This window comes from Carboxydothermus islandicus, from assembly GCF_001950325.1.
Classification (GTDB): Bacteria; Bacillota; Z-2901; order Carboxydothermales; family Carboxydothermaceae; genus Carboxydothermus; species Carboxydothermus islandicus.
Genome location: NZ_BDJL01000030.1, coordinates 1 through 57,671 on the forward strand (window position 1 = coordinate 1; position 57,671 = coordinate 57,671).

Genomic DNA, 57,671 nt, shown 5'->3' on the forward strand with positions numbered 1-57,671 from the left:
TCTTTTGTTCCTGCTCCTTAAAACCGCTGTTTTTCGCCCTACTTTGGGGTAATTTTATTTTTGGGTTTGTGTTTATACCTTATTTGGCGCGGTTCTCTCAACTTAGCAATTTACTCTTACAAAACCATTCTTCCCCCAAAAGGCGATCTAAAATAATTGCTACCGCACTTCTAACACTTAAATGGTTATAATCGGTAGGTCCGTATATCGGTTCTAAAATATAGGTTGTACTTTCCATTACCTCCCGGGTCAGTCCCCATCCGGTACCAAAAAGTAAAAGATACGGATTTTCATCCTCCTTAATCTTTTTCCGTAAAAAATTATAACTTACCGTGTTGGGATATACGCGCGCATCAGTGCTTACAGTTAATGGTTTTTTTCCTTCAATTTTTTCAATATCAAGCACTACATCTTCTAAACAATCGACCAGTTTTACAATACGAAAGGCTTCCTTACGGTCGGGATTATAACTGGCCCCGTAGCCCTCCTGCCAAAAGTTTAACACTTTGTTTATTAATTGCTTCATGGTAGATGAAGGATGCACAATATAATAATTTTTTATACCGTAAGTCCGCGAAGAACGAGCAATGTCATGGATATCCAGATTGGTAACCGATGTAGTCACAACTTCTAAATGCTTGTTATAAACCGGATGATGGACGAGGGCCAGGTAAACATTGCCCAATCCTATTCGCTCCTTTCTGGGATCTCGTCGATTAACATCGCCAATTCAAAAAAGCCCTGCCATAAAAGGATTTTTTCCTCTTTGGTAAGCCCTCTTATTTTGAGTAAATCCCGGCGCCGAAAAAACGTATTTAGAAGGGATTGTTTTTTCCGCCATAAATCTATTTTTTTATGATTTCCCGAAAGCAAGACCTCCGGAACTTCCAGCCCTCGGAAATTTCGAGGACGGGTATAGTGAGGATACTCTAAGAGCTGGTCACTAAAACTTTCCTCCTCGGCCGATACTTCATCCCCCAACACTCCGGGAACCAGGCGAGCCACCGCATCGATAACTACCATGGCGGCAATTTCGCCGCCGGTTAAAACGTAATCACCAATCGAAATTTCTTCATCAACAATTAACTGGCGAACTCGCTCGTCAATGCCTTCATAGTGACCGCAAATAAAAATTAAATGTTCTTTTCGGGAAAGCTCCCGGGCAAATTTTTGATTAAATTTCCTTCCCTGGGGTGAGAGCATAATGGTAAAGGAATTGTTCTTGGGAATTGCTTCGTAGGCGTTTATTACAGGTTCAACTTTCATTACCATACCGGCACCACCACCATAAGGTTTATCATCGGCTTGATGATGCCGGTCGGTAGTAAAATCGCGAATATTAATGTAGTTTATTGTTATTATCCCTTTTTCTTGGGCCTTTTTTAAAATACTGCTATTAAGGGGTCCGTTAAACATTTCAGGAAAAAGAGTTAAAATGTCTATTTTCATTATTTTATTCCTCCAACATCCCCGGCAAAAGTTCGACCTTGATAAAACCTTCAGGCAAATTTACCTCTTTAACAAAAACCTTAATAAAAGGCAGGAGCAATTCTTTATCATGGATCGTGTCAATAACTAACAAATCATTAGCAGGATTTTTTATAACTGTACGAATTACGCCTATTTTTTGGGAGTTCAAATCATAAACGGTAAGACCTTTTAATTGAAAAAGGTAAAACTCATTTTCTTTAAGTTGGACAATTTCGTTTTTGGGAACTTTCAGGTAACCAAAAATTAACTTATGTGCCTCTTTAAGATCATTAATTTCCATAAACTTTACCAATATTCGCTCTGCCTGTAATTGCACCTCTTCAATACGCAGGGGAAAAATATCATCTTCTTTTTCCCAGAATACCCTTTCGGTACTTAAAAACCTCTGAGGATGATCAGTTAAGGGTTCTACTTTTACCCAGCCATCAATCCCAAAGGTTCCAAGAACGTAACCTATAGCAATTAAATTATTCATTCCCCATCACCTTTTAAAAAAAAGGGGCAAAAAGCCCCTTTTTATACTATCTCTAAGATTACTTTCTTTTTTTCTCTGGAAGCTGCAGCCTTAACCAGTGTCCGTAAGGCTTTAGCAATTCTACCTTGCTTACCAATAATTTTTCCCACATCTTGAGGTGCAACTTTTAATTCAATTAAGATAGCTTTTTCGCCTTCGGCAACAGTTACCACCACTTCATCCGGATTATCAACCAATGATTTTGCTAATACCTCAACTAATCCTTTCATAAGTCCACCTCGCGGTGTCTATTTTTGCTGAAATTTTTGTAAAACCCCGGCTTTTCTTAGAAGAGCGCGAGCAGTCTCGGTTAGCTGGGCACCTTTTTTCAGCCAGTCCAGAGCTTTTTCTTCGTTAATAACCACTACCGCCGGCTGCTTCACCGGGTCATAATAACCAATCTCATCAATTACGCGACCATCCCGCGGCGAACGGGTATCGGCCACTACTACCCGATAAAAGGGGTTTTTCTTTGCTCCCATTCTCTTTAAACGAATTTTTACTGCCATTGTTTCACCTCCCTTATTAGGTTTCCAATTGCTATTTTATGAAAAGAAGGGAAATTTAATTTTTTTGCCCTTTTTTAACTGTTTCTCCATACCACCAAACTGTTTCATCATTTTTTTCATCTGTTCAAATTGCTTTAGTAACCGGTTGACCTCCTGAATCGAAGTTCCGCTACCTTTAGCAATACGCTTTTTGCGGCTACCATCAATAATTTCCGGCTTTCTTCGTTCTTCAGGAGTCATGGAATAAATAATAGCTTCAATGTGTTTTAGCTCTTTTTCATCCACCATCCCGGCAATATCTTTTACTTTACCCATCCCCGGAATCATTCCCAGCAATTGCTCTAACGGCCCCATCTTCTTTATTTGTTGCAGGGAATCTAAAAAATCTTCTAAGTCAAAATCCCTGCTTTTTAATTTTTCTTGCATTTTTAGAGCTTTTTCCGCATCAATAGCAGCCTGTGCTTTTTCAATCAGAGTTAAAACGTCGCCCATGCCCAGAATACGGGAGGCCATACGATCTGGATAAAAGGGTTCTAAATTTTCAATTTTTTCGCCCATTCCCGCAAACTTAATCGGGCATCCGGTTACAGCCTTAACCGATAAGGCTGCACCCCCTTTGGTATCCCCATCCAATTTGGTAAGAATTACCCCGGTTAAACCTAACTCTTCGTTAAAACTTTTTGCTACATTAACCGCATCCTGACCGGTCATGGCATCCACAACCAACAGTATCTCGTGGGGACTCACTTCCTCTTTTATTTTTTTAAGCTCATCCATTAATTCTTCATTGATGTGCAAGCGCCCTGCAGTATCAATTATGACGTAATTTTTTAAGTTAGATTTGGCAAAATTAATCGAAGCTTTGGCAATGTCTACCGGTGACTGCTCTCCCATAGTAAAAACCGGCACGTCAATGGCATCACCTAAAACCTGGAGCTGTTTGATTGCCGCCGGCCGGTAAATGTCCGCAGCAACCAAGAGCGGTTTTTTTCCTTGTTTTTTCAAGAAATGAGCTAACTTGGCAGCGGTAGTAGTCTTGCCGGCCCCCTGCAAGCCCACAAGCATAATAATCGTTGGAGGCGAACCGGCATCATTTAATTTTGCATTGGTTTTTCCCATTAAATTTATTAATTCTTCATGAACAATTTTTATTACCTGCTGCCCCGGGGTTAAACTTTCCAGTACTTCATGACCAACTGCTTTTTCTTTTACTTTAGCAATAAAATCTTTGACCACCTGAAAATTAACATCAGCTTCCAAAAGAGCTATCCGCACTTCTCTAAGTGCCAGATTAACATCTTCTTCGGTTAATTTACCTTTACCTTTTAACTTTTTAAAAACTTCCTGAAATTTATTTGACAGGTTTTCAAAAACCATTTCATCCGCTCCCGCTAATCAAATAAGTTTTTAATTTCTTCAAAATAAGGAACTAAAAGTTTATAGTTATCTTCTCCTAATAACTCTTGCATTTTCGTAAGGATATTGTTATACTGGGCCATTTTTTGTTCATTTTTTCTTAATAAACCAAGTTTTTCTTCATAAAGGTTTAACTGTCGAATAGCCCGTTGTAAAATATCATAGACTCCCTGACGGCTTATTTTTAAATACTCGGCAATTTCCGCTAAAGACCAATTTTCGATATAATAAAGTTCAAGAATTTCCCGTTGTTTTTCGGTTAATAAACCTCCATAAAGTTCCAGCAAGCTTCCGTTTCGGGCAAATTCATCAATCATTTTTTCACCTGTCAAGTATTTAACCTTTACAGTAGTATTTTATTTATATATACTTAAATTGTCAAGGAAAAAAGAAGGAGGCACAAAAATGGAACTTATTACCTTAGAGCAAGCTTTAACCTTAACCCGTCAGGATATCCGGGACCTCTACCGTGAATATGTTAACGAAAGTTTAGCAACCCTTTTAAGTTTGTTAGAATTTGATAAACAGTTTGTTAAAGCTAAGGGAACAATAGTTTGGGATAATGAGGGGAATGCTTATCTCGACTTTTTAGGAGGTTATGGTAGCTTAAACTTTGGTCATAACCCAGAGGAAATCTGGAATGCGGTAAAATTGGTGGAAGAGCTACCCAATCTCTTGCAGGCCTCGATAGGTCAGTTAATTGGAGCAGCAGCCTACAATCTGGCAAAAATAACTCCCGGTAATTTAAAACGGGTATTCTTTTGCAATTCCGGAGCAGAAGCGGTAGAAGGAGCGCTAAAGCTTGCCAGAATTTATACCGGGCGTCCGGGCATCGTATATGCTCACAATTCTTTTCACGGAAAATCTTTTGGCGCCCTTTCCGTTACCGGTAGGCAAAAGTACCAAACACCTTTTACCCCGCTCTTACCCGAATGCTATCCTGTAACCTTCGGGGATTTAGACGAATTGGAGAAGATCTTAAAATCTAAAGCCATCGCTGCATTTATTGTAGAACCAATTCAAGGTGAGGGTGGCGTTGTTGTTCCTCCGCAAGGTTATTTAAAAAATGCCTTAGAACTTTGCCATAAATACGGAGCTCTTTTAATAGTTGATGAAATCCAAACCGGTTTTGGTAGAACGGGTAAACTCTTTGCGGTAGAATATGACGAAATTGTTCCCGATATCATGTGTGTAGCTAAATCTCTGGGCGGTGGAGTTATGCCCGTAGGTGCTTATATAACCACCGATGCTATCTGGAAAAAAGCTTACGGTTCTACCGATAAAGCAACCCTCCATACTTCTACTTTTGGGGGAAATACAAAAGCAATGGCTGCAGTTATCAAAGCAATTGAGCTTTTAGTGAAGTGGGATTTAGCAAAAAGAGCCAAAGAGCTTGGTGATTACTTATTGAGCCAGTTAAGTTCACTGCAAAACTCCTATCCCTTGATAAAAGAAGTCCGCGGTAAAGGCCTTTTAATTGGGCTCGAATTCAACGAACCCCGGGGCTTATTAAATAAAATTCCCGGGCTAACAAATCTCGCCCGGGAGTATACCGGCAGCTTTGTCGCTGGACTGTTAATGAATAAGCACAGGATTATTACCGCATATACCCTGAACAATCCTAATGTAATCCGCTTAGAACCACCTCTTATTGTAGAAAAAGAAGAATTGGATAAGTTAATCTATGCTTTAAAGGATATCTTTGAAAGTCACAGTAGCTTTTTAGGGGTAGCATCGGCCAACCTTAAAACGGTTTTCGGCTCCCTTTTTAAGAGATAACTTGTAAAATGAAAAACTTTAAATAATACGTTTCGGGTGAGGAGAGGAGCATCGGGTGATCTTTAGCTTGCCGCCGGGCTTCAATAATCCTCACTCTTTTTTTGGCATCAAACGCAGCCTCAGAAATCACATTCCAGAATAAATCTTCGGTTAAATGATAAGAACAGGAACTGGTGACTAAAATACCCCCTTCATTTAAAAGCTTTAAGGCCCTTAGATTTATCTCTTTATAACCCCTTACGGCACCCGGTAAAGCTTCTTTACTTTTGGTAAAAGCAGGAGGGTCTAAAATTACAATATCAAAATTTGCTTTGTTCTTTTCCAGTTCGCGCAGGTAGTCAAAACAGTTCGCCTCGACAAAGAAAATTCTATCTTCAAATCCGTTTAACACCGCATTTTCCCGGGCCCGGGTTATCGCCTCAGAAGAAATATCTACCCCAATTACTTCTTTTGCTCCAAACCCGGCAGCATAAACGGAAAAAGCTCCTGTATGGCAAAAACAATCCAGTACTTTTTTACCTTGGAAAAAAGGCTTTAAAGCTAACCGATTTTCTCTCTGGTCCAAAAAATAGCCGGTTTTATGACCTTCTTTTATATTCACCGAAAATTTAAAACCATTTTCATTAATTACCACCAATTCCGGTACTTCTCCAGCTAAGAGTCCGGTTGCAAGGGGTAGTCCCTCCTTGGTCCGCACCGGAACATCGCTTCTTTCATAAATACCCCTGGGTTTTATAACTTCCATTAAGGCCTCAACGATTAACGGTTTTAACCTTTCAATCCCGTAAGTTAAGCTCTGCAAAACTAAGTAATCACCAAAACGGTCCACAATTAAACCGGGAATTTGATCGGCTTCTCCGTAGATTAAACGATAAGCATCGGTATTGGAAACTGCCAAGGAACGATACTGAAAAGCTTTAATTATTTTATTTTTGATCCAGTCATAGTTTATTTCTTCATCATGAAAAGACATCATTCTTACCGCAATTTGGGAATTATTATTATAATACCCAATTCCTATAAAACGATTGTTATGATCCAAAACCCGAACCAATTCCCCCGGAGAATACGGGTACTGTTCAGCTAACTCGGTTTTATAAATCCAGGGATGGCCGCTGTAAACCCGATGGGTTCTCCCTTTTATTAGACGTACCGATTGCACTTTATCTACCCCGCTACTAATTTTAATCCGCGTTTATTTGCTTCAAATTTAATTTTTTCCTCATCAAGACGTGTTAGCTGTCTCTTTTCCATGATAATTTCCCCATCGACAATTACCGTGTCCACATCGGCTCCTTTGGCCGAGTAGGCAATTAAGTTAAAAATGTTGTGCCGGGGATAAAAATTGGTTTCATTGGTATTAAGTAAAATTATATCGGCTTTATATCCTTCCTGAAGTAAACCAATTTCCGTTAACCCCAGGGCCCTGGCACCCAAACTCGTTGCCATTGCAATAGAGGTTTTGGCGTTTAAAGCTTCCGGATTCATGTTGCTTACTTTTTGTAAGTAAGAAGCCGCACGTAATTCTTCAATCATGTCCAGGTCATTGTTACTTGCAGCCCCATCGGTACCCAATCCTACTAAGACCCCGGCTTCTAACATTTTTACCACCGGAGCAATTCCCGAAGCTAATTTCATATTGCTTTGGGGATTATGAATGGCACCGACCTGATAACGCTTGAGAATTTGAATTTCCTCGTCATCGACATGTACCAAGTGGGCTCCTATGGTTTTTACCTCAAATAAACCTAAGCTTTCTAAATGTCTGACCGGTGTTGTGCCATATCTTTCCTTGATAATGCTTATTTCATCTAAAGTTTCGCTAATATGGATATTTATCGGAACATTTAATCTTTTTGCTTCCACAATTACATCCCGTAAGAATTCCGGGGGACAAGTATATGGAGCATGAGGCGCCAATGCGGTAGTTATCCGACCGTTGGCCTTCCCCTGCCAGTTTTTAATAAAATCCACACTTTCCTTAAGCCCCTTTTCACCGTTTGCCGGGTCTAAAGCAACCATGCCCCGGCTTAATACAGCCCGGATACCGCTTTGCTCAACGGCATGAGCAACTTCATCCATGAAAAAATACATGTCGCAAAACGTAGTAGTGCCGCTCTTAATCATTTCCACTATTCCCAAAAGACTTCCCCAATAAACATCTTCACCGGTTAAACGGCTTTCACTGGGCCAAATAACATTATTTAACCAGTCCATTAAAGGAAGGTCATCGGATGCTCCCCGAAATAAGGTCATGGCTACATGCGTATGGCCGTTAATTAAACCCGGTAAAGCAACTTTATTTCTACCGTCAATTACTTTCAAATTTTCTTTTTCCTTTACCTCAAAATCTACACCGATTTTAGAAATCCGGTCTCCCTCAATTAAAATATCGCTTTCAACCGCTGCAAACCTATTTAAGTCTAAAACCGTAGCATTTTTTATTAGGATTGTCAATTCGTTCACCATCCCCGGTTAAAAAAGTTTTTTTAGGTAATTAATTTCATCCGAACTTAAAGTATGTGGTTTTCGTACCTTTAATGCCGCTAAATAAATTTCCGCACATTTTTCTACAATTCGACAAAGGTTAAAGCAAACATCAAGATTTTCTCCCATGGTAATAAGACCGTTATTGGCCAGTAAAAAAGCATTATTGGCAAAAGCTTTTTCCTTGATTTCTAACAAATAACTTTCAGAATCAATATAAACCGAATTAAGTAAGGGAACCTCTTTTCCAATTGCCCGAACCATTTCCGGCAAAATAACCGGCAATGGTTCATGTAATACCGAAAGAGCAGTACTGTGTACGGGGTGAGCATGGATTATAGCCCTGACATCGGAACGAACATTATAAATCTGCCGGTGCAGCTTTAAATTAAACTTTGCCTGATTTTCTCCTTCTAAAATATTCCCCTCCATATCCACTATTAAAACATCAAAGGTACTTAAACATGCCATATCCGGAGTAAGGGGAGTAATAACTACCACTTTCTCTTCCGGTATATACACACTTAAACTACCCCAGTTATAAAACATTAACCCGTACTGGCAAAGTTTTTGCGTTGTTTTAACTATCTTTTCCTTAATCCTTTCAACACTTAGTTTCATTTAAACCCCTTCTCTTTAACCAAATAAATATTCTTTTTGGTCTTCGGTTAACTCGTCTATTTCGATATTGAGCGCTTTTAATTTATATAGAGCAACTTTTTCATCAAGTTCGTTTGGTAAATTATAAACTTTAGGTAACAATTCGCCATGTTTTTCTATAAGATACAAAACCGCTAAGAGCTGTAATGAAAACGAAAGATCCATAATTTCCGCCGGATGCCCTTGTCCCGCTGCCAAGTTTACCAAACGACCTTCGGCAATAACGTTGAGCTGCCGACCATCAGGAAGGATATAGCCGGTTATCTTTGGCCTTACTTCGCGGATTTCCACTGCCATAGCTTTTAATTCATCAAGGTTGATTTCCACATTAAAATGACCGGCATTGGCAAGAATTGCACCGTTTTTCATTACTTCAAAATGTCTTGCCCGGAACACATCTTTACAACCGGTAACTGTTATAAAGATATCTCCTATTTTTGCAGCGGTTAGCGAATCAGTAACTTCAAAACCATCCATAAAAGCTTCTAAGGCACGAATGGGATTAACCTCTGTAACAATCACCCGCGCCCCCAGTCCCCGGGCTTTTTGTGCTACACCTTTACCACACCAACCGTACCCGGCAACCACAAGATTCTTTCCGGCAATTAATAAGTTGGTAGTAGCCATAAGGGCCGCCAGAGATGATTCCCCGGTACCGTAACGGTTATCAAACATGTGCTTAGTTAAAGCATCATTTACCGCAATCATAGGAAATTTTAAAGCCTTGTTTTTTTCCAAAATCCGCAAGCGATGGACGCCTGTCGTTGTTTCTTCCGCACCACCAATTACGTTTAGCGCCAAATCCGGGCGAACATGATGCAAGATGTGAACCAGGTCTCCTCCATCATCAATAATAATATCGGGTTTAATTTCTAAAGCTTTTATTAAATGTTCTTCATACTCCGAAGGTGAAGCTCCATGCCAGGCAAAAACTTCTAAACCCTCTTCTACCAAAGCGGCAGCAATCTCATCCTGGGTTGAAAGGGGATTTGAACCGGTCACGGCAACTTCTGCTCCAAGATCTCGCAAAATTAAAGCGAGGTAAGCAGTTTTAGCTTCCAAATGGATACTCATCGTAATCTTTTTCCCGGACAAGGGTTTTTTGCTAATTAATTCATTTTTTAAATAATTCAAAACCGGCATGTAATTTCTGACCCAGTTAATTTTTTGCTGCCCTAAAGGAGCAAGCGTTCTATCCCTAATGATGCTCATAAAATTCTCCCCATTTCCCTGTTTTTTTATTTCCCTAACTGACTTTGACCACTTACTGCCCTTTGACACCAGCAGCTCCGGTCGGGATCAAGGTTCTCAATAGTTTTAGCAATAAGGTTCTTCAATTGTTCACTTTTAGTGGTCATCATTTCAACAACTTCTTCATGGGTTAAAGGATTAGGTGAAATACCCGCGGCAAAGTTGGTCACCAAGGAAATAGAAGCATAACACATTTCGGCTTCCCTTGCTAAAACAACTTCCGGAACGCTGGTCATTCCCACCAGGTCTCCCCCTAACTTGGCAAACATTTTTATTTCCGCCGCTGTTTCAAAACGCGGGCCTTCGGTACAAACATAGGTACCCGAGGGATGTACTGTATATCCAAGCTCTTTTGCAGCATTATAAATAATTTTTCTCAATTCTGGACAATAGGGTTCGGTAACATCGGTATGAATTACACCCCGTTCTCCACCATCATAAAAGGTATAAATGCGGTTTTTCGTAAAATCAAGAAACTGGTCAATTAAAACAAAGTCGCCACCTTTCATATTTAAATTTAAGGAACCAACGGCCGTCGTTGCAATAATTTGTTTCACTCCCAGCATTTTTAATCCCCAGATATTAGCCCGGTAATTAATCAGGTGGGGTGGAACCGTATGTCCGGCTCCATGGCGTGGAAGGAATGCCACCCTTTTACCTGAAAGTTCGCCTACGGTAACTTCAATGTCACCATAAGGCGTAGTTACTTTTTCTTTGGTAAGATTATTCAACATTTTTGGGTCATAAACACCGGTACCACCAATTACTGCTATTTTTACAGACATCGTAAACTCCTCCTTGTGGTTTATTTTTTAAGATGCAAATAACGCTTCAACAAATTCTTGGGGATCAAAGGGTCTTAAATCATCCATTTTTTCCCCAACCCCGATAAATTTTATTGGAATCTGGTAACTGCTTTTTATGCCTATTATAACACCGCCTTTAGCGGTTCCATCCAGTTTCGTTAAAACTAAACCGGTCAAATCCAGGGCTTTGTTAAAATACTCCACCTGACTAAAAGCGTTCTGTCCGGTAGTAGCATCCAAAACTAATAAAACCTCATCAGGAGCACCCGGTAACTCTCTTTCCACTACCCTTTTAACTTTTCTTAGTTCTTCCATTAAATTTGTTTTTGTATGAAGCCTCCCAGCGGTATCAATAATTAAAACATCGATTTTTCGGGCAATGGCAGCCTTAACAGCATCAAAGGCTACCGCTGCCGGATCTGAACCTTCTTTTTGTTTTATTACCTGACAACCTACCCTATTCCCCCAGATTTCCAATTGCTCGATGGCAGCAGCTCTAAAAGTATCGCCAGCTGCTAACAATACCTGCTTTCCCTGTTGTTTGAAGTAGTAAGCTAATTTCCCGATAGTGGTAGTTTTACCTACACCATTTACCCCAACCACTAAAATTACCAGGGGAGTTCTGGCGACATTCTTCAGTTTATTGTCTCCCGTTTCTAAAATTTTTAAGATTTCTTCTTTTAACACCTGCTTTAATTGTTCACTATCGGTAATCCGCTGTTCTCTTGCCGTTTTTCTTAGCTTTTCCACCAGCTCAAGACTTGGTTTAACCCCCACGTCACCTTCAATCAGTATTTCTTCTATTTTCTCAAAACTCTCCTCATCAACCGTCGATTTCTTTAAGACATCCTCAATTTTAGCTACGATGTTCTGCTTGGTTTTAATTAAACTCTCTTTTAAGCGGTCAAAAAATCCCAAACTTCATCACCTGCCATTACATCAGCTTTTTTCTTACCCTGCTTTAATATTTTCCATGGGAAGCGAAAGAACTTTGGAACAGCCATCTTGCATACTAATACCAATTAACTTGGTACAAACTTCCATACTTCCCCGCCGGTGGGTGATAAGGACCACCTGGTTTCTTTCACCAATTTTTTTCAGGTAAGCGGAAAAACGCTGAACATTTGCTTCATCTAAAGCGGCATCAATTTCATCCAAAACGCAAAAAGGTGATGGTTTTAAATTAAACAGGGCAAAAAGTAAAGCTATTGAGGTCAGAGCCCTTTCGCCCCCGGAAAGAAGACCCAGTGATTGGCGTTTTTTTCCCGGAAGCTCCACAATAATTTCAATTCCCTCTTTTTGCTCCCCTCCAACAACTTTTTCTAAGGAAGCACGTCCTCCCCCAAATAGATCTTTAAATACTAAATCAAACTCTTCGTTAAGTAACTTTAAAAACTCGTCAAACCTTTGCTCCATTTCCTCGGTTAATTGGTTTAAAAGTTTTTCTAATTGTTCTTTAGCCTCATTTAAATCATTTTTTTGCTGATTTAAAAAGTTAATGCGTTCTTGTAGCCGCTTTACCTCCTCAATTACAAAAAGATTTACCGGGCCCAACCCTTGAATTTGCTTGTAAAGCTCCTCAATTTCCCTTTCCTCAATATGAACCGGTTCTAATTTTAATATTTCCTCATCCTCCAACACTATATCGTATTTTTCATTTAATAACAACTTTAACCTATTGATTTCCTGTAAAAGGTTGCGCTGTTCCGTTTCCAAACGCGAAATCTCGGTAAAATGTTTTTGGGTTAGTTTTTGTGTTTTTGTCAGAGTCGCTTGCATATAAGAAAGCTTATCCTTTAATTTCTCATGCCTATTTTTAATCATTTCAAAATATTTTTTACTCACCGAAAGTAAATTTCCATGGGCCACAATCTTGCGCTCTAAAGTTAAAAAATCTCTTTTAAAAACTAAAATTTTATTTTTTAACTCCAGGGCTTTTTTAGCACTTACCTTTTGTCTTCCATAAAGTTCTTTTTTTTGTAGACTTTTTTCATTTATAAGGTTAAAAATATTTTCCAGCGCCTTTTCTAATTGTACCTGCTGTAATGTTAGTTCTTGATAGTAATTTTGATTTTCATTTATTAAAGCATTTATTTTGCTTATTTCCTTTTCAAGAAAAGCAATCTTTTCTTCTAATTCTTTTTTAAGAGAAATAAGATCATTGATTTGGTGTTCCCTATTTTCTTTTTCCATCAATAAATTTCGTTTTTCCATATTATATTTTTCTAACTGCCCTTTTAACTCAATTATCCTGCTTTCTATTAACTTCCTTTTATCTATGATATTTTGTTCTTTTAAATCGGCCTCGGTTAGCTGAGCTTCTATATTACTTAGCTTTTCCCTAATTAATTTTATTGTTGCGGCAATATCCTCCTGTTTTGTTAAAACTGCACCTAATGCCTCTTCAACTTCATTATTTTTTTGTAAAAGCTCCTCAACCTGTTTTTGAATTAATTTCATTTCATTCTTTCTTTGTAAAACCGACCCAGTTTGATTAAAACTACCTCCAATAATAATTCCCCCGGGAAGCAGCAATTCTCCTTCAAGACTCACTACTTTATAACGATGTTTAGTCTTTTTTGCAATGATTAAGCAGGACTGATAATCCTTTCCTATCAGAACTTTACCTAAAAGACTCTCATAAGCTTTAGAAAGCTCTTTGGGAAAAGAAATTAAATCAAGGGCAGTACCTATAAAACCATCACTCTCGGTTAAATTGCTAAAGTCATCTTTTAAACTTCCCCCATCCAGTAAATCAAGAGCTAAAAAAGTTATTCTTCCAAGATTTTTTAACTTTAAATATCTTATAATACCTTCTAAATCCTGAAAACTTTTTACAATAACATTTTTTATTCCCGCACCCAAAGCAGTTTCAACTGCTAATCGGTATTTTTCATCAACTTCTAAAAATTCTCCAACAGTTCCTAAAATATTTTCCGAATTTGGAAGAACACCGCTTCTTTTGGCCTCAAATAAATTTTTTACGTCTTTTCCGTAGCCTTCATAACTCTCTTCAAGCTTAGCTAAAATTTGTAAGCGGGCAATATTTTCATGATATTTTTTTTCCAAAACCTTTTTTTCGTTTTGTAGGATTAAAATATTTTTAGCTAATAAATTTAATTCTTCTTCCAGTTTTTTTTGTTTATTTTTTAACTCTTCCCTTAGTTCCCGATTTTTTTTCTTAAAATCTTTTAAGTTTTTAAGAGTATTTTCGATTTCACCAATTTCTTTAGTTAGTTCATATATTTCCTTTTCAATTTTTAAAGAATCGTTAGTTATGCGTGTTAAAGAGTCAGAAATAAAGTTAATTTCATTTCTTAACGATACTTCACGAAAATTTAACTCAAATTGTTCATCTTTACAATTTTCCAAGCTCTTCTTTAATTCCAAAAGTTTGCCTTCGTTTATCCCGAGCTTCTGCTTCTGCGCTTTAAGATTTCTGGTAATTTCCCTTTCTCTGGATTTTAAATCCGTTACTTGCCTCTGGTATGAATTTAATGCTTGATTTATCTCAACTAATTTCTTGCCGTTTTCTTTAATTTGTTCTTTTAAGCTTTTAAGCTCCAGCAAAAGGCGATTTTCTTCTTCCTGTTGATATTTTTTGCTGCTATCAAGCTTCTCCAAACAGCTTTCTAAGTTTAAAACAATTTTTTGCATGTTATCACTGAAAAGAGCTAAATTTCCTTCCTGGGAAAGAAGCTTGGCAAAACTTGCTTCTATGCGGTTACTCTGGTCCTGATTCTTTTCAATAAGATTATGTAACAGGGTAATTTTTTCTTCGTTTTTCCGAACATTATCCAGTAAATTTTTTATTTTTATTCCATAGTAATTTTTTGCTTTAAAGGTAAGTTTTTCTTTTAAAGTTAAATATGTTTTTGCTTTAATAACATCCTGTTCTTTAGCCTGTAATTGGTTAATTAACTCGCAGGTCAAGTCATTAAGCCTGATAATACCGTTTTGGGTTTCCAACAGCTTTTTCTTTGCCTCCAACTCCCGCATCCTGTAACGGTTAATTCCCGCAGCTTCTTCCAAATAACTTCTCTTTTCTTCCGGTGACGAAAACAAAATCTCATCCACCTGGCCTTGACCTATAATGGCATAGCCATGCTTTCCAAGCCCAGTATCCACCAATAATTCGTGAATATCTTTAAGTCTGCAGGGTGATTTGTTTATGTAAAATTCACTTTCTCCGGAACGAAAAAAGCGCCGTGTAATTGCTATCTCATCGTAAGGCAAGGGAAAATACTTATTACTGTTGTCTAAAATTAATGTTACCTCAGCCATTCCTACCGGTTTTTTTCCCTGGGAACCGGTAAAAATTACATCCTGCTGCCGCTCAGAACGTAAAATCTTTGTTTTTGTTTCTCCCAAAGCCCAGCGAATTGCTTCCGCAACATTACTTTTACCGCTGCCGTTTGGTCCCACAATACCCGTTATAGAAGGTTCAAAAGTTATTTCCGTTTTTTCCGCAAAGGATTTAAAACCCTGGATAACTACTTTTTTTAACACATATTAAACCTCCTTCTCGTTTCTTAAAAGCTCCAGGGCCTTTTTAGCGGCTTCCTGTTCAGCTTCTTTTTTTGACTTTCCCCTACCCGTAGCAATCAGCTTATCGTTTATAATGACCCCAGCGGTAAAAATTTTTTGGTGGGGAGGGCCTTCCTCCATTAAAATTTCATACCGTAAAACGTTGTTTTTTTCTTTCTGCAAAAGTTCTTGCAGAGTGGTTTTTTCATCTTTGGGTAATTGTTCGAGATTTTCCGGTTTTAGTTTTTCTCCGTAAAGCCGGGTAATAAAGTTAAAAGCAGCTTCGATTCCGCAATCAAAATATACTGCTCCAATTACTGCTTCTACTGCATTAGCTAAATTCGACATCCTTTGGTTTCCTCCTGCTTTAAATTCACCTTTTCCCAGACGTAAAAATTTATCGAGATTAATTTTAAAAGCGAGCTCATACAATGATTCAGCACAAACCAAGCGGGATCGAAGTTTTGTTAAGTCTCCCTCGCTTTTCTGGGGAAAGGTTCGAAATAAATAATCGCTAATAAAAAGTTCTAAAACTGCATCTCCCAAAAACTCAAGCCGTTCATTATGCTCTACACCTTCTTCGGGATGTTCAAAAGCATAGGAAGGATGGGTTATGGCAGAAAGTAAAATACTGGGGTTATTAAAATTAAACCCCAGAATTTTTTCCAAGGATATTAAATTTTCATTATCCATGGTATCACCCGTTAAATTTTTTTACAATTAAGCTTACATTATGGCCGCCAAATCCTAAGGAGTTGGAAAGAGCAGCTTTTACCAGCACATCCCGACCGGTATTGGGAACATAATCAAGATCCAACCCTTCTTCCGGTTCATCGCAATTTAATGTTGGAGGAACTTGATTGAAAAACACTGCCAAAATCGAATAAATGGTTTCTATCCCGCCGGCTGCTCCTAATAAATGCCCCGTCATCGATTTCGTTGAACTAACCATCAGCTTATAAGCATGCTCGCCAAAAACTTTTTTTATAGCAAAAGTTTCTACTTTGTCATTTAAAGGCGTTGAAGTCCCGTGGGCATTAATGTAATCGATATCTTCAGGATTTAACCGGGCATCTTTTAAAGCTAACTCCATTGCTCGGGCTGCACCTTTTCCTTCAGGATCCGGAGCGGTTATATGGTAAGCATCGCTCGTAACACCATATCCCACAATTTCTCCGTAAATTCGTGCTCCGCGGGCCAGGGCGTGCTCCAGAGTCTCTAATATCAGAATTCCGGCACCTTCCCCCATTACAAATCCGTCCCGGTCTTTATCAAAAGGCCGGGAAGCTTTTTCCGGCTCGTCATTTCTCGTAGACATAGCTTTCATAGAACAAAACCCGGCAAACGAGAGAGGAGTTATCGCTGCTTCAGCACCACCAGCAACAGCAATATCAACCTCGCCCCTTTGTAAATAGCGAAAAGCATCCCCCACCGCATTTGCTCCCGATGCACAGGCCGAAACAATTGTTTCATTGGGCCCGGTTAGGCCAAAGGTAATTGCAATCTGCCCCCCAGCCATGTTGGCAATCATCATAGGTACAAAAAAGGGACTAACCCGGTCTGGCCCCTTCTCCCGTAGAACAGCGGCCTGCTCCTCCAGAGTTTTTATCCCACCAATTCCGCTCCCAATAAATATTCCTGCTCTTTCAGGATTAATTTTACTAAGGTCAAGCCCTGCATCTTCAATTGCCAATTTAGTTGCCGCAACAGCAAACTGGGTAAAACGGTCCATGCGCCGGGCTTCTTTTTTATCAATAAACTTTAAAGGGTCAAAATCCCTAACTTCAGCAGCAATACGGGTTGCAAACCCCGTAGTATCAAACGAAGTTACTTCTCTAACCCCCGATACCCCATTCATTAAGTTATCCCAATTCTCCTTTATCCCAATGCCAAGCGGGGAAATTAGACCTAAACCTGTCACAACAACCCTTTTCATTTTTTCACCTCTTTTAAAAAAGTCCCGGGAAACAATTCCGCGGGACTTTAAATTTAAATTCTATCTTGAATATAGTTAACAGCATCCCCTACGGTGCGAATTTTTTCCGCATCTTCATCGGGTATCTCTAATTCAAACTCCTCTTCAAAAGCCATAATTAACTCCACAATGTCCAATGAATCCGCTCCAAGGTCATCAATAAACGAAGCTTCCAAAGTAACTTCATCTTCTTCAACTCCTAATTGGTCCACGATAATTTTTTTAACCCGTTCAAACACTCCTGCCATAAGTTCACCTCCTTCCTACAACACCATTCCGCCATCCACAACAATTGTTTGCCCAGTTATATAGCCTGCGCCTTCGCTTGCCAGAAATAACACCGCCGCTGCCACATCATCGGGGGTACCCAGTCTTTCAGCAGGGATGGCGTTAAGTAAAGCTTCTTTTACTTTTTCGTCTAAGTTCTCGGTCATATCTGTTTTTATGTACCCGGGCGCAACGGCATTAACGGTTATTCCTCTGCTGGCAAGCTCCAAGGCTACAGCTTTGGTAAAGCCGATTATAGCGGCTTTACTTGCAGCGTAATTGGCTTGACCGGCATTTCCTTTAATGCCAACCACTGAACTGATATTAATTATTCTTCCAAACCGCTGTTTTAGCATTATTTTGGCAGCTTCTCGGGTTACAAGAAAAGTTGAATATAAATTTGTTTTTATGACTGAGTCAAAGTCGTCATACGACATGCGTAAAAGCAGTTTATCTTTGGTAATACCCGCATTATTTATAACAATATCAATTTTGCCAAAAGTTGCTACTAACTCTTTAAAAATTCTCTCAACTTCTTCTTTTTGGCTGACATCACCTTTTAAAAGAAGAACATCAGCCCCCTTGCTTTTTAACTCATCTTTTAACTGGCCGGCCAGCAAATCGTTACGAGCATAGTTTATTCCAACTTTTGCTCCCGCCAGAGCAAATTTTTCGGCTATTTTACGTCCGATACCGCGGCTTGCTCCGGTAACCAGAACAACCTTACCGCTAAAATTCATTTTATCCAACCTCCCCGGGGTTATCAAGTAAAAACCGCAAACTTTCAAGATTATTTACACTGAAAGTAGCAACCGGGACAATTCGCTTAATTAAATTTGTTAACACCTTGCCAGGACCTATTTCAATAAATTTTGTAACTTCGGCCTTAGCCATTTCCAGGACCGACTGCTCCCATAAAACCGGAGACGCCATCTGCTTAGAAAGCAAATCCTTTATTTTCGTAGGGTCAGTTAAGATTTCAGCGGTAACATTACTGATAACCGGTGCTTTAGGAGGTAAAAATTCAACTTTTTCTAAGTGCTCTTGAAACTTTAACGCGGCAGCCCTCATCAGGGAAGAATGAAAAGGTGCTGAAACCGGAAGTTCTACGATCTTTCGAGCCCCCACTTCCTTTAAATGATTCAATGTAAGCTCTTTGATTTTACTTTCACCGGCCAATACGTATTGACCCCCGCCGTTAAAGTTCACGATTTCCATGATACCATATTCCTGGAGTTTTTTTACCGCAGACACAAGCTTTTCTTTTTCTACGCCCATAACCGCAAGCATTACCCCTTGCCCCAAAGGAACGGCTTCCTGCATCAGTTTCCCCCTGACATGTACCAGCCTAACTGCATCGGTAAAATTTATAACTCCCGCTGCGGTAAGGGCAGTAAACTCACCTAAACTGTGACCGCTATAAATTTCAGCTTTTATTCCCTTTTCTTCTAAAATTAAATACAGAGCATAGCTTAAAGTTAAGATTGCCGGCTGGGTGTTTGCAGTTTTATTAAGTTCCTCTTCGGGTCCTTCAAAAATAATTTTAGTCAGGTCATAACCTAAAATTTCATTGGCTAAATTGAAGTATTTTCGTACTATTGGTAATTCATCATATAAATCTTTGCCCATTCCAACATACTGGGATCCTTGACCGGGGAAAACAAAAGCAGTTTTACTCATTCAATTCCCTCGCAATCCTTTTCATTATTTCTTTCGCCTCAGAAATAATTTCTTCAATAATTTCCTTAATCGGCTTTATTTCTTTTATTAAACCGGCAATTTGTCCCGCCATCAGTGAACCTTCTTCAATATCCCCTTCCTGCATGCAGCGCCTTAAACTTCCAGCACCAAGTTTTTCAAGTTCCTCGGGAGGAGCACCCTTTTGTTCTAACTCCAAAAAACGCCGGGCAAGTTTATTTTTTATAACCCGCACAGGGTGTCCGGTCGAAGCCCCGGTGATAACCGTATCTCTGTCGCCGGCTTTAATTACCGCTTCTTTTACTGCAGGATGTATTTCCGTTTCTTGGGCACACAGAAAACGGGTTCCAATTTGTACCGCTTGGGCTCCCAAAGCTAAAGCAGCAACCAATCCCCTACCATCAGCAATTCCACCAGCTGCAACTACCGGAATCGAAACATTATCTACAACTTGCGGTACCAGGGCCATGGTAGTAAGTTCACCAATATGTCCCCCCGATTCATGGCCCTCAGCGATCACCGCATCTACTCCCGTTTTTTCCAGGCGTTTTGCTAATGCCACCGAAGCCACCACGGGGATTATTTTTATATTATTTTCTTTAAGTCTCTTAATATATTTGCCGGGATTGCCAGCACCGGTAGTTATCACCGGAACCCTTTCTTCAATGATTACTTCCATTACTTCATCTACATGGGGAGAAAGCAACATTACATTCACTCCAAAAGGTTTATCGGTAAGGCTTTTTACCTTCCGAACCTCCGCTAAAACCCATTCCGCCGGTGCATTACCCGCTCCTATAATCCCAAGGCCTCCCGCATTGGAAACCGCTGCTGCCAGGCGCGCGGTTGCTACCCAGGCCATCCCTCCCTGGATAATGGGATACTTTATTTTTAAAAGTTCCGTAATCTTAGTCTTCAATTTACCGCCCTCCTAATATTCCATAATTAAACCGCCCCAGGCAAGACCCGCTCCAAACCCATTAAGTAAGAGCTTATCACCTTTTTTTAGTTTTCCCGCATGAATAGCTTCAGCCAATGCTATGGGTATAGACGCCGCCGAGGTATTTCCGTAAAGTTCGATATTAATAAAGGTCTTTTCAATACCTAAAGACAAACGTTCCAAAGAGTTAACAATTATCCGACGATTGGCCTGGTGAAATAAATATAAATCAATATCATCCGGTTGTAAGTTGGCTTTTTTAAGTAAACCGTTTACCGACTCTTCAATTTTCTTTACCGCAAATTTAAAAACTTCACTCCCATTCATTTTAATAAAATGGAGCCTTTTTTCGACGGTCTCTATTGACGCAGGAAGTTTAGACCCTCCGGCAGGCAATTTTAATAAGTCAGCACCACTTCCGTCGGCTCCAAGTTCAAAGGCCAAAATCCCCGCTTTTTGCGGATTTACACCCAGTATCACAGCACCAGCACCATCACCAAATAAAACAGCGGTACTTCTATCCTGCCAGTCAACTATTGCTGAAAGCTTTTCTGCACCAACCACAAGTACCTTTTGCGGATATAGCACTTTAGTATATAAAGCTCCGGTAACCAAAGCATAAATAAACCCGGTACAACCAATAGACAAGTCGAACGCTCCGGCATTGATTGCCCCAATCTTTTCCTGCAACTGAGCCGCCGTGGCGGGAAAAATCATATCCGGAGTGGCGGTAGCCACAATAATTAAACCAATTTCCCCGGGTTTGATTTTGGCGCTCTGCATTGCCTTTTCTGCTGCATGATAAGCCATAGATAGAGTAGTTTCATCCTGGGAAGCGATACGCCTTTCTCTAATCCCGGTTCGGGTTACTATCCATTCATCGGTAGTATCTAATCTTGATTCAAGCTCTTTGTTCGTTAAAATCTTTTCCGGTACATAATACCCGGTTCCCAAAATTTCTATGCCTTCAATCCTCCCGGACATTAAAATCCCCCTTTATTAATTCAGTTATAAAACCGGATTGAACGGCTTTGGTCATTACTTTTAAACCATTGCGTACCGCCAGTCGGCGGGAGCGTCCGTGGGCAATAAAAACTATTCCGTTTACTCCCAAAAGCGGAGCACCACCATATTCCGCATAATCAAGACGCTTTTTTATTTTCTGTAAAGACTCTCTCAAGATTAATCCTCCAAGACTTCCCTTGAAGCCGGTAAAAACCTCATTTTTCAAAAGAACAAAAATACTTTCTGCAAGTCCCTCACCAGTTTTAAGAACGATATTACCAACAAAACCATCGGCAACAATTATGTCCGCCACACCTCTAAAAATGTCTTTTCCATCAATATTCCCTATAAAGCCAGAAATTTTTTCCTTTAAAATGGGATAGGTCTTTTTTATCAGGTCATTACCTTTTCCTTCTTCTTCTCCATTACTTAACAGTGCCACCCGGGGATTTTTTATTTGGTATGCAGTTTTTAAATAAACCTGGGCCATAACCGTAAATTGAAATAGGTTTTCAGGTTTGACGTCAACGTTGGCACCCGCATCAATTAAAAACGTCTGCCCGGTCAGTGTTGGTAATGGGGTAATAATTGCCGGTCGGTCAATTCCGTTAATCTTACCCAGGCATAGCACCGCCGAAGCCATCACCGCTCCGGTATTGCCGGCAGAGAAAAACCCCTGAGCTACCCCTTCCCTTACTAACTGAAGACCTTTCCATACTGAGCTTTCCTTTTTCTTTAACGCAACTGTAGGTTTTTCTTCCATCGTTACAACTTCGTCGGCATTTATTATTTCGATATATCCAAGGATTTTTCCTTTTTTTGTAAATTCTTTTTTTATTTCTTCTTCCCGTCCAACCAAGATAATTTTCTCGCCCGTTTCTTCAACAAAATCCTGAACCCCTAAAACTATTTCCCTGGGAGCATAATCGCCTCCCATGGCGTCCACCACTAACAAATCCTAACCCTCCCTTGAAATTTTGAAAACCACAAATCTCCCGACGTAAACAATTTCATTTTCTACATTGCCCGTAACTTTTATGTAATATTTACTTTGCTTTTTTTCTCGAACCATCGCCGTAGCAATAACCTTTTGACCCAAACATACCGGCTTTTTAAAGCTTACCCGGGCAATCCCGGTCAAGACATTTTTACCCGGACACAATGCCACCGCCAGAGAGTTTGCCTGGGCAAAGAGAAAGTGTCCACGAGCGATATTTCCATCCTTAAAGCACATTTCCGGTGTGATTTCCAGCATTGATGCCGCCTTTTCTCCCGGTTCCAATAAAATCAACCGCCCAATAATATCTTCTTTGGTGAGCGATGTTAAATTTTGATAAGCTCGTTGCGCCATCATTTCAATACGTTCCCGTTGCTCGGGGATGGCTAAAATCATCCGATCCAAACGGATAGTTTGTACACTTACCCCTAAAGTTGCTGCCAATTGTTCATCTGTTAAGAAGGGGTTTTTTTCAATTATTTCCAGTAATTTTTTTCTTCTTGCTTTCGGCGACTTGTTCATTTAACACCACCTTTTATTACCTGCTACTATATAATAGTTTAATTTATCCCCGATTTTCTTGCAAGCAAAAAAAAATCTCCAGTCATAACTGGAGATTTTTTACTACTCAATATTCACAACCTGCCGGCCATCATAATACCCGCAGTTTTTACACACCCGATGAGGTATCATTAATTGATGGCAGTGCGGACAGCTCACAAGTTTAGGAACAGCAATCTTCCACTGCGACCGCCGTTTATTTTTTCTTGCCTTTGATACCCGTCTCTTTGGTACTCCCATACCTTACACCCCCTTTTGCTTTTCTAAGAGCTGTTTTAGCGGCAACAGCCGAATATCGATTTCTTCCTGAGTACAACTGCATTCCCGCTCATTTAAATTTTCACCACAAATAGGGCACAGGCCTTTACAATTATGATGGCAAACAGGTTTTAACGGCAAATTTAATACCGTTTCTTCAAAAACAAGTTCATCAAGATTTATTTTAAAATCAACCAGAGCATAACTATCTTCATCGGCAACTAACTTATACAAACGTTCCACAAAAAGATCAACTTTAAGCTCAATATTGTTAAGACAAAGGCTACATTTGGTATGAACTACCCCGGTTATTTTACCTTTTAAGTAAAAACCATCATTGGTATTTTGCACGGTACCGGTAATTAAAAAAGGTTTCTCGCTGGTAAAATTTCCAAAGCTCTCTCCCAGCGCGTTAAGATTAATTTTTTCGGCAAACTCCAAAACGACATTTTTGTCATTTTTTATAGAAGTTAAATCTAAATACATCTTTTAAACCCCCAATAACAACTAACATTATAACCGGGGTAAAAAATACTGTCAACTATTTTACTTGTTACTTACCAGCTCAAGGGTTTCTTTAGCAATCATCAATTCTTCATTGGTTGGAATTACCAGGATTTTCACTTTCGAGTCCGGTGTAGAAATTAGTGTTTCTTTACCTCTTATTTTATTTTTTTCTTCATCAAGGATTGCCCCGAGGAACCCCAAATATTTGCAAACTTCCCTGCGCACAACCTCCGAATTTTCCCCCACACCCGCCGTAAATACTATGGCATCAACGCCATTCATGGCAGCGGCATAAGCCCCAATGTATTTTGCCACCTGGTAACAAAACATTTCAAGAGCAAGTTTAGCTTTGTCATCCCCGGCGGAAGCCCTTTCTTCAATATCTCTAAAGTCGCTGTAACCAGATATTCCTAAAACACCGCTCTTTTTATTTAAAATATCATTAACCTGAGCAGCCGACAATCCTTCCTTTTCCTGGATAAAGGTCACAATAGCTGGATCAATATTCCCCGAACGGGTTCCCATCATAAGACCCTCTAAAGGAGTAAAACCCATAGAAGTATCTACCGATTTCCCTTCTTTTACCGCCGCCACACTGGAACCATTTCCCAGGTGACAGGTAATTATTTTTAGTTCCCTTAAAGGCTTTCCAAGAATTTCCGAAGCCTTAAAGGCAACATACTTGTGAGAAGTTCCATGAAATCCATACCGTCTAATACCGTATTTTTCATACCAGTTATGCGGTACACCGTAAAGGTACGCTTTTTTAGGCATGGTCTGATGAAATGCCGTATCAAAAACACCCACCTGCGGCGTGTTAGGTAAAAGCTTCTGGCAAGCTTTAATTCCCAATACATTTGGAGGGTTGTGAAGTGGAGCTAATTGAACGCATTCTTCAACGGCATTAAGGACTTCTTCATCAATGATAACAGAACCGGAAAATCTTTCTCCACCATGTACAATTCTATGGCCAATCGCGGTAATTTCCTCCAAACTTTTTAAAATACCGTATTCTTCCCGAACTAATTCCTCCAAAACTGCATTAATAGCAACCTCATGATTGGCAAAAGGTTGTTCCTTTTTGACTTTTTCCCGTCCGGGTAGGTCAATAATCAAGCGAGAACCTTCTAAACCAATTCTTTCTACCAGGCCTTTTGCTAATACCGTTTCGCTCTCCATGTCCAGTAACTGGTATTTAAGGGATGAGCTACCGCAGTTTAGTACGAGTATTTTCACAAAATATGCCCCCTTTTAAGAAAATTTAAAAGCGCCAAAGGCGCCTTAAATTCCATAATACGATTGAACCGCCGTTATTGCTACTAAGTTTACAATTTCATCCACATTACATCCCCGGGACAAATCATTTACCGGTTTGGCCATACCCTGCAATATCGGTCCGATCGCTTCTCCTCCGGACATTCTCTGAGCAAGTTTATATCCTATGTTTCCCGACTGCAAATCAGGGAATATCAACACATTTGCTCTTCCGGCCACTTCACTTCCGGGAGCTTTTTGGGCACCTACCGCCGGGACAATTGCCGCATCTACCTGAAGTTCTCCTTCAATTTTTAAATCGGGTCGGAGACGATTGGCAATTCGCGCGGCTTCCCGTACTTTTTCCACCAACTCATGTTCGGCACTTCCTTTAGTTGAAAAAGAAAGCAGCCCCACATAAGGAGTTATTCCTAATAACTTTTGCGCTGTCATAGCTGACGCAATAGCAATTTCCGCTAACTGCTGGGGATTAGGATCGGGGTTAACAGCACAATCGGCAAAAAGCATTATTCCCTGCTCGCCAAATTGTGGATTAGGGATTACCATAATAAAAGCCCCGGAAACAACTGAAAACTCTGGCTTGGTCTTTATTATTTGTAAGGCTGGGCGCAAAACATTGGGAGTTGGACTTAAAGATCCTGCCACCAAACCATCGGCATCTTCTGCTTTAACCATAAGGGTAGCATAGTAAAGGGGATCATTTATTAGTTCATAAGCTTTTTCCAGGGTCATTCCCTTATTTTTTCTAAGTTCATATAAATGATTAGCATATCTATCCCGGTTATTATCTTTTAACGGATCAATAATAGTAACTCCATTAAGATCCACATTTAAATTTTTTGCTCTTTCGGCAATTTCTCTTTCGTTACCTAATAAAATTATTTTAGCTAATTGTTGACCGATAATTTCACCGGCAGCTTTAATAACACGATCATCTTTACTTTCGGGAAGTACTATTGTTCGTTTAAATTCTCGGGCTTTGCTTTTTACTTTTTCAATAAAATTTAACATAAAAAAGCCTCCCGACTTTTTTCAACATTATTTTTACCAATTTATTTATATCATACCCAATAAAGTTTTTCTATCCAGAATATTAAATTTTAAATTTTTTTATATTTCTTATATTTCAGACTTAGGAGTGAAGAGCATTGTGGTTATTATTAAGAAAAAACAAAGCCTGGTTATTAATTTTGTTTTTTCTTACTTGTATCTTAAACCCAATGGCAGTTTACAATGGGGCAAAGTCCGGAGTGGACCTATGGCTGCAAATAATCATTCCTACCCTACTTCCGTTTTTCATAATAGCTGAACTTTTAAATAAAAATGATGTCTTTCTAATAGTTGGATCCTTTTTTGAGTTTATTTTAAGACCTCTTTTTAACGTTCCGGGAGTTGCAGCCTTACCAATTGTTATGGGATTTATGTCCGGCTTCCCGGTAGGCAGTATTGTGGTTGCAAACCTAAGGGAGCAAAAGTTAATCACCCGGGAAGAAGGAGAAAGACTTTTAGCGTTCACCAATAACGTAAGTCCCCTCTTTCTTATTTCCACCGTAGGTATAACCTTATTTAACAATCCTCTTTACGGTTCATTTTTGTTAATCGGCCATTACGGCGCCAGTATAACAATAGGTTTGATTTTGGGAATTGTTGCACGCAAAAAAAGAAAAATAAGTAAATACCCAAAATTCGTAATCACAAATTCTTCTTCCAACCATCCTTTCGGCAAAACCCTACAGGAGGCCATCGAAACAGCTTTTTATAAAATATCTTTAGTCGGGGGTTTTATTATCTTTTTTGCTGTTGTAATATCGTTAGCCGAAAATACTTTTTTACCAGGTTCCGGAATAATGACAGCTCTTTTTGCCGGTTTCTTAGAAATTTCCAACGGAATAAAAAAAGTTGCGGAGTTAAACTTTACTCCGCTAACAAAGTTTATCTTAGCAAGTTTTATCTTAAGTTTTGGAGGAGTTTCAGTAATGGCCCAAATTACTGCCTTAATTTCCAAAACCGACTTAACGGCAAAGCTTTACTTAAAAACACGACCTCTGCACGGTCTATTAAGCACCGGAATTTCAACCCTGCTTTACTTTAAAGTTACCATGCCGGTTGCTACAGGACAAAATTCTCCAATTTTAAATTCCCCACAACTTTTTTCAATTTCAGTAGTTTTAGCTTTGGTATTTTATCTTTTCCTTCATTCTTTAAAAAAGCTTGCCAAAAAATTTATTTCTTAAGCTCCTCAAGCCCTTTTGTTATTTCCTGTAAAGCGGTATTTAAATTTAAAGATAGCTTTTCCAAAACCTCTATCGCATACTGTCGCGCCCCCTGTTTTAATTCAAGAGCTGTACTATTTGCTTTTGCAATAATCTCTTTTGCTCTTTCCTCGGCAATTTTTATCATTTCCGATTCGCTTAACCACTTTTCCCCTTGCTGCTTTGCTTTTTCCAATATCTCCTCCGCCTCTATTTTAGCTTTGTTTAAAAGATTTTCCCGGGCTTCAAGAATTCCCTTAGCTTTACTTATTTCATCCGGCAAGATACTCCTTATTTTATCTATAAACATCAGAATTTGTTCCTCATCCATTAAAACTTTTCCGGTTAAGGGAATTTTGGGACTATCAATTACTTTATCCTCAAACTCCTCTAATATTTTTAATATATCCATTCATTAACACCCTTCCTTCCGAAACTTTTCCCTTAATTTTAATTCGACATATTCAGGTACCAATCCTTTTAAACATCCTCCATACATAGCTACTTCCTTCACGGCACTTGAACTTATAAACGAGTATTCTGCTCTGGTCATTAAAAAAATAGTCTCAACCCTCGGTACTAATTTTTTATTGGTTAACGCCATCATAAATTCATTTTCAAAATCCGAAATAGCTCTAAGTCCCCGAATTATAACCTGAGCGTTTTTGGCTTTTAAATAATTAACCGTTAAGCCATCAAAACTATCGATTTCAATATTAGGATAAAATTTTAACGTTTCCCGCAACATATCCAAGCGTTCTTCCAGGGTAAATAAAGGTTTCTTCAATGGATTTTTGGCAATAGCAACAATCAAGCGGTCAAAAAGCTCGGCGGCTCTTTCAATAATATCCAAATGCCCATTGGTTATTGGATCAAAACTACCCGGATAAACTGCTATGCGCAAATCATTCTCCCCCTCGTTTTAATTGATAAAAACCTATTAACGTACTCCCGTAAACCGCTTCCCTTATTAACACCAGTTTTTCATGGCTAATATTTAAACCAATTTTTTTTGCCGTCTCAACCACGATAAGACCATTTTCCTTAAGCAACCCTAATTGCAAAATAGTCAATACCGCCCTTTCTTCAAAACCATGCCCGTAGGGCGGGTCCAAAAATATCAAATTAAACTTTTCATTAATTTTAGGTAAAACTTTAAAAATATCCCCTAAAACAGCTTTTGCCCGGTCCCCATAGCCTAAATTTTCAATATTTCGGCGCAAACAGCTAAAAGCTTCTCTATCGGCTTCAATAAAATAAGAAAACTTAGCCCCCCGACTTAATGCTTCCAATCCAAGGTTCCCCGTTCCAGCAAAGCCATCAAGGACCACCGCATCTATTACCCTATATCCTAAAATATTAAACATCGCTTCTTTAACCCGGTCCGAAGTTGGTCTGGTTTTTAAGCCTTTAGGTGCAATTAATTTTCTACCACGGGCTTCTCCTGTTATTATCCGCATTTTTTATCACCAGCAATGTATAATTTTAAAGTAAAGCGGAAATACTACCTAATGCTCCGGAAGAGAGCAAATTCTATACACCCTCCCCCATTTGCTCTTCCTCCGGTTTCTCCTCTCTTTGCTGGCGTAATGCCAGCATTTTTTTTAAAGGTACTGTAAAATATCTTTTATTTTTATTTCATAATTTTCTTTTTTCCAAAAAATATTCCTGGGATAATAACTTACATTTAGTTTTGGTTTTACTGCATGGGTCCAGTAAGGTGTTACACCAAACTCCCTCAAATATAATAAATATTCCCGGACCAAAGCATCCTCTCCTAAATTAACAACTGCCATACGTATTGTCTCCGTTTCCTCGGTAGTAGGAATACAATAAAAACTGCGGCAAACAAAAGGCCGAAAGGCATAAATTTCACATTTTCTATCTTCTTCATTTAAAAATACGCAAGCTCCATTTTCTCTTCTTTTTAAAATTATATCAATTTCCCAACCTTTAATAAATATTTCAGTATAATCCCGTAAAAAATGATAAAGGTCAATATTTTGTCCATTTTTTTTCCCTAATCCTTTTCGAAGCATAATAACATCAACATTGGTTAAGGGAATTCTTTCATAACAACATTTCACACAGTTAAGACAAGTTTTGGTTCCTGCTTCCCGGAAATATTCCCCTGCTTCCACAAGGTTTTCCACCGCTTTAAGATAGTCGTTAACCGTAGCATCGGGATCTATTTTTAAAGCGTACCCTCTTAAATTGGCAATAATTTTTGCGATAATTTCCACTTTTTGCAAGAGACTTTTCCTCCCTTATAAAATTTCTTCCTTTGACATACACTACTCGCTGAGGTGATAATTTTGGCAATCATGGAGCTTTTTAATACTTTAGGTGTAACAATTGACATGGCCGTTGAAGCCCACGAATTATTAAGAGGTGAAGCGGGAGTTGAAATTCCCGGAGTTAAAGTGGTTAAAGATAAAAAGGAAAACTATGAAATAACCAAAGTTGAAATTCTAAACGAGCAGGGTGCAGCTCACTTGCAAAAACCCATCGGAAATTATATTACAATTGATGCCCCGGTACTTCGAAGCCAGAACAAATCCGTCCAGAAAGAAATTATGTTAGCACTGGCAAATATTTTAAAAACAATGGTACCAGTAAATAATGAGCAACCCATTTTAATAGTAGGGCTTGGAAACTGGCACGCCACCCCCGACGCTTTGGGCCCAAAAGTGGTAGACTATATTTTCGTTACACGCCATTTGTTCAACTTAAAACATGAAACGCTGACCAAGGGTTTTAAAAATGTTGCAGCTATCTCCCCCGGAGTTTTGGGTATTACAGGAATTGAAACGGTAGAAATTATTCAAGGCGTTGTTGAAAAAATCAATCCTTCTTTTATAATTGCCGTAGATGCTTTAGCTGCCGCCAAGGTAGAAAGAATTTGTGCTTCTATTCAAATTGCCGATACAGGAATAAATCCCGGCTCAGGAATCGGGAACCAACGTCCAGGATTAAATCGTGAAGTTTTGGGAATTCCGGTAATCGCTGTTGGCTGCCCAACGGTGGTTAACGCAGCTATTATCGCCAAAAATACCCTCGAAATGTTTTTAGAGAAATTTAGTTCATCAAAACAATTTTACCAATTTTTAAAAGCCAAGCAAGCGGGTATAATTACCCTGGTCCGGGAAGTTTTAGAGCCATTTTCCAATAATCTAACGGTAACGCCAAAAGAAATTGATTTTTTACTGTTAAATCTTGCTAAGGTAATTGCCGGAGGCATCACCATGGCTTTGCACGAAAACGTCCAACCGGAAAATGTGGAAATGTACTTAAATTAAAGGGGCAGAAGGTCAACCCCCTCTGCCCCACGAAAGCTATTTAGACTTTTCCAGAAAGCTGTTGCTCCGCTTGCTGAATTAACTTTTTAACCATATTACCTCCTAATTTACCCCATTGCTTTGCCGGAATGTCGCCACCATATTGTCCCGGTTGAACGTTAACTCCAACTTCCCGGGCAGTTTCCCATTTTAATTGTTCTAATGCTTGCTTGGCTTGAGGTACTACTACTTCATTACGGGCCATTTTTATTCCTCCTTTTTAGGTAGTAGGATATTGACCACTTAACTGGGATTCCGCTTGCTGAATTAACTTTTTAACCATATTGCCCCCTAATTTACCCCATTGTTTTGCCGGAATGTCGCCACCATATTGTCCCGGTTGAATATTAAGCCCTACTTCCCGAGCAGTTTCCCACTTGAACTGCTCTAAAGCTTGTTTGGCCTGAGGTACTATAATTTCATTCCGAGGCACCTTTATCACCTCCTTTTTTAGATTGGTACTCTTATTTTTTCTCGGTTAATTTTTTTTATGCGAGTAAGATTAATCCTTAACTGGTATGTTACTTACATTTTCGTTATTTTTTGTTTTTAAAATAATTTTATTTACATCAACCCCGACTTCATTGGCCAACTCAAACATAAACTGCTGGTGTTCGGGAGTAAGTTGAAAATTCTTTTTAACCTTCTTCGGCATTTTTTCACCTCCTCTTTAAAATTATTTTTTATTTAGAACCAATGCTTTATAACAAAGGAACAAAATTTTTAGCAGTATTATTATTTGTAAATTTGGTAAAAATAAAAAAAAAATTTCGGGAGGAATAAAAAATGAAAGAAAAAAAGACATTTAACCTGTACCGCGACGTTTATTTACTGGATGACAAATTTTTTACTGAAGTTAACAGAAATGAAGAGAAGAAGAAAAACTTGGAGCAGGAAAAAAGGCAGACCAAGTAGCGGTCTGCCTTTTAATTTTTCTGAAACATGTTAATTTTATCCCCATATTTCTCCAAAGCAAGGGTAATAAGCGCACGATGATTTTCCTTATTGGTTAAGATCTCATCTGCTTCCTTTTTAGCTAAAAATAACAGGGCTTGATCGCGCACAATATCGGCAAGTTTAAATTCCCAGGCCCCTGACTGACGGGTTCCACTAAGCTCTCCCGGCCCTCTTAATTTTAAATCTTCCTCTGCAATTTTAAAGCCATCATTGTATTTTTCCATAATTTTCATCCGAAAAATGCCTTCCTGATTTTTGGGATTTCCCAAAAGAAAACAGTACGATTGATGCTCACCCCGGCCTACCCGACCGCGAATTTGATGAAGCTGGGCTAAACCAAAACGCCAGGCATCCTCTATAATAATAACATTGGCATTGGGAACATCAACTCCCACTTCAATTACCGTCGTCGAAACCAAGATTTGAATTTTATTTTTCCGGAAGTTTTCCATTACCTCTTCTTTTTTCGCAGGTTTTAACCTTCCGTGCATTAAACCCCACTTAAATTGGGGAAATTTTTTAGAAAGCTTTTCGTAAAGCTTAGTTACTGCCTCTACTTGAAGCTTTTCCGATTCTTCAACCAGGGGACAAACCACATACCCCTGGCGTCCTTCAGCAACTTGCTTTAATAAAAAGGCGTAGGCCTTACCTTTATCCTGAGAAGAAAGCCAATAGGTTTTAATCGGTTTTCTCCCCGCAGGTAAAGCATCAACAATAGAAATATCCAAATCACCGTACAAAGTTAAAGCAAGCGTACGGGGAATAGGAGTGGCCGACATAACTAACTGGTTAACGTATAACCCCTTATCCACAAGACTACTTCGTTGTTCCACTCCAAAGCGGTGCTGTTCATCGATCACCGCCAGCCCTAAATTATAAAAAATAACAGCTTCCTGAATCAACGCATGAGTTCCAATTATTACATCCGCATACCCATTTTTTATGGCAGCATAAACTGCTTCTTTCTTGCCCGGAGATAAACTCCCCGAAAGTAAAACCACCTTTATCCCGAGAGGAGCAAAAAGATGGTTTAAGTTCAAATAATGCTGTTCCGCTAAGATTTCAGTAGGAGCCATTAAAGCCCCTTGAAACCCCGCTTCCACTGCTTTAACCAGAGCAAGGGCAGCTAAAATAGTTTTACCGCTCCCCACATCTCCCTGAACCAAGCGATTCATTGGTTTTTTAGCAGCTAAATCTTCTTTTATTTCTCTCCAAACCTTCTCCTGGGCTGAAGTAAGTTTAAAAGGGAGTGAATCAATAAATTTTTTCTCTAACTCACCACTTCCTGCAATTACAATCCCGGGTTTTTTCTGATAATTTTCTTTATATAGTCCAATGGCCAGGAAAAATAAGAGAAATTCCTCAAAAACCATTCGGCGCCGGGCTATTTCTGACTGTTCGCTGCTTTCCGGAAAATGTAAATTCATTAAAGCTTGCTTAAGGTCTGGCAAACTATATTTCCTTAAAATCTCCTCCGGTAAAGGCTCGGTTATTTCCGTAAGATATTTGTCAAGGGCATTTTTAATTAACTGGCGAAATGTTTTAGGGGAAAGGTTTTCCGTTAACGGATAAATCGGTACTAAACGATTGGTATGGAGTAATTCTTTATCCCAAAATTCATACTCGTAAACATAAATATTGGTTTCGAAAAATCTCTTTTCAACTTTTCCGTAAAAATAAACTTTTTTTCCTTTAACAAAAACATTTTTTAAATAAGACTGGTTAAAAAAACAACCATAGGCGATACCGGAACCATCGTTAATCCCAACTTTTAATATTTTTAACTTGTCCCTGGGTATTACTTCTTTAACCTCAACGATTGTTCCTAATACCGTTGTCACTTCATCATTAATTAATTCGTTAATTTTTTTTAAAGAACTGCGGTCCTCATAACGTTTCGGAAAGTAGTAAATTAAATCTTTTACCGTCTCAATTTTTAACTTTTGCAAAAGTTTAGCTTTTTGTGGCCCTACGCCTTTTAAATACTGAACCGGAATATCCATAGCAAATCTCCTTATCATTACTCTTTGCGCTTTTTCTCTAGTGTTAATTTTCCATTGCCCCTTGCAAAACCTTTATCTTTTTGATATCTTTTACATGTATATATTTTAGCATAGAGAAAGCAGGAGGTGTATTTTATGGCCAAGGTTTGTGAAATCTGCGGGAAAGGCGTCGTTTACGGTCATCAAATCAGCCATTCGAATATTCATACTAAAAGAAAATGGCTTCCCAATTTACAAAGAGTACGAGCTGTTGTTAATGGGACCTCAAAAAGAATTACCGTTTGCACTACCTGCCTGAAATCAGGTAAAGTGCAAAGAGCATAAATAAAAGTCGTGCAAAAGCACGGCTTTTTTCTTAAAAAAAACACCATAATTGGCATTAGGTATTTTTTTCTTTATATTCCTTTATTTCTTTTCCTAAAAATGTGTATTTTTCTCTACAAAAATGACACACCGCTTCAATTTCTTCCTCATCGGTTATCTCAGAGTAAAGTCCAATTAAATGAGGTAAAAGCTTTTCTCTACTGCAATTGCATAAAAAACCAACCGGTTTTTTGACGTAAATTTCAATTTTATAAGGATTTACCACTTCCTGAATAATTTCTTCTATTTGTTTGCCTTGTTGCAGTTGATAAGTTAGAGACTGCTGTTTCCCTAAATTTTTCTCAAGAGTGCTAATTATTTCTTCCGGTGCTCCCGGAAGAATTTCAATTAAATATCCCCCAGCCCGGGCGACTGAACCATCGGGATTAATTAAAACTCCCAGGTTAAAAACATTGGGTCGTTGTTCCGAGTAATACAAATAGTAAGCCACATCTTCGGCAATTTCTCCGGACACTAATTGCACGGTACCGGTGTATGGTTCCTTTAATCCTAAATCCTTAGTTACGTATAAATGACCTTTGCCTACTCCTCGTCCCACATCAAGTTTGCTGGCATCGTTAAGTGGCAATTCAACTTCCGGATTAAGCAAGTAACCCCGAACCATACCATCATTCCCTGCGGAACATACTATCCCTCCTAAAGGTCCATCACCAAAAATTCTAAGGGTTAATAAATCACCGGAATTTTTTAAATCGGAAGCTAAAATAATAGTTGCCGTTAGAGCCCTTCCAAGAGCCGCTGTCGCCAGACGCGATAAATTATGCCGTTTTCTTGCTTCCTCAATGGTTTGCCTGCTGTTAACTCCCGTAAATCTTATAAACTCCTCGGCCATCCCTTTTACTAAGTAATCGCTCACTATTACTACTCCTTTCTTAAATCACCGCTGGTTTTTACAATATTGCCTGTAACAATATCGATTATTTTTATATCCCGGTCAATTATTGCAATTGTAGGTACAGGTTCAAAACCTTTAGGAAGGGATGGTGACCCTGGATTAACCAGTATGTAGTTCGGGAACTTTTCAATTTGCCAAACATGGGAATGTCCATGAATAACTATATCGGCAAGTTCCAAATATTTTTCTTTTAATTTCTCCAAATCATGAACCACCAGGAGCTTTTTCCCCCGATATTCGGTTAAGAAAAAAGGGGAAAAAAAGGGTATACCTAAGAATGTTTCATCTACTTCCGCATCGCAATTTCCCCGGGCAATATAAATTTTCTGTTTTATGCTTTTTAAATATTTTGCTAACCCGGCAGGATCGTAACCTTCCGGTAAGGGGTTTCTCGGTCCATGGTATAAGACATCCCCGGCGCAAAGGATAAATTCGGTGTCTTTAAGAAACTCGTAAGCTTTGATAAATCTTTGTAAACTTCCGTGAAGATCACTTATTACCCCAATTGCCAAACCAAACCCTCCAGTTTACATTTTCTTAAATAAATTGGCCATTTCAATAGCCGCCAAGGCTGCCTCCCAGCCCTTGTTCCCGGCTTTTGTACCAGCCCTTTCAATGGCTTGCTCGATGGTATCGGTAGTTAATACGCCAAAGATTACCGGCTTATTAACCTCCAAACCAACAGCAGCAATTCCCTTGGTTACTTCAGCCGCTACATAATCAAAATGAGGCGTTGCTCCGCGGATTACCGCGCCCAAGCATATAATTGCATCATAATCTTTGTGAGCAGCCCTTTTGGCAACTAAGGGTATTTCAAAAGCTCCAGGCACCCAGATCACATCAATATTGTTGTTTTCCACTTCATGCCGGGTCAAACAGTCTAAAGCTCCAGCTAAAAGCTTTTGGGTAATAAATTCATTAAACCGGCTAACAATTATTCCAATTTTTAATCCTTTCCCGTTAAGCTTTCCTTCAAATACCTGCATTTTTAATTCCCCTCCTTTAGTTTTCAGTTAGATTTAAGAGGTGTCCCAATTTCTTCTTTTTGGTAAGCAGATACTTTTTGTTTTCTTTTTTAGGTGGAATTTCTATCGGTACCCTCTCAACTATTTCCAAACCATAGCCTTCAAGCCCCTTTATTTTTTTCGGGTTATTGGTCAGCAGCCGGATTTTTTTGACTCCTAAATCGACTAAAATTTGCGCCCCAATTCCATAATCCCGTAAATCCGCAGGGAAACCTAATGCTTCATTGGCTTCCACAGTGTCTTTACCCATATCCTGCAAATGATAAGCCTTTATTTTATTTGCCAATCCAATACCCCGGCCCTCTTGACGCATATATAACAGCACTCCCCGTCCTTCTTTTTCAATCATCTTAAGAGCTGTTTGCAGCTGATCCCCACAATCGCACCGTAAACTTCCAAAAACATCACCGGTAAGACATTCAGAATGCACTCGCACTAAAACCGGTTCGCCATCGGCAACATTACCTTTCACTACCGCCAAGTGTGTTTGGTGGTCTAAAATACTTTCATAGGCAACAGCAACAAACTCCCCGTATTTTGTAGGAAGCATGGCAAAAGCTCCCCGTTCTACCAGCTTTTCGTTACGACGGCGGTATTGAATTAAGGAAGCAATAGTAATTATTTTTAAATTATGTTTCTTTGCAAATTCCAGCAAATCCGGTACTCTAGCCATCTGCCCATCGTCACGCATAATTTCACAAATAACTCCTGCAGGATATAATCCGGCCAGCCTTGCCAGATCCACAGCCGCTTCCGTATGTCCTGCCCGCCTTAATACCCCTCCTTCTTTTGCCCGCAGGGGAAAAACATGTCCCGGCCGGCGAAAATCCTCCGGACGCGCCTGCGGGTCTATTAATTTTAAGACTGTCTTTGCTCTTTCCGCTGCTGAAATACCGGTATGAGTGTCCACGGCATCAACCGAAACGGTAAAGGCTGTATGATGAGGATCAGTATTTTGCGTTACCATTATAGGAATTTCTAATTCATCCAAGCGCTTTCCTTCCATAGGAACACAGATAAGGCCTCTTCCGTATTTTGCCATGAAATTTATTATTTCCGGTGTTACCTTTTCCGCCGCACAAACTAAGTCTCCCTCATTTTCCCGGTCTTCATCATCCACCACTATTACCATTTTCCCCTGTTTTAAATCTTCTAAGGCCTCTTCAATGGTGTTAAAGCTCATTTATTTCTCCCCCTATCTTTTATAAAAAGCCATGTTCCGCCAGAAAATTTAGATCAATTTTACGGGATGCCTCCTGTTTTTTTATAAAACTAAAAACATACTTGGCTAAAATATCCGCTTCCAAATTTACCGGAGAGCCAATTGTTTTATAGCCTAATGTAGTGTTTTTAAACGTATGGGGAATTATTGAGACGGTAAATGAATCGTTATAAACATCAACTACCGTCAAGCTTATGCCATCCACCGCTACCGAACCTTTGGGAACTAAATATTGTAAAAAACTATCGGAAGCTTTTATTTTTATGATTTTGGCAATTTCTTTCGCTTTGATTTCAACTATCCACCCTACTTCATCCACATGTCCTTGAACAATATGTCCTCCCAAACGATCCGAAGGCCGTAGAGTTCTCTCAAGATTTACCCTGTCTCCGGGATTTAAGAATTTTAAATTTGTTTTAGTATAAGTTTCGGGCATAACATCCGCAGTAAAATAATCGTTGCCAAAATTAACCACTGTAAGGCAAGTACCGTTAACAGCGATGCTATCACCTAATTTTACATCTTCAAGAATTGTCTTGGCTTCAACGGTTAATGTTAACGACTCCCCGCTTTTTTTAATTTCCCGAACTCTTCCAAGCTCTTCAATAAGACCGGTAAACATATGAGCCTCCTGTAAAATAACCTTCAATAAATACATCTTCCCCAAAACGTCTTAACTTGTGTATTGCTAACGGCAAAGCATCTTTCATTAAGCTTATATTTAAATCACCAATTGGTCCGGGGGCATTTTTTCCCCCAACTATCTTGGGTGCAATAAAGACATATGCTTTGTCTGCAAGTCTATTTTGTAGTAAACTCGCATGAACCACCGCTCCACCTTCAACTAAAATTGAAATAATTCCAAGTTTTATTAGCTCATAAAGCGCTTCTTTTATATTAATCCTATTTTCCCCTAACGGAGCTGTTATAACATGACCAAATCCGTTGCTTACATGTTTTGGAAGTTTTTTATTGGCGGTAATTAAAATGTTTTTCTCTTTTTCCAGTCGAAAAATATTTAGGTCTTCCGGTAAATTTCCACTTCCCGACAAAACTATACGGTAGGGATTTCGCCCCCGGGGTATTCGACAAGTCAACAGTGGATTATCAATAATTAAGGTCTTTCCTCCCACCAAAACAGCATCATATTCATTCCGTAATCTATGGACAAAGCTCCGGCTTTTTTCACCGGAAACCCAGCGGGAATCATAAGTTTCGGTGGCAATTTTACCATCAACCGTCATCGCCCATTTTAAAGAAATGAAAGGTAGCCCCGTCTTAATAAACTTAAAAAATTTTTCATTAAGGTAAAATGCTTCATCCGCCAGAACCCCTTCTATAACTTCAATACCGGCATTTTGTAAAATTTCAATACCTTTTCCGGAGACCTTGGGATTCGGGTCCCGTACGGCAACTACCACCTTTTTTATTCCCGCCGCAATTATCGCCTCGGTACAGGGTGGGGTTCGCCCATAGTGACAACACGGTTCTAAAGTTACGTACATGGTAGCTCCCCTGGCTTTTTCCCCGGCCACTTTTAATGCTTCCCGTTCAGCATGGGGCAAGCCAGCTTTTTTATGGTACCCTTCCCCAACAATATTACCATCTTTATCAACAATAACCGCTCCCACTACAGGATTTGGTGAAGTTCTTCCCAAAGCTCTTTTAGCAAGCTTTAACGCCCTTTTCATTAACTGCTGGTCGTTCATACTAACCCCTCGCAAAAAATTTAAAACCCCAAAGCTTCTGCTTCGGGGTAAAAAGGCAAAAAAAGGACCTAATAATACCTTCTCCCATCCAGACTTTAACTGTCGGCTCCGGAATTTCACCGGATCTATCCGTAAATTTTTACGGACTCGCGGGCTTTACCGCCGGTTAGGAATTCCACCTGACCCCGAAGGTAGTAAGATTAAGCAGTATTAAATTAATTTAATTATATTAAGAGGTATTTTTGCTGTCAATAATTCAGCTCTTTTGACAAACTGCTATCAAATCTTTTAGGTTTTTAATTACATCACCCTTGAATAAAAAGCTTCCGGTAACAAGAAAATTCGCTCCAGCTCCAATCACTAAAGGAGCCGTTTGTAAATTTATCCCGCCATCAACTCCCAATAAAATTTCCTGAGAAGCTTTACAAACCAGACTTTTTACTTTCTTTATCTTCGTAAGTTGATTATTAATAAAGCTTTGACCACCAAAACCTGGATTAACGGACATTATCAATATTAAATCAACTAAATCCAAAAGATATTCAAGATTTTCCGGTGGAGTAGCAGGATTTAAAGCTATACCAGCTTTTTTCCCCGTATCTTTAATCTTCTGGAGTAAACGGTGGGGATGCTGGGTACTTTCCCAGTGGATCGTTATCATATCCGCCCCCGCTTCAATAAAGGGCTCGATTAAACTTTCCGGCTTTTCAACCATTAAATGCACATCAAAAATTAAATTAGTTTTTGCTCGTAAGCTTTTTACAACCGGTGGACCAAAAGTTAAATTAGGCACAAAATGCCCATCCATAATATCGAGATGTAAATATTTTACTCCACCGGCTTCCAGTTGTTTTAAAATAAATTCAAGATTGCTGAAATCCGCATTTAAAATTGAAGGTGCAATGTTAACAAGCAAGTTAACTGCTCCTTTCGTCACTGGTTATTTCTTCTAAAAAGGTTAAATAGTTCTCATAACGAAAGGGAGGAATTTCCCCGGTTTCCAGAAGTTCTCTCACCCGACAGTTTGGTTCCTTAACATGAAGACAATTAGGAAAATAACAATATTTCCGATTTTGGTTAAATTCAGGAAAATAACTCTGCAACTCTAACTTATCCATTTCCGGCAAAGTTAAATTACTAAATCCAGGAGTATCCGCAATAAATCCACCAAAGGGTAATTTTATTAATTCCACATGCCTGGTGGTGTGTCTGCCCCTTTTTATTTTAGGACTTACCTCTCCGGTAGCTAATTTTGCTCCCGGTACCAAACGATTAATTAAAGTACTTTTTCCCACTCCCGATGGCCCTGCTAAAACGGAAATTTTTTGGTTTAAATAACTAGTTAACTCCTCAATCCCCGTATCTCCTCTGGCAGTAATGGCAACAACCTTTGGTAATATTTTTTTATAATACTCAAAAAGCTTTTGACTTTCCGGATTCACCAAATCAAATTTATTAAATACCAAAACCACTTCAAGCCTTAAAGCAAATGCCATTACCAGCAACCGGTCAATTAATTCGGTACTGGGAAAGGGGTCAGCAAAAGCAAATACAATTAATACCTGATCGACATTGGCAATTGGCGGTCTTATTAACTCGTTTTTACGGGGTAGTAAACTTTCGATAACTCCTTCAGAATTTGGAACAATTTCTTTAATTACTACCCTATCGCCGGTTAAAATTTTTAGATTATCTTTTTTAAACTTCCCGCGCGCTTTACACATGTAAATAGCTTTTCCGGTATCAACATAATAAAAACCTGCATAATTTTTCACAACAAGACCTTCCAATGATTTAGTTCACCTCCTTGTCTTCTATCACTGCATCATCTAAATACACTTTAATTCTCCCTTTTCCATAGTAATACACCTCTTTTTCCAGAACGGTTCCTGGCTCTTCACTATCATTGGCATAGACAATTACTTCGGAAGGCCTTACATCTTTGACAACAATTTTGACCGAATGTTTTTGCCCATCATTCGGCACCTCTAAAGTCACCAGAACTGATTTTCTCAACGGTCCCGGACCGCGGGAAACTGTAATTCTAACTTTTGAACCTTCCTCCACTAAACTCCCCGGAAGTGGATTTTGCGTAACTATTTGCCCTGCAAAATATTCGGTACTATCTACCTCTTTAATGGTATCATCAAGGATTAATTTCACCTGCTGCAGTGTTTTTCGAGCCTCCTCAATTTGTTTGCCCCTTAAATCAGGTACGGTAATCCAGGCGGGTTTTGCCCCCTTGCTTAAAATAAGTTTTATTTCATATCCCTTTTCCACTTCAGAGTTTGGCTCCGGGTCCTGTTCAATAACGGTACCAGGTGCTAAGCGTTCGTCGTATATCTCGTTTATTTCACCGATTTTTAATCCTGCATTTTCCAAAATCACCCGGGCATCATGAATATCCTTTTCCCGCACATCGGGAACCAGTACCATTTCTTTTCCTTTACTAACAACCAGATAAATCGGTCGAGCAACTTTAACCCTTTCTCCGGGTAAAGGGTCAATAGAAATCACTTTATCCTTAGGAACTGTTTCGTGGTACGCTGAAGAAATATTGATATTGGTAAAACCAAGTTCCTCTAACTTTTGCTTCGCCTCCACAATTCCAAGCCCGCGAACCTCGGGAATAACCGCTTCTTTTACATTAAAATAATTATACAAAAAATACCCCAAACCACCAATTAAAGCCAGGAATAAAGCCACCAGGGCAATAATTCCGGAAGTTTTCAATCTTTTTTTACCGCGAACTTCCGAAAACTGGTTTTTATCCAATATAATAGTCATCGTGCTATCCTCGGCAAAGTTTTCCTCCGGTAAATCCAATTTTTTTAAAGCGGCAATTAACTCATAAGCGGATTTATATCTTAGTTCCGGCTTTTTACTTAATAACTTCAAAATGATTCGGTCAAGTTCGTCAGGAATATTTTTATTGTAAGAAGAAGGTGGCTTTGGTAGATCATTTATCTGCTTTAAAGCTACAGCAATTGGGGAATCACCGGTAAAAGGCAATCTTTTTGTTACTAATTCGTAAAAAACCACTCCTAAAGAATATAGGTCGGAAGCGAAAGTCAGGTTTTCACCTTTGGCCTGCTCGGGAGATATATAATGAACTGAACCCAAAATTTCTTTCTCTTTGTTGATTGTCGAGGAGGTAACATTTCCGGCAATGCCAAAATCGGTTAATTTGGCGATTCCTTCGGGAGTGATAATGATATTTTGTGGTTTTACATCCCGGTGTAAGATACCGTGTTGATGAGCATGGCCCAAAGCCAAAGCAACCTGCAGAATAATCCTTGCACTTTCACGTAAACCTAAATTTTTTTCCCGAATTATTTCTTTTAAATTTTTACCTTCAACATATTCCATCACTAAAAAATAAGTATTCTCTTCCTGTCCGACATCGTAAATATTAACAATGTTGGGATGAGAAAGGCTGGCAAGGGCTTTAGCTTCTCGCTTAAATCTTTCAACAAATTCTTCATCACTGGTAAATTCAGGGCGAAGAATTTTTATCGTCACGTAGCGGTTTAAAAGTAAATCCTGACCTTTATAAACAACCGCCATCCCCCCGCCACCCAGGGTTTCAATTATTTTATACCTACCGGCTAATATTCTCCCGATCATTTCTTCACCTCTCTCTCCTCTTCAAACCGGGCAAGAACAACGGTAATATTATCCCGGGACCCTTTAAGCAACGCTTGCCGAATTAGCTCATCCGCCAAATTTTCTATGGCCATTGTTTGATTTGTCTTAAGGAATTCGGCAAGTTCAGGCTCCTTTATCCCGTCTAATAGACCATCGGTACAGAAAAGATAAAGATCCTGCGGATGAACTTGAAATTTAACAATATCCACTTCCTCATTTGCACCATCTAAAGCTTTGAGCAGAAGATGCCGGTAGGGATGGGAAAGAGCATCTTCTTCCGTTATAATCCCCTGGGAAACCATTTTGGCCACATAAGTATGGTCTTGCGTAAGTTTTAGCAATTTGTTCGCTCTAAAGACATAAGCACTGCTATCGCCAAGATGACCGATAAAAAGATTTTGCCCGGCAAATATTCCCAAAGTTAGAGTTGTACCCATTTCTTTTAAGTTCGCATCTTTATTTTGCTGTTCTTTAATTTTTTTATTAATTATTTGAAAAACTTCCCGGATGCTTTTTTCCGCTTCAGTTATATCCCTGTTCCTAAATTGGGCAAAATATTCGGCAATAATTGTTACCGCTAATTTACTTGCAACGGCTCCTCCAAAATGACCTCCCATTCCATCAGCAACCGCTAAAATGCTCTTTTTTTCGTCAATAAAGTATGCATCTTCGTTTAAAGCCCGGACCGGCCCTTTAACTGTTTTCCCCACAATTTTCATTTTTACACCTCAAAATACTTTGCTTTTAATTGACCACAAGCTCCGTCAATCTCATCGCCTAACTCCCGGCGAACAGTCACAGGAATTCCTGCTTTTTTTAAAACTTCCTTAAACTTATTAATTTTTTCTAAAGAAGGAGTTTTAAAATTTCTCTTTTCAATTGTATTGTAAGGGATTAAATTTACATGAACAAGCTTTCTCTGTAACAAATGGGCAAGTTTCAAAGCATGTTCAACGGTATCATTAACATCTTCTATTAAAGCATACTCAAAGGTAACACGCCTTCCGGTTTTATCTATAAAGTACCAGGCAGCATCTAAAAGTTCCGCTATACTCCAGCGTTTATTAATTGGGATTAATTCATTCCGGAGCGCATCATCCGGCGCATGCAAAGAAATGGCTAAAGTAACGGGAAGCTTTTCCTCGGCAAGAGCTTTAATTTGGGGTACCATTCCGCAGGTTGAAACGGTAATTTTCCGGTAACTAATATTGAAGCAATCCTTTTCATTAATTTTCCGCAAAAACTTGAGTACTTCGGTAAAATTATCTAATGGTTCACCGCTCCCCATTAGCACTACCCGGGTAATTTTTTCCGAACTACTTCCTTGCAGCACTAATATTTGTTCTATCATTTCCCCGGCCGTTAAATTACGCGAAAAACCCCCCAGCCCGGTAGCACAAAATTTGCAACCCATTTTACAACCCACCTGGGTGGATAGGCAAACGGTATTACCGTAGCGATACTTTAATAAAACTGCTTCAATTCCCAGGTTATCTTTAAGCTTGATGAGGTATTTAATGCTCTGTCCATCCCTAGATTTTTTGCTGTGAATAATTTTTAAAGAAGGTAACAAAAAATCTTCTTTAAGTTTTTCCCGCAATCTTACCGGTAAGTTAGTCATTTTATTAAAATCCAATTCTCCGTGTTTAAAAATCCACTCATTTATCTGTTTTAAGCGAAAAGATTTTTCATTATTTTCCTTCAGCCAAGCCAGTATTTCTTCCGCATTTAAATCTAAAAATGCCCTCATTTACTACCCGCCTTTTTAACATAATTTTTTTAAAATTACTCCAAAAAAACCATCTCCTATTTCCCCGGGAAGCAAACGTAGATAGTAATCATTTTTTACAATACCTAAATTAAAAAACCATTCTGGAGGCTTTACTAAAACAAAATCTGGGTTTTTTCTTAAAAAATTTTCCACAACCCCTTCATTTTCTTCCGCCTCAATACTGCAGGTTGAATAAACTAATATTCCTTCCGGTGGTAAAAGCCTGGATAAGTTGGTTAAAATCTCTAATTGATATTGAGACAACTTTATTATTTCTTCCTCGCTCTTTTGCCAGCGGGCATCCGGCTTCCGCGCCAGAACGCCCGTACCGGAACAGGGTACATCAGCCAGAATCCAGTGAGGATTTACCCCATCGGGTAACTTTAATGTTGTGGCATCCCCTAATAAACATCTTATAATGTTAATCCCCAAACGTTGGGCATTTTCCTCAATTAATTTAAGTCTTCCGGGATGAACATCAAAAGCATAAATAAGCCCTTTATTCCCCATAAGCTGGGCTAAATGTGTAGATTTGCCTCCCGGTGCCGCACACGCATCTACCCCTACCGAATCGGGTTCAGGGTTAACTAAATGGGAAATAAACATCGAGCCAAGATCCTGAATATAAAATAAGCCTTCATCATATCCCGGTAGTTCTCTAACTCCAACCTGATCTAAAATTACCACTCCCTCGGGTAAATACGGCAGTTGTTTAAAATTAATGTTTTCATTGTTTAACAGGTCACAATAAGCTTTTGGAGAGATTTTTAAGGTATTAATCCTTAAAGTTAGGTTAGGCTGATTGTTATTATACTTCAGTATTTCCACCGTTTTTGCGGATCCATATTGATTTAGCCATCGCTTTACCATCCACTCGGGATGGGAGAAAGCAATAGCTAAGTACTCCACCTCATCCCTTACATCAATTTTTGTAATTTCCTCCCGCCGTCTAATAAAATTACGCAAAACTCCATTAACTACACCGGTAAACTCCCGATAGTTTTGCTTAACCGCTTCTACCGTTTCATTGATTGCTGCATAGGTTGGTACCCTATCCAAGAAGTACAGTTGATACAGCCCTACCCGGATGGCATTAATTACAAAAGGCGGAAGTTTGCTCCTTTTTTTCAGGAGCTTCCCCGCCAGGTAATCTAACAACTTAAGTTGTTTTAAAACACCGTAAGTAAGTTCCACAACAAAGTCTTTATCTTCTTTTTTGGCTAAGTTAGCAATTAATTTAGGTAACAAGAGATTTACATAAGAATTATTTTTTTCAACTTCAACCAGGGTTTTTATTACCAATTCGCGCAAATTCACCAAAAGCACCTACCAAATCAACCGGTTTAAATAATAAAAAAATTTATCGTACTCAATTAATGTTTCAAAACATGGTCCCTTAGGTCTTAAATTAATCAGTCCAAGGGAAAGAACCGGGATATCATTCATCCCCGAAAACAGATCCCCTTCACAAGCCACTGCAAAGACAACCTCCGGCCGCATACTCTTGACAAATTGCCTTGCCGCAGTTCCTCCTGCAGCAACGGCAATTTTTAATCCCCGTTCCCTGGCATAACCCTTTAAAACCCCTACCGGACACTGAAGGCATTCACGGCAATTTTGCACATCATATGTAATTTTATAAAGACAATCAGCTTTCTGCAAACAATGGGGCAAAAGCAATAACACCTTTTCCGGAGAAAACGGGCCATATTTCAGGGTTTTATCATTCACAATGGAAATATATTTTTGAATATCTTTTCGTACATCACGCTTAAAAAGAGATTTTATAAAGATTTTTTGCTTGTAAAAATCTATCATTCAAAGGTTTCCCCCACGAGAGGTCGGTAACCATTTAAAAAACTTTCCCACGACATTTTTTTACCGCCTTCCGGTTGAAGTTCTAAGATTTGTAAGCCCCTTTCTCCCGTAGCAACCAAAAACCCGTTTTTTCTATCAGCAAAAATTATCTCCCCCGGCTTTTTTCCAGAAAACTCCCCCACCTTAGCCCTCCATATTTTTATTTTTTTCCCGCGAAAAACGGTATATGCCCCAGGAACAGGATTTAAAGCTCTTATCTGGTTTCTTATTTTTTCAGCTGAATCGGCCCAGTGGATAATTTCATCTTCTTTTTTAAGAGGTGGTGCATAGGTTGCCAATCGGTGATCTTGCGGGACTCTGGGAAGCTTACCTTCTTTAAGCCTTTTTAATGCTTCAATTATCAAATCCGCACCAACTTCGGCCAGAATTTCTCTTAACTCTCCCCCGGTAATTTCCTGGTTAATTACAACCTTTTCCTGTAAAGCAATATCTCCCGTATCAAGCCCCTCATCCATATACATTATCGTAATTCCAGTTTCCTTTTCTCCGGCCATAAGACAGCGTTCAATAGGTGCAGCTCCCCGGTAAAAGGGAAGAAGAGAGGCATGGATATTTAAGCAACCATAAGTAGGAATATTTAAAATCTCTCTGGGTAAAAGTTTTCCATAAGCAGCTACTACTATAACCTCCGGTTTTACGGCTAAAATCTCCTGGTAAACCTCTTCATTAAACTTTAAAGGTGTGATAACCCTGAGATGGTTTTCCTGGGCAAATAGCTTGACCGGCGAAGAAATAACTTTTTTACCCCTGCCCGCAGCGGCATCGGGTTTAGTTACCACCAAAGTCACTTCATGGTGGGAAATTAACTTAGCTAAAGGTTTTACCGCAAATTCCGGAGTACCCATATAGACAATACGCATATTATTAGCGACCCTTTCTGACAATATTTTCCGCCTTTTCCACAAATAAAATACCATTTAAATGATCAATTTCATGTTGAAAAGCTCTGGCCAGCAACCCTTCCGCCGGTATCACAATTTCCTCACCGTACCGATTTAATCCTTTTACCGTCACCTTTTGCGCTCTCACAACCTCTCCCTGCACTCCAGGAATACTTAAGCAACCCTCAATATCCTTTTCTTCACCGAAAACTTCAATAATTTCGGGATTAATTAGTTCAATTAACCCTTCCCCAACATCCACCACAATCGCCCTTTTACTTACCCCAATTTGCGGAGCTGCCAGACCAACCCCGTTATACGCATACATGGTATCAGCCATATTTTCCAGAAGCTTTATTATATTGGGTGTTATTTCTTTTATGGGCTTGGCTATTTCTTTTAAAACCGGATCACCAATCTCCACCACTTTATAAACGGCCACTTTTTTTCCTCCTTTAAAGAAAGATTTGAGGACTTAAATCTAAAACCAAGGTTAACTTATAGTTTAAACTACATTTTTTAAACTCCCGTAATCCTGCTTTTAAAACTTCACGGGCAAAACTGCTTTTATTAGTTTTTAAAAGTATATGATAGCGAAAGTTTCTTTTTAACTTATAAAAGGGAGCAGCTGCCGGTCCAATAATTTCAATCTCCGAGCTAAACTTGCTGGCATTTTTTAATAAATTCACTAAAATGTTTGCCCCCTCAACAACCTGCTGTTCGTCTTCGCCAGCTATAATAAGCCTAAATATTCTACTAAAAGGTGGATATCCTGTCTGTTTTCTCAAAGAAAGCTCCTTTAGGGCATACTGCTGGAAATTTCCCTTTTGCACCGCTTGAATAATATAATTTTCCGGATTAAAAGTCTGAATTATCACTTCCCCGGGAACAATGCCTCTACCGGCTCTTCCGACAACCTGGGTAAGCAAATTAAAACTTCTTTCCCCGGCGCGAAAATCCGGCAAATTTAAACTTTGATCTGCATTTAATACTCCAACTAACGTTAAATCCGGAAAATCAAACCCTTTAGCCAACATTTGCGTTCCAATAATAATATCTGCTTCCTTATTTTTAATCGCCTCTAATATTTTATCATAGCTATTTTTACTCCTCATGGTATCGTAGTCAACCCGAAAAATTTTTGCGGGAAATAACTTTTTAAGTTCCTCTTCAACCCTCTGAGTCCCATAACCATATAAATCAAGAGATAACTCCTGGCAAGCCGGACACTTGCTAGTAAAAGCAATTTTTTTACCACAGTAATGACATTGAAAATTTCTTTCTTCTTTGTGATAGGTCATGGAAACATCACAATCAGGACAGCGGTAAAAATAACCGCATTTTCGACACATAATCACAGGAGCAAAACCCCGGCGATTTAAAAACAAAAAAACCTGTTCTCCCTTTTGGAGCCGCTCGTAAATTTTATGTTGAAGTATTCTGCTAATTATCCCGGTATTTCCTTCTTTAGCTTCCTTAAACATGTCAACAATCATAACTTGGGGATAAGGTCGATTTTGATACCGCTTACCCAAATAATAATATTTTATTAAGCCCGAAATTACCGCAGCATACGTTTCCATGGAAGGAGTAGCGGTACCTAACAAAAGGGGAATACCCAGGCGTTTAGCCCGCCAGTAAACTACTTCGCGTACATGATATTTTGGCGTTTCTTCCTGTTTATAACTGAGCTCATGTTCTTCATCGAGAATAATTAACCCTAAATTTTGTAAGGGTAAAAAAGCCGCAGACCTGGTTCCCAATACTAAAACCGGACTACCCTTCTTAACTTGCCGCCAAACCGTGAACTTTTCCCGGGCGCTCAAGCGACTATGAAAAACCAGTGTATTATCTGGAAAGTACTTTTTCACCCGGTCAACCATCTGCGTAGTAATACCTATTTCAGGCAAAAGAAACAGAACCTGTTTACCCCGGTTTAAAAAGTCTCCCGCTAATTTTAAGTAAATTTCCGTTTTACCGCTACCGGTAATGCCGTGTAATAATCCTACAAAATTTTTTAGCATATCCCGTTTTATTTGCTGATATACCTGCTTTTGACTCTCGGAAAGTTCAATCGATGGTAAATTAGGCAGTGGTTTCTCGCTAATCTGAAGCATTCCCTGTTCAATTAATTTTTTAATAGTAGCAGTAGTTCTAACTACTCCTCTTTTATTTTTCAGTAAGTTTATTACCGACAGGTCGTTTTGCAATCTTTTGCTTTTTTTTATCTTTTCATTAAGTTTTTTTTCATCAACAACCGTACAAAATACTTCCACATCCTGATATATTTTCTCCGGATAAGATATTAAAGTTAACGCTTCAGTAATTGAACAAAGATAATACTCGGAAATCCATTTAATCATTTCCACCAATTCAGGAGTTAACCAAAGTTCCTCGGGTAAAACTTCTAAAATAGGTTTTATTTCTCCAGAAAAATTCCTTTCCTCGTCAAGAGAAAAGATAAAACCTTCTTCCAGTCGATTATTAAAATTAAACCTGACTTTGGCCCCAATTGAAACTTCTTTTAAATCCGAAAAAGGTAATTTATAAGTATATAAGCGATCTAAATGTCTCGACGGCCTTAGTAAAGCAACCTGGGCATAAACAGTCATACACTGCCCCCTTAAAATAATTAAAAACGAAAAAGGCCTAACCTTTTTCGTTTTGTTTATTTAAGTACTTTTCCCCTATTAACCGGGCAAGTTTTTGGGCAACAACTTTCTTGGTCGCCCGGGGAATAAAGATTTTTTCACCATCCTTGGTGAAAACTTCTACTTCATTTTCTTCCGATTCAAATCCTATATCCGGTCTGGAAACATCATTAGCTACAATCATATCAAGATTTTTTTCTAAAAGTTTTTTAGCTGCATAATTTTCCAGATCATGGGTTTGGGCAGCAAAACCAACCAGAAACTGTTCTACCTTTCGCTCCCCCAAGCTTTTTAAAATATCTTTGGTTTTAATTAAATCAACGGTAAGGGAATTTTTTTTCGGCAGTTTTTGTTGAAATTTTTCTTTAGGCGTAAAATCGGCTACCGCAGCCGCTTTAACTACAATCTGGACCTTTTCAAACAACTCATCAATTTTTTGGGCCATTTCCTCGGTAGTTTCAACGGAGATGAAGTTAACACCCGGAGGCGGGGTTAAACTTACCGGACCAGAAACTAAATATACCTCAGCCCCCAAATTTCTAAAAGCTTCCGCCAAAGCAAACCCCATTTTCCCGGAACTTTTATTAGTAATAAACCTGACCGGATCAATATACTCCCGGGTAGGTCCTGCCGTTACTAGAACTTTTATCCCTTTTAATATTTTCTCCTGTAATAACTTTTCAACCTCAGCTACAATTTCCGGAATATCGGGAAGCCGACCAGGTCCCACATGACCGCAGGCAAGACTGCCGGAATCTGGTTCTAAAATATTAAAACCATGAGCAACTAATCGTTTAAGGTTTTCCTGTACAATGCTGTTTTGATACATACGGGTATTCATTGCCGGGCAAATTAAAACAGGACAGTTTTTAGCGGCAACAATGGTAGTAAGCAAATCATCGGCAATACCATGAGCTATTTTTCCAATAATGTTAGCGGTTGCCGGAGCAATTAAAATTAAGTCCGCTTCATCGGTAAGGGTTATATGCAAAATAGGATCCGCTTCGGTAAAAACTTCCTTTAATACCTTATTACCGGTAACCGTAGTTAGTGATAGGGAAGAAACAAAGTTTTCCGCCCCGGAAGTTAATACGGGAAAAACCTGGTACCCTTTTTTGGTTAACTCCCGGGCCAATTCCACTGTTTTGTAGGCTGCAATTCCGCCGGAAATTCCCAGGATTATTTTTCCCTTTGACACCAAAATGGCCTCCTTACTTATTTTGGGGCGATTTAAGCCGCTGGTAGGTGATTAAATCGTTGCCGATTTCGTGTAAAGCAATAGTCACCGGTTTATTGGAAATATGTTTTAATTTACTTGGTTCTCCAGCGGTAATTTGCCTGGCCCTTTTGGCTGTTGCAACCACCAACGTATACCGGCTATCCGCTTTTTGCATTAAAATATCTAAAGACGGCTGGTTCATCTTATTAAAACACCTCCTTCAAGTAAAACCCGGTAATTTACTCTTTTGGGTTTTAATTTTTCCGCAGTTAATACCGCTTCTAAATCGTTCACCGCTGTTTCAAGATCATCATTTAATATTAAGTAATCATACCAGTCACAGTTAGCAATTTCCTCCCAGGCCATTTGCATTCTTTTAACAATAATTTCCTCTCTTTCGGTACCTCTTTTCCGTAACCTTTCCTCCAGTATAGAAATGGAAGGTGGTAAAATAAAAACAAAAACTCCCTCCGGGTAAGTTTTCTTTACTTGCCGGGCTCCTTTTATATCGATTTCTAAGATGACATCTTGTCCCCGCGCCAAAGCTTCAAATACAGGCTTTTTCGGTGTTCCATAATAATTTCCATAAACATCGGCCCACTCGAGAAATTCATCGTTGGCAATCATTTTTTCAAATTGTTGTCGATCTATAAAATAATAATGGACCCCGTCAATTTCTCCGACTCTTTTTTCACGGGTTGTTGCCGAAATAGAATAAAAGAGGTTTGGATTTCTTTTCCGAATTTCCTGGCAAATGGTACCTTTCCCTGCCCCCGAAGGTCCCGAAACGACCACCAGCATTCCTTTATGCATAACTTCTCCTTCTCTTTTAAAAATTTTCCTCTTGGTTTTCTTTCGTATTAAGGCGATGAGCAACCGTTTCCGGCTGAACCGCGGATAAGATAACATGTTCACTATCCATAATTATCACCGCCCGGGTTCTTCTACCATATGTAGCATCTATTAACATTCCTTTATCCCTTGCCTCGGAAATAATCCTTTTAATTGGAGCGGATTCCGGGCTGACAATAGAAATAATGCGATTCGCCGAAACAATATTACCAAACCCAATGTTAATAAACTTTATTTCCACCAAATTCCCTCCTTTACTCTATATTTTGAACTTGTTCTCTGATTTTTTCAAGTTCACTTTTTAAATTTACCACTTTTGTAGAAATAAAAAGGTCATTGGCTTTCGCACCAATAGTATTTGTTTCTCTAAACATCTCCTGCACAATAAAATCTAACTTTTTACCGATAGGTCCAGAATCATGGATAACCTCTAAAAAAGCAGCAATATGGCTTTTTAACCTGGTAATCTCTTCATCAATACTTACTTTATCGGCATATAAAAGTACTTCCTGCAAGATCCTTTCCTCGGGTATACCTAAATTTCCCAAATCTTTTAAACGGTTTAAAAGTTTTTCCCGGTATTCTTTTGGAATTTCCGGCGCCCGACTTTCTATTTCCGTTACCAGGTTTTTAATCACGGTTACTTTCTGGCTAATATCATCTTGCAGACGCTTGCCTTCATCCCAGCGCATAGCAATAAATTTCCCCAGAGCTTCATTTAAAGGAACTAAAAAGTAATTCCAGAGCTGCTCTTCATCAAATTGCGGTTCGGCTATTTTAAAAATATCCGGTAGCAGTAAAAGGTCTTCAATCTCAATATCCGCCTTAATCCCCAGAGTTTCACCTATTTTTTGCAATTCTTTGTAATATTCATAGACTAAATTTTCATCAATTTTAACATTTTTGCTTAATGCTTCCTCTACGGTAACGTAAAGGTCAATCTTACCCCGATGAACCTTACTTTGCACAACTTTTTTTATCTTTTCTTCGAGAAAAAAATAACGGCGGGGTAGTTTAACATTTATTTCCAGATATTTATGATTTACTCCTTTTAGCTCAATTAAAATTCTTCCGAACTCTGAAAGGCTTTCAGCCCGTCCATATCCGGTCATACTGTGCATTTTTCTACAACCCCTACTCCAAATTTTTTAAAAAGGTCTCTAAACGATTTAAGCCCTCTTTTAAATCAGCTAAGCTCAAAGCGTACGATAGGCGAATAAAGCGATCATCTCCAAAAGCAATTCCAGGAACCATTGCTACTAAGTAGTACTCTAACATAATTTCCGCAAAATCGGTACTGGTATTTATTATTTTCCCTGAATGTTTTTTCCCAAAACAGGTATCAATCCGCGGAAAAACATAAAAAGCTCCTGCAGGTTCAATTACCTTTAACTTTAATTCCTGAAGTCTACTTACCACAAAATCCCTGCGTTTTTTAAATTCCTGCACCATCTTTTCAACGCTATTATCTTCAATGGTTAAAGCAGCTAAAGCCCCCCATTGAGCAAAGGAAGTTGGATTTGAAGTCTGGTGGCTTTGGAGATCAATAAGTTTGGCGGCGTACTGTCTAGATGCAGCCACATACCCTAAGCGCCACCCGGTCATACTGTGGCTTTTCGAAAAACCGTTGACAATGAAAGTTTTTTCCTTCAGTTCGGGGTTGGCAGCTACAAAACTAATTGGCTTTTCGGAAAAATATATCCGTTCGTAAATTTCATCAGCAATAATCAAAATTTCTCTGTCTTTTAGCAACCGTCCGAGGCTTTTAAGTTCATCAAAACTGTATACTACCCCCGTAGGATTAGAAGGAGAATTAATAATTATTGCTTTAGTCCGCTTGTTAAGGTAATTTATTAGTTTATCCGGTGCCAGCTTAAAATTTTCCTCGGTAGGTACCAAAATTGGTACTCCACCGGCCAGTTTGACCTGCTCTACATAGCTTACCCAGTAAGGGACCGGAATAATAACTTCATCACCAGGATTTAAAATTACTTGAAAAATATTATACAATCCGTGCTTTGCACCACAGGTAACCACTACTTCCTGGTCTTCATAATTTACACCGGTTCTTTGGGTTAAATATTCGGCTATTTTTTTTCTTAATTCCGGAATGCCACCGACCGGCGTGTATTTTGTTTTCCCCAGCCGTAAAGCATTAATTGCTGCCTCTTTAATGTATTCGGGTGTATCAAAATCCGGCTCACCCACCCCGAAATTTATAACCTTTTTCCCCTGGTTAATTAATTCTTTCGCTTTTTTATCAATGGCTAAAGTAGGCGATTCACCAATTTGTAAAGCCCGTTCTGAAAACACATTTCTTCCCCCCAAGTCAATTTCATGAAAAAAGTCCAATCCCTCAAAATCGAGGGATGGACGCATTGTTAAAACTCAACCTTCCCCAGGTGTTGCTCAATTCTTTGCAAAGCTTCTTTTAATCTGGAAGTTGGTATAGTTAAAGAAATTCGGAAATAACCTTCACCGTTTGTTCCATAGCCATTTCCTGGAGTTATGACAACCCCAGCTTTTTCAATCAAATATTCCGCAAAACTCGCCGATGTAAATCCTTTGGGAACCGGAGCCCAAATATAAAAAGTCCCTTTGGGTTTACTTAAATTCCACCCTAATTTATTTAAAGTTTCAATTACCAAATCTCGTCTTTGGGCATAAAGGTCACATAATTCCTTTACCACATCCTGCGGCCCTTCTAAAGCTTTGATTCCCGCATACTGGATAGCTTGAAATACTCCGGAATCAATATTTGACTTTAATCGTCCCAAAGCATCTATTGCTTTTGCATTTCCTACAGCCCAGCCAATCCGCCAACCGGTCATGTTGTAAGTCTTCGATAAAGAATGAAACTCTATACCAACATCCTTTGCTCCCTTTACTTCTAAAAAGCTCGGAGCAATATACCCATCAAAGGTAATTTCTGAATAAGCAGCATCATGACAGACCAAAATTTCATATTTTTTGGCAAAATGAACCACTTTTTCAAAAAATCCCAGGTCAGCTACTGCACCGGTAGGATTGTTGGGGTAATTGATAAACATCAATTTAGCCTTCCGGGCAACCTCTTCGGGAATACTGTCAAGGTCCGGTAAAAACCCATTTTCAGGCTTTAAGGGCATTTTATATGCAGCACCACCAGCTAATATCGTACCACCCTCATACACCGGGTATCCCGGGTCCGGAACCAGAACTAAATCTCCGGGATCAACATAACACCAGGAAATGTGCGCTATTCCTTCTTTTGACCCCAGGAGGGAAACTACTTCTGTCTTTGGGTCTAATTGAACCCCAAATCTCCGTGCATACCAGGCAGCAACCGCTTGCCGGTAAGAAAGCATTCCAACTGATGAAGGATATTGATGGTTTTCTGGATTCTGGGCTGCCAGGTAAAGCTCCTCAATAATGTGCTTTGGAGTAGGGGTATCCGGATCACCAATCCCAAGGCTTATTACATCAACCCCCGCCTCTTTTTTTTCAGCAATTAATCTTTCAATCCGCGCAAACAAATATGGAGGTAAATTTCTAACCCTTGTAGCTTCTAACATTAGCCATCCCCTTTCCCATTTTTGATGTTTATTAAATTAATATATATTCTCCTTTAAATACTATCTCCGCAGGACCGGTCATATAAACACTTTCCCCGAACTTCCAAGTAATATACAAGCTTCCACCTGGTAAAACAACTTCAACATCTTCCTGCAAATGGCCAAGAATACGTCCGGCCACCACCACCGCCGAAGCACCGGTACCGCAGGCAAGGGTTGCACCGGCCCCTCTTTCCCAAACCAACACTTTTACTTTTTTCGGACTTAAAATTTCTACGAATTCTACATTTGTTTTCCGAGGAAATAGCGGATGGGTTTCAATTAAAGGACCATATTTTTCTAATTCAATTTTAGCTAAAGAATCAACAAAGATTACCGCATGGGGGTTACCCATAGATACCGCTGTGAAAAAGAATTTTTGACCTGATACTTCAAGGGGAATATTAACCGGTTCTTCCTCCACCGCTACGGGAATCTCCTGCGGTTTTAATATTGGCCGGCCCATATCAACCCGTACCATATTGTTCTCTAATACTTCTGGTTTAATAATACCAGCCAAAGTTTCCACCTCTAATTGCTTCTTGGCCGGATTATATTTTTCAACATAATAGCGAGCCACACACCGAATCGCATTTCCGCACATTTCCGCTTCGCTACCGTCGGAGTTAATTATCCTCATCTTAAAATCCGCTTTCTCGGACGGAAGTAACAAAACTAAACCGTCCGCTCCAATACCAAATCGTCGATCACAAATTTTTTTAGCTAAGTCGGAAAGATTTTTATTTACTAAGTTCTGGTTTTTTATTTCATCTACAACTACAAAATCATTACCTAAACCGTGCATTTTTAAAAACTCCATTGTAAACCTGGTATCCCAAACTGTACAAAACTGTACAGTTTGAGGCTGGGCTATTTGTAATCCGCCCTTTCAGAGAATGCCAACTCCCAGCAGGCGGTATTCAGGCACTCCCATAGTCCCATCACCAAGCTATGGAACTTACCGTAGCTTTCAGCCATAGGTTAAACATTTGTTGCAGTTCTTTCTTGAGTTCTTTTCGGGTTTTTCCTTCAAGCAGACGGTTATAAGCACATCTCTTGCAGGAGTTCCATTTTCGCATCAGGTTGTCTAAACATTCTTTTTCTTCTTTCTTTGGGAATAACCTTGCCTGAATCGTAATGATTTGTTTCAAAGTTTTCACAACCTTACGATTTTGTACAATTACTTTAATCTGTATATTTTTTTGTATTGTTTAGCGTAACTGTTGTTGCCTCTAAAAAATCCATTTTTTTTATAATAAATTTTTTTGTATTTATTCGTCAACCTCACTATTTCAAGAAAAACTGTATACTTGCCAAGGAAAAAAAATATCGTTACGATAGGAGGGGAGGTATTGCCATGAACTATCTTTTAGTAAAAGCAGTAACTGAAGAATTAACACAAAAAATAATTGGTCATCGTGTGGACAGGATATTACCCACCGACAATCTTTCAATTTTAATAAATTTCTTTCATCCGAAAGACAAAGAAAAATTTTTGTATCTTTCCGCTGATAATAATTTAGCTGCAATTTTCTTAACCAACTCTTTTTCATTTTCGTCTAAATTTACTACTCCCTTTTTGAGTAGTTGTCAAAACTTTCTTTTAGGAAAAAGGCTTTCTAACATTAGTCTTGAATCCTGGGAGCGGAATGTTTGTTTGGAATTTTTCGATCCCAAAACCAATGATAAAGTATATTTATTTGTTGAAATCATGGGCAAACACAGTAATATTTTACTGGTAAACCAAGATTTTATAATTATTGACGGAATAAAACGATACGGTGAAAATCAAAGCCGATATCGGGAAGTTTTGCCCGGTAAACCCTATATCCCCCCTCCACAACCCGATACTTTGCTTATTCATCAATTATCACTCGAAAAATTCAAAACACTTTTTCTGCAAAACCCAAATTTAACCTTAGGAGAAATTTTCAAAAAAAATATTGTTGGCCTTGGTAGCTTATTGTTAAACGAAATCCTTTACCTTATCAACCTAAATATTAACACCCTTGGAAGAGAATTAAGCACAAAACAAATTGAAGATTTATATTTTACTCTGGTATCATTAACAAAAAAAGAATTAAAGCCTGTTTTATACTACAAAGAGGGAACCCCATATTATCCGGCTCCCTTTGAGTTTGCTTCCTTAGAAAACTTAGAAAAAAAACCCGGAACAGCCAACGAAGTATGTGAAGAATATTATTTATATTTCCGTGAACTACGAGAAATAGAAAGCCTGAAAAATTCCCTGAGTGCCAAAGTTTCTAAAAAAATCAAAAACCTCCAGGAACGCATTAATGAATTAAATGCCAAGTTAAAAGAATACAGAAAAGCCGAACAGTTTAAGAATTTTGGTGATTTATTACTAACATACAAACAGCAGGTTGTTAAAGGAAGTTCAAAAGTCAAACTTACAAACTGGGACGGTCAGGAAGTTGAAATTCTATTAGATCCAGGAAAATCTCCCGTG

66 protein-coding genes and 1 riboswitch (1 of these 67 running past the window's edge) are annotated in these 57,671 nt (G+C 39.0%); of the genes, 6 read left to right on the forward strand and 60 right to left on the reverse strand.

What is annotated here, in order from left to right; all coding sequences use genetic code 11:
• Positions 1–97 precede the first annotated feature (97 nt).
• From ciss_RS04725 to ylxM, 7 genes are read right to left on the reverse strand one after another with little or no spacing between them, the layout of a single operon-like run.
• Complete coding sequence (locus ciss_RS04725; RefSeq protein ID WP_075865146.1) at positions 98–685, reverse strand: RNA methyltransferase; 588 nt, start codon at positions 683–685, stop codon at positions 98–100.
• 2 nt (positions 686–687) lie between these two features.
• Positions 688–1,449 (reverse strand): tRNA (guanosine(37)-N1)-methyltransferase TrmD, encoded by a 762-nt coding sequence (trmD, locus tag ciss_RS04730; protein WP_075865147.1) that lies wholly within the window; start codon positions 1,447–1,449, stop codon positions 688–690.
• 4 nt (positions 1,450–1,453) lie between these two features.
• A complete protein-coding gene (gene rimM, locus ciss_RS04735; protein WP_075865148.1) occupies positions 1,454–1,966 on the reverse strand; it encodes a ribosome maturation factor RimM in 513 nt (170 codons plus the stop codon).
• A 41-nt stretch (positions 1,967–2,007) separates the two neighbouring features.
• Complete coding sequence (locus tag ciss_RS04740) at positions 2,008–2,235, reverse strand: KH domain-containing protein (RefSeq protein ID WP_075865149.1); 228 nt, start codon at positions 2,233–2,235, stop codon at positions 2,008–2,010.
• An 18-nt stretch (positions 2,236–2,253) separates the two neighbouring features.
• Positions 2,254–2,514, reverse strand: a complete 261-nt coding sequence (gene rpsP, locus ciss_RS04745; protein ID WP_075865150.1) for a 30S ribosomal protein S16 — start codon at positions 2,512–2,514, stop codon at positions 2,254–2,256.
• A 36-nt stretch (positions 2,515–2,550) separates the two neighbouring features.
• Entirely contained in the window at positions 2,551–3,891 is a 1,341-nt protein-coding gene (gene ffh / locus ciss_RS04750; protein ID WP_075865151.1) for a signal recognition particle protein, read from the reverse strand.
• A gap of 14 nt (positions 3,892–3,905) precedes the next feature.
• A complete protein-coding gene (gene ylxM, locus ciss_RS04755) occupies positions 3,906–4,247 on the reverse strand; it encodes a YlxM family DNA-binding protein (RefSeq protein WP_075865152.1) in 342 nt (113 codons plus the stop codon).
• A gap of 49 nt (positions 4,248–4,296) precedes the next feature.
• On the opposite strand from ylxM, the gene ciss_RS04760 reads away from it, so the two are divergent.
• Entirely contained in the window at positions 4,297–5,709 is a 1,413-nt protein-coding gene (locus ciss_RS04760) for an aspartate aminotransferase family protein (RefSeq protein WP_439951267.1), read from the forward strand.
• Here the strand turns inward: ciss_RS04760 and ciss_RS04765 are convergent.
• The 20 genes from ciss_RS04765 to pta all read right to left on the reverse strand — a co-directional run bounded on the left by ciss_RS04765 (position 5,699) and on the right by pta (position 25,934).
• Complete coding sequence (locus ciss_RS04765) at positions 5,699–6,871, reverse strand: class I SAM-dependent rRNA methyltransferase (protein ID WP_075865154.1); 1,173 nt, start codon at positions 6,869–6,871, stop codon at positions 5,699–5,701. The genes ciss_RS04760 and ciss_RS04765 overlap by 11 nt on opposite strands.
• 5 nt (positions 6,872–6,876) lie before the next feature.
• The gene (locus ciss_RS04770; RefSeq protein WP_075865155.1) at positions 6,877–8,178 is read right to left on the reverse strand and encodes an amidohydrolase; all 1,302 of its coding nucleotides are present in this window, start codon (positions 8,176–8,178) and stop codon (positions 6,877–6,879) included.
• A gap of 6 nt (positions 8,179–8,184) precedes the next feature.
• Positions 8,185–8,817, reverse strand: coding sequence for a class II aldolase/adducin family protein (locus ciss_RS04775; RefSeq protein WP_075865156.1), 633 nt, complete (start codon positions 8,815–8,817; stop codon positions 8,185–8,187).
• Between the two features lie 15 nt (positions 8,818–8,832).
• Positions 8,833–10,068 carry an adenosylhomocysteinase gene (locus ciss_RS04780; RefSeq protein ID WP_075865157.1) on the reverse strand — a complete coding sequence of 412 codons (1,236 nt, stop codon included), beginning with the start codon at positions 10,066–10,068 and terminating at the stop codon, positions 8,833–8,835.
• A 26-nt stretch (positions 10,069–10,094) separates the two neighbouring features.
• Positions 10,095–10,892: an S-methyl-5'-thioadenosine phosphorylase gene (gene mtnP, locus ciss_RS04785; protein WP_075865158.1), complete on the reverse strand. Its 798-nt coding sequence runs from the start codon at positions 10,890–10,892 to the stop codon at positions 10,095–10,097.
• A 27-nt stretch (positions 10,893–10,919) separates the two neighbouring features.
• Positions 10,920–11,831, reverse strand: a complete 912-nt coding sequence (gene ftsY, locus ciss_RS04790) for a signal recognition particle-docking protein FtsY (RefSeq protein WP_075865159.1) — start codon at positions 11,829–11,831, stop codon at positions 10,920–10,922.
• A 33-nt stretch (positions 11,832–11,864) separates the two neighbouring features.
• Complete coding sequence (gene smc / locus ciss_RS04795; RefSeq protein WP_075865160.1) at positions 11,865–15,422, reverse strand: chromosome segregation protein SMC; 3,558 nt, start codon at positions 15,420–15,422, stop codon at positions 11,865–11,867.
• Positions 15,423–15,425: 3 nt separating this feature from the next.
• Positions 15,426–16,133, reverse strand: a complete 708-nt coding sequence (gene rnc, locus ciss_RS04800; RefSeq protein WP_075865161.1) for a ribonuclease III — start codon at positions 16,131–16,133, stop codon at positions 15,426–15,428.
• A gap of 4 nt (positions 16,134–16,137) precedes the next feature.
• Positions 16,138–17,376 carry a beta-ketoacyl-ACP synthase II gene (fabF, locus tag ciss_RS04805; RefSeq protein ID WP_075865162.1) on the reverse strand — a complete coding sequence of 413 codons (1,239 nt, stop codon included), beginning with the start codon at positions 17,374–17,376 and terminating at the stop codon, positions 16,138–16,140.
• Positions 17,377–17,429: 53 nt separating this feature from the next.
• Complete coding sequence (locus ciss_RS04810) at positions 17,430–17,663, reverse strand: acyl carrier protein (RefSeq protein ID WP_075865163.1); 234 nt, start codon at positions 17,661–17,663, stop codon at positions 17,430–17,432.
• Positions 17,664–17,678: 15 nt separating this feature from the next.
• A complete protein-coding gene (fabG, locus tag ciss_RS04815) occupies positions 17,679–18,422 on the reverse strand; it encodes a 3-oxoacyl-[acyl-carrier-protein] reductase (protein WP_075865164.1) in 744 nt (247 codons plus the stop codon).
• Between the two features lies 1 nt (position 18,423).
• Positions 18,424–19,362: an ACP S-malonyltransferase gene (fabD, locus tag ciss_RS04820; RefSeq protein WP_075865165.1), complete on the reverse strand. Its 939-nt coding sequence runs from the start codon at positions 19,360–19,362 to the stop codon at positions 18,424–18,426.
• Positions 19,355–20,299, reverse strand: coding sequence for an enoyl-[acyl-carrier-protein] reductase FabK (gene fabK, locus ciss_RS04825; protein WP_075865166.1), 945 nt, complete (start codon positions 20,297–20,299; stop codon positions 19,355–19,357). Before fabK ends, fabD begins: the two co-directional genes overlap by 8 nt.
• A gap of 12 nt (positions 20,300–20,311) precedes the next feature.
• The gene (locus tag ciss_RS04830) at positions 20,312–21,304 is read right to left on the reverse strand and encodes a beta-ketoacyl-ACP synthase III (protein WP_075865167.1); all 993 of its coding nucleotides are present in this window, start codon (positions 21,302–21,304) and stop codon (positions 20,312–20,314) included.
• Positions 21,288–22,274 carry a phosphate acyltransferase PlsX gene (gene plsX, locus ciss_RS04835; protein ID WP_235837250.1) on the reverse strand — a complete coding sequence of 329 codons (987 nt, stop codon included), beginning with the start codon at positions 22,272–22,274 and terminating at the stop codon, positions 21,288–21,290. The genes ciss_RS04830 and plsX overlap by 17 nt, the downstream gene beginning before the upstream one ends.
• A gap of 9 nt (positions 22,275–22,283) precedes the next feature.
• Entirely contained in the window at positions 22,284–22,844 is a 561-nt protein-coding gene (gene fapR, locus ciss_RS04840; protein ID WP_075865168.1) for a transcription factor FapR, read from the reverse strand.
• A gap of 102 nt (positions 22,845–22,946) precedes the next feature.
• Positions 22,947–23,123 (reverse strand): 50S ribosomal protein L32, encoded by a 177-nt coding sequence (rpmF, locus tag ciss_RS04845; RefSeq protein WP_075865169.1) that lies wholly within the window; start codon positions 23,121–23,123, stop codon positions 22,947–22,949.
• Positions 23,124–23,126: 3 nt separating this feature from the next.
• Complete coding sequence (locus tag ciss_RS04850) at positions 23,127–23,627, reverse strand: YceD family protein (protein ID WP_075865170.1); 501 nt, start codon at positions 23,625–23,627, stop codon at positions 23,127–23,129.
• 60 nt (positions 23,628–23,687) lie between these two features.
• Positions 23,688–24,884 (reverse strand): acetate/propionate family kinase, encoded by a 1,197-nt coding sequence (locus ciss_RS04855; RefSeq protein WP_075865171.1) that lies wholly within the window; start codon positions 24,882–24,884, stop codon positions 23,688–23,690.
• A gap of 45 nt (positions 24,885–24,929) precedes the next feature.
• Positions 24,930–25,934, reverse strand: a complete 1,005-nt coding sequence (gene pta / locus ciss_RS04860) for a phosphate acetyltransferase (protein ID WP_075865172.1) — start codon at positions 25,932–25,934, stop codon at positions 24,930–24,932.
• A 137-nt stretch (positions 25,935–26,071) separates the two neighbouring features.
• Here pta and spoVV point away from each other — a divergent pair, with 137 nt between their 5' ends.
• Entirely contained in the window at positions 26,072–27,157 is a 1,086-nt protein-coding gene (gene spoVV, locus ciss_RS04865; protein ID WP_075865173.1) for a dipicolinic acid transporter SpoVV, read from the forward strand.
• On the opposite strand, the gene ciss_RS04870 is transcribed toward spoVV, so the two are convergent.
• The 4 genes from ciss_RS04870 to ciss_RS04885 all read right to left on the reverse strand — a co-directional run bounded on the left by ciss_RS04870 (position 27,147) and on the right by ciss_RS04885 (position 29,418).
• On the reverse strand, positions 27,147–27,587 hold the full coding sequence (locus ciss_RS04870) for an ATP synthase subunit B family protein (protein WP_075865174.1): 441 nt from the start codon (positions 27,585–27,587) through the stop codon (positions 27,147–27,149). The genes spoVV and ciss_RS04870 overlap by 11 nt on opposite strands.
• 3 nt (positions 27,588–27,590) lie before the next feature.
• Positions 27,591–28,079, reverse strand: a complete 489-nt coding sequence (gene coaD / locus ciss_RS04875) for a pantetheine-phosphate adenylyltransferase (protein ID WP_075865175.1) — start codon at positions 28,077–28,079, stop codon at positions 27,591–27,593.
• Between the two features lies 1 nt (position 28,080).
• On the reverse strand, positions 28,081–28,635 hold the full coding sequence (gene rsmD, locus ciss_RS04880) for a 16S rRNA (guanine(966)-N(2))-methyltransferase RsmD (protein ID WP_075865176.1): 555 nt from the start codon (positions 28,633–28,635) through the stop codon (positions 28,081–28,083).
• A gap of 144 nt (positions 28,636–28,779) precedes the next feature.
• Positions 28,780–29,418 (reverse strand): YkgJ family cysteine cluster protein, encoded by a 639-nt coding sequence (locus tag ciss_RS04885; RefSeq protein ID WP_235837251.1) that lies wholly within the window; start codon positions 29,416–29,418, stop codon positions 28,780–28,782.
• Positions 29,419–29,499: 81 nt separating this feature from the next.
• Here ciss_RS04885 and gpr point away from each other — a divergent pair, with 81 nt between their 5' ends.
• Positions 29,500–30,474, forward strand: a complete 975-nt coding sequence (gene gpr / locus ciss_RS04890; protein ID WP_075865263.1) for a GPR endopeptidase — start codon at positions 29,500–29,502, stop codon at positions 30,472–30,474.
• 40 nt (positions 30,475–30,514) lie between these two features.
• Here gpr and ciss_RS04895 read toward each other — a convergent pair whose 3' ends face one another.
• From ciss_RS04895 to ciss_RS13290, 3 genes are all read right to left on the reverse strand, one after another.
• The gene (locus ciss_RS04895; RefSeq protein ID WP_075865178.1) at positions 30,515–30,718 is read right to left on the reverse strand and encodes an alpha/beta-type small acid-soluble spore protein; all 204 of its coding nucleotides are present in this window, start codon (positions 30,716–30,718) and stop codon (positions 30,515–30,517) included.
• Positions 30,719–30,733: 15 nt separating this feature from the next.
• The gene (locus ciss_RS04900; RefSeq protein ID WP_075865179.1) at positions 30,734–30,946 is read right to left on the reverse strand and encodes an alpha/beta-type small acid-soluble spore protein; all 213 of its coding nucleotides are present in this window, start codon (positions 30,944–30,946) and stop codon (positions 30,734–30,736) included.
• A gap of 69 nt (positions 30,947–31,015) precedes the next feature.
• Positions 31,016–31,168 carry a hypothetical protein gene (locus ciss_RS13290; protein WP_166503986.1) on the reverse strand — a complete coding sequence of 51 codons (153 nt, stop codon included), beginning with the start codon at positions 31,166–31,168 and terminating at the stop codon, positions 31,016–31,018.
• A 131-nt stretch (positions 31,169–31,299) separates the two neighbouring features.
• On the opposite strand from ciss_RS13290, the gene ciss_RS13675 reads away from it, so the two are divergent.
• On the forward strand, positions 31,300–31,428 hold the full coding sequence (locus ciss_RS13675) for a hypothetical protein (protein ID WP_268874202.1): 129 nt from the start codon (positions 31,300–31,302) through the stop codon (positions 31,426–31,428).
• Between the two features lie 11 nt (positions 31,429–31,439).
• On the opposite strand, the gene recG is transcribed toward ciss_RS13675, so the two are convergent.
• Positions 31,440–33,521 (reverse strand): ATP-dependent DNA helicase RecG, encoded by a 2,082-nt coding sequence (gene recG, locus ciss_RS04905; protein WP_268874204.1) that lies wholly within the window; start codon positions 33,519–33,521, stop codon positions 31,440–31,442.
• Between the two features lie 87 nt (positions 33,522–33,608).
• Here recG and rpmB point away from each other — a divergent pair, with 87 nt between their 5' ends.
• The gene (rpmB, locus tag ciss_RS04910; RefSeq protein WP_075865181.1) at positions 33,609–33,797 is read left to right on the forward strand and encodes a 50S ribosomal protein L28; all 189 of its coding nucleotides are present in this window, start codon (positions 33,609–33,611) and stop codon (positions 33,795–33,797) included.
• Between the two features lie 55 nt (positions 33,798–33,852).
• On the opposite strand, the gene hslO is transcribed toward rpmB, so the two are convergent.
• From hslO to ciss_RS05035, 25 genes are all read right to left on the reverse strand, one after another.
• Positions 33,853–34,713 carry an Hsp33 family molecular chaperone HslO gene (hslO, locus tag ciss_RS04915; protein WP_075865182.1) on the reverse strand — a complete coding sequence of 287 codons (861 nt, stop codon included), beginning with the start codon at positions 34,711–34,713 and terminating at the stop codon, positions 33,853–33,855.
• 5 nt (positions 34,714–34,718) lie between these two features.
• Positions 34,719–35,264, reverse strand: coding sequence for a phosphodiesterase (yfcE, locus tag ciss_RS04920; protein WP_075865183.1), 546 nt, complete (start codon positions 35,262–35,264; stop codon positions 34,719–34,721).
• 15 nt (positions 35,265–35,279) lie between these two features.
• Complete coding sequence (ribH, locus tag ciss_RS04925) at positions 35,280–35,738, reverse strand: 6,7-dimethyl-8-ribityllumazine synthase (RefSeq protein WP_075865184.1); 459 nt, start codon at positions 35,736–35,738, stop codon at positions 35,280–35,282.
• Positions 35,739–35,754: 16 nt separating this feature from the next.
• Complete coding sequence (locus ciss_RS04930; protein ID WP_075865185.1) at positions 35,755–36,960, reverse strand: bifunctional 3,4-dihydroxy-2-butanone-4-phosphate synthase/GTP cyclohydrolase II; 1,206 nt, start codon at positions 36,958–36,960, stop codon at positions 35,755–35,757.
• Between the two features lie 19 nt (positions 36,961–36,979).
• The gene (locus tag ciss_RS04935; RefSeq protein WP_075865186.1) at positions 36,980–37,621 is read right to left on the reverse strand and encodes a riboflavin synthase; all 642 of its coding nucleotides are present in this window, start codon (positions 37,619–37,621) and stop codon (positions 36,980–36,982) included.
• Positions 37,602–38,708: a bifunctional diaminohydroxyphosphoribosylaminopyrimidine deaminase/5-amino-6-(5-phosphoribosylamino)uracil reductase RibD gene (ribD, locus tag ciss_RS04940; protein WP_075865264.1), complete on the reverse strand. Its 1,107-nt coding sequence runs from the start codon at positions 38,706–38,708 to the stop codon at positions 37,602–37,604. The genes ciss_RS04935 and ribD overlap by 20 nt, the downstream gene beginning before the upstream one ends.
• 72 nt (positions 38,709–38,780) lie before the next feature.
• A riboswitch (FMN riboswitch) is annotated at positions 38,781–38,905 on the reverse strand.
• Positions 38,906–38,964: 59 nt separating this feature from the next.
• Positions 38,965–39,624 carry a ribulose-phosphate 3-epimerase gene (gene rpe, locus ciss_RS04945; protein ID WP_075865187.1) on the reverse strand — a complete coding sequence of 220 codons (660 nt, stop codon included), beginning with the start codon at positions 39,622–39,624 and terminating at the stop codon, positions 38,965–38,967.
• Position 39,625: 1 nt separating this feature from the next.
• A complete protein-coding gene (rsgA, locus tag ciss_RS04950; RefSeq protein WP_075865188.1) occupies positions 39,626–40,498 on the reverse strand; it encodes a ribosome small subunit-dependent GTPase A in 873 nt (290 codons plus the stop codon).
• 4 nt (positions 40,499–40,502) lie between these two features.
• Positions 40,503–42,335 (reverse strand): protein kinase domain-containing protein, encoded by a 1,833-nt coding sequence (locus ciss_RS04955; protein ID WP_075865189.1) that lies wholly within the window; start codon positions 42,333–42,335, stop codon positions 40,503–40,505.
• A complete protein-coding gene (locus tag ciss_RS04960) occupies positions 42,332–43,075 on the reverse strand; it encodes a PP2C family protein-serine/threonine phosphatase (RefSeq protein WP_075865190.1) in 744 nt (247 codons plus the stop codon). Before ciss_RS04960 ends, ciss_RS04955 begins: the two co-directional genes overlap by 4 nt.
• A gap of 2 nt (positions 43,076–43,077) precedes the next feature.
• Complete coding sequence (rlmN, locus tag ciss_RS04965) at positions 43,078–44,106, reverse strand: dual-specificity RNA methyltransferase RlmN (protein ID WP_075865191.1); 1,029 nt, start codon at positions 44,104–44,106, stop codon at positions 43,078–43,080.
• Between the two features lie 15 nt (positions 44,107–44,121).
• On the reverse strand, positions 44,122–45,444 hold the full coding sequence (gene rsmB, locus ciss_RS04970) for a 16S rRNA (cytosine(967)-C(5))-methyltransferase RsmB (RefSeq protein ID WP_166503987.1): 1,323 nt from the start codon (positions 45,442–45,444) through the stop codon (positions 44,122–44,124).
• A 9-nt stretch (positions 45,445–45,453) separates the two neighbouring features.
• Positions 45,454–45,945 (reverse strand): DUF116 domain-containing protein, encoded by a 492-nt coding sequence (locus ciss_RS04975; RefSeq protein WP_075865193.1) that lies wholly within the window; start codon positions 45,943–45,945, stop codon positions 45,454–45,456.
• Positions 45,942–46,889 (reverse strand): methionyl-tRNA formyltransferase, encoded by a 948-nt coding sequence (gene fmt, locus ciss_RS04980; RefSeq protein ID WP_235837246.1) that lies wholly within the window; start codon positions 46,887–46,889, stop codon positions 45,942–45,944. Before fmt ends, ciss_RS04975 begins: the two co-directional genes overlap by 4 nt.
• Positions 46,870–47,328, reverse strand: coding sequence for a peptide deformylase (gene def, locus ciss_RS04985; protein WP_075865195.1), 459 nt, complete (start codon positions 47,326–47,328; stop codon positions 46,870–46,872). The genes fmt and def overlap by 20 nt, the downstream gene beginning before the upstream one ends.
• 13 nt (positions 47,329–47,341) lie before the next feature.
• On the reverse strand, positions 47,342–49,498 hold the full coding sequence (priA, locus tag ciss_RS04990; protein WP_075865196.1) for a replication restart helicase PriA: 2,157 nt from the start codon (positions 49,496–49,498) through the stop codon (positions 47,342–47,344).
• Between the two features lie 37 nt (positions 49,499–49,535).
• Complete coding sequence (gene coaBC, locus ciss_RS04995; RefSeq protein WP_077177450.1) at positions 49,536–50,735, reverse strand: bifunctional phosphopantothenoylcysteine decarboxylase/phosphopantothenate--cysteine ligase CoaBC; 1,200 nt, start codon at positions 50,733–50,735, stop codon at positions 49,536–49,538.
• A gap of 13 nt (positions 50,736–50,748) precedes the next feature.
• Positions 50,749–50,958: a DNA-directed RNA polymerase subunit omega gene (gene rpoZ, locus ciss_RS05000; protein ID WP_075865198.1), complete on the reverse strand. Its 210-nt coding sequence runs from the start codon at positions 50,956–50,958 to the stop codon at positions 50,749–50,751.
• Positions 50,955–51,569, reverse strand: coding sequence for a guanylate kinase (gmk, locus tag ciss_RS05005; protein ID WP_075865199.1), 615 nt, complete (start codon positions 51,567–51,569; stop codon positions 50,955–50,957). Before gmk ends, rpoZ begins: the two co-directional genes overlap by 4 nt.
• Before the next feature lie 16 nt (positions 51,570–51,585).
• Complete coding sequence (remA, locus tag ciss_RS05010; RefSeq protein WP_075865200.1) at positions 51,586–51,849, reverse strand: extracellular matrix/biofilm regulator RemA; 264 nt, start codon at positions 51,847–51,849, stop codon at positions 51,586–51,588.
• A 13-nt stretch (positions 51,850–51,862) separates the two neighbouring features.
• The gene (locus ciss_RS05015; RefSeq protein WP_075865201.1) at positions 51,863–52,729 is read right to left on the reverse strand and encodes a YicC/YloC family endoribonuclease; all 867 of its coding nucleotides are present in this window, start codon (positions 52,727–52,729) and stop codon (positions 51,863–51,865) included.
• Between the two features lie 13 nt (positions 52,730–52,742).
• Entirely contained in the window at positions 52,743–53,921 is a 1,179-nt protein-coding gene (locus ciss_RS05020; protein WP_075865202.1) for a pyridoxal phosphate-dependent aminotransferase, read from the reverse strand.
• A gap of 68 nt (positions 53,922–53,989) precedes the next feature.
• Positions 53,990–55,162 (reverse strand): LL-diaminopimelate aminotransferase, encoded by a 1,173-nt coding sequence (locus ciss_RS05025; protein ID WP_075865203.1) that lies wholly within the window; start codon positions 55,160–55,162, stop codon positions 53,990–53,992.
• A gap of 31 nt (positions 55,163–55,193) precedes the next feature.
• On the reverse strand, positions 55,194–56,021 hold the full coding sequence (gene dapF / locus ciss_RS05030) for a diaminopimelate epimerase (protein ID WP_075865204.1): 828 nt from the start codon (positions 56,019–56,021) through the stop codon (positions 55,194–55,196).
• 121 nt (positions 56,022–56,142) lie between these two features.
• A complete protein-coding gene (locus tag ciss_RS05035) occupies positions 56,143–56,352 on the reverse strand; it encodes an SSO2105 N-terminal domain-containing protein (protein ID WP_235837247.1) in 210 nt (69 codons plus the stop codon).
• A 206-nt stretch (positions 56,353–56,558) separates the two neighbouring features.
• On the opposite strand from ciss_RS05035, the gene ciss_RS05040 reads away from it, so the two are divergent.
• Positions 56,559–57,671, forward strand: the 5' portion of a protein-coding gene (locus ciss_RS05040; RefSeq protein WP_075865205.1) for an Rqc2 family fibronectin-binding protein. The gene runs 639 nt beyond the window's last position; only the first 1,113 of its 1,752 coding nucleotides appear in the window; its start codon is at positions 56,559–56,561; its stop codon lies off the right edge, out of view.

Coding starts and splice junctions, on each gene's coding strand:
- fapR (WP_075865168.1), bottom strand. CDS start 22,844: ATGAACAAGTCGCCGAAAGCAAGAAGAAAAAAATTACTGGAAATAATT.
- ylxM (WP_075865152.1), bottom strand. CDS start 4,247: ATGATTGATGAATTTGCCCGAAACGGAAGCTTGCTGGAACTTTATGGA.
- ciss_RS04770 (WP_075865155.1), bottom strand. CDS start 8,178: ATGGTGAACGAATTGACAATCCTAATAAAAAATGCTACGGTTTTAGAC.
- ciss_RS04955 (WP_075865189.1), bottom strand. CDS start 42,335: ATGATCGGGAGAATATTAGCCGGTAGGTATAAAATAATTGAAACCCTG.
- fabG (WP_075865164.1), bottom strand. CDS start 18,422: ATGAATTTTAGCGGTAAGGTTGTTCTGGTTACCGGAGCAAGCCGCGGT.
- ciss_RS04740 (WP_075865149.1), bottom strand. CDS start 2,235: ATGAAAGGATTAGTTGAGGTATTAGCAAAATCATTGGTTGATAATCCG.
- ciss_RS04850 (WP_075865170.1), bottom strand. CDS start 23,627: ATGTATTTAGATTTAACTTCTATAAAAAATGACAAAAATGTCGTTTTG.
- ffh (WP_075865151.1), bottom strand. CDS start 3,891: ATGGTTTTTGAAAACCTGTCAAATAAATTTCAGGAAGTTTTTAAAAAG.
- ciss_RS13675 (WP_268874202.1), top strand. CDS start 31,300: ATGAAAGAAAAAAAGACATTTAACCTGTACCGCGACGTTTATTTACTG.
- rlmN (WP_075865191.1), bottom strand. CDS start 44,106: ATGAGGGCATTTTTAGATTTAAATGCGGAAGAAATACTGGCTTGGCTG.
- ciss_RS04895 (WP_075865178.1), bottom strand. CDS start 30,718: ATGGCCCGTAATGAAGTAGTAGTACCTCAAGCCAAGCAAGCATTAGAA.
- fabD (WP_075865165.1), bottom strand. CDS start 19,362: ATGAGTAAAACTGCTTTTGTTTTCCCCGGTCAAGGATCCCAGTATGTT.
- ciss_RS04870 (WP_075865174.1), bottom strand. CDS start 27,587: ATGGATATATTAAAAATATTAGAGGAGTTTGAGGATAAAGTAATTGAT.
- ciss_RS04960 (WP_075865190.1), bottom strand. CDS start 43,075: ATGAAAATTGTGGGGAAAACAGTTAAAGGGCCGGTCCGGGCTTTAAAC.
- pta (WP_075865172.1), bottom strand. CDS start 25,934: ATGTTAAATTTTATTGAAAAAGTAAAAAGCAAAGCCCGAGAATTTAAA.
- ciss_RS04830 (WP_075865167.1), bottom strand. CDS start 21,304: ATGTCCGGGAGGATTGAAGGCATAGAAATTTTGGGAACCGGGTATTAT.
- priA (WP_075865196.1), bottom strand. CDS start 49,498: ATGACTGTTTATGCCCAGGTTGCTTTACTAAGGCCGTCGAGACATTTA.
- gpr (WP_075865263.1), top strand. CDS start 29,500: ATGGAGCTTTTTAATACTTTAGGTGTAACAATTGACATGGCCGTTGAA.
- rimM (WP_075865148.1), bottom strand. CDS start 1,966: ATGAATAATTTAATTGCTATAGGTTACGTTCTTGGAACCTTTGGGATT.
- trmD (WP_075865147.1), bottom strand. CDS start 1,449: ATGAAAATAGACATTTTAACTCTTTTTCCTGAAATGTTTAACGGACCC.
- rpmB (WP_075865181.1), top strand. CDS start 33,609: ATGGCCAAGGTTTGTGAAATCTGCGGGAAAGGCGTCGTTTACGGTCAT.
- rnc (WP_075865161.1), bottom strand. CDS start 16,133: ATGGATAATGAAAATTTAATATCCTTGGAAAAAATTCTGGGGTTTAAT.
- ciss_RS04935 (WP_075865186.1), bottom strand. CDS start 37,621: ATGTTTACCGGTCTTATTGAAGAGCTTGGAAGAGTTCGGGAAATTAAA.
- ciss_RS13290 (WP_166503986.1), bottom strand. CDS start 31,168: ATGCCGAAGAAGGTTAAAAAGAATTTTCAACTTACTCCCGAACACCAG.
- ciss_RS05025 (WP_075865203.1), bottom strand. CDS start 55,162: ATGTTAGAAGCTACAAGGGTTAGAAATTTACCTCCATATTTGTTTGCG.
- ciss_RS04810 (WP_075865163.1), bottom strand. CDS start 17,663: ATGGCAGGAGTGTTTGAACGGGTTAAAAAAATTATCGTGGACCAATTA.
- rpmF (WP_075865169.1), bottom strand. CDS start 23,123: ATGGGAGTACCAAAGAGACGGGTATCAAAGGCAAGAAAAAATAAACGG.
- ciss_RS04930 (WP_075865185.1), bottom strand. CDS start 36,960: ATGAGCTTTAACACCATTGAAGAGGCCTTAGAAGATTTAAAACAGGGG.
- ciss_RS04975 (WP_075865193.1), bottom strand. CDS start 45,945: ATGATAGATTTTTACAAGCAAAAAATCTTTATAAAATCTCTTTTTAAG.
- mtnP (WP_075865158.1), bottom strand. CDS start 10,892: ATGTCTGTAAAAATAGCAGTAATTGGTGGTACCGGTGTTTATGACCCA.
- rpsP (WP_075865150.1), bottom strand. CDS start 2,514: ATGGCAGTAAAAATTCGTTTAAAGAGAATGGGAGCAAAGAAAAACCCC.
- ciss_RS04775 (WP_075865156.1), bottom strand. CDS start 8,817: ATGAAACTAAGTGTTGAAAGGATTAAGGAAAAGATAGTTAAAACAACG.
- fabF (WP_075865162.1), bottom strand. CDS start 17,376: ATGAAAAGGGTTGTTGTGACAGGTTTAGGTCTAATTTCCCCGCTTGGC.
- rpoZ (WP_075865198.1), bottom strand. CDS start 50,958: ATGAACCAGCCGTCTTTAGATATTTTAATGCAAAAAGCGGATAGCCGG.
- gmk (WP_075865199.1), bottom strand. CDS start 51,569: ATGCATAAAGGAATGCTGGTGGTCGTTTCGGGACCTTCGGGGGCAGGG.
- dapF (WP_075865204.1), bottom strand. CDS start 56,021: ATGGAGTTTTTAAAAATGCACGGTTTAGGTAATGATTTTGTAGTTGTA.
- ribD (WP_075865264.1), bottom strand. CDS start 38,708: ATGAACGACCAGCAGTTAATGAAAAGGGCGTTAAAGCTTGCTAAAAGA.
- ribH (WP_075865184.1), bottom strand. CDS start 35,738: ATGCAGGTATTTGAAGGAAAGCTTAACGGGAAAGGATTAAAAATTGGA.
- ciss_RS04780 (WP_075865157.1), bottom strand. CDS start 10,068: ATGAGCATCATTAGGGATAGAACGCTTGCTCCTTTAGGGCAGCAAAAA.
- ciss_RS05015 (WP_075865201.1), bottom strand. CDS start 52,729: ATGCACAGTATGACCGGATATGGACGGGCTGAAAGCCTTTCAGAGTTC.
- rsmD (WP_075865176.1), bottom strand. CDS start 28,635: ATGCGGATAATAACAGGAGAAGCCCGTGGTAGAAAATTAATTGCACCT.